Source organism: Ruegeria sp. AU67, from assembly GCF_900312795.1.
In the GTDB taxonomy this organism is placed as follows: Bacteria; Pseudomonadota; Alphaproteobacteria; order Rhodobacterales; family Rhodobacteraceae; genus Ruegeria; species Ruegeria atlantica.
Genome location: NZ_OMPH01000020.1, coordinates 228,337 through 285,241 on the forward strand (window position 1 = coordinate 228,337; position 56,905 = coordinate 285,241).

At 57.7% G+C, this 56,905-nt stretch carries 54 protein-coding genes (2 of these 54 running past the window's edge); 22 read left to right on the forward strand and 32 right to left on the reverse strand.

The annotated features are described in order from the left end of the window. Positions 1–288, reverse strand: the 5' end (the start) of a protein-coding gene (locus tag DK510_RS10795; RefSeq protein ID WP_109312084.1) for a dihydrodipicolinate synthase family protein. It extends 666 nt beyond the left edge of the window; only the first 288 of its 954 coding nucleotides appear in the window; the start codon lies at positions 286–288; the stop codon falls past the left edge of the window. A gap of 158 nt (positions 289–446) precedes the next feature. Between DK510_RS10795 and DK510_RS10800 the strand changes: the two genes are divergently transcribed. From DK510_RS10800 to DK510_RS10810, 3 genes are all read left to right on the forward strand, one after another. Further along, entirely contained in the window at positions 447–1,220 is a 774-nt protein-coding gene (locus DK510_RS10800; RefSeq protein ID WP_109312086.1) for an aspartate dehydrogenase, read from the forward strand. Positions 1,221–1,222: 2 nt separating this feature from the next. After that, positions 1,223–2,167: a LysR substrate-binding domain-containing protein gene (locus DK510_RS10805; RefSeq protein ID WP_109312087.1), complete on the forward strand. Its 945-nt coding sequence runs from the start codon at positions 1,223–1,225 to the stop codon at positions 2,165–2,167. 103 nt (positions 2,168–2,270) lie between these two features. Next, a complete protein-coding gene (locus DK510_RS10810) occupies positions 2,271–3,701 on the forward strand; it encodes an NAD-dependent succinate-semialdehyde dehydrogenase (protein WP_109312089.1) in 1,431 nt (476 codons plus the stop codon). Positions 3,702–3,731: 30 nt separating this feature from the next. Here DK510_RS10810 and DK510_RS10815 read toward each other — a convergent pair whose 3' ends face one another. After that, positions 3,732–4,340 (reverse strand): TetR family transcriptional regulator C-terminal domain-containing protein, encoded by a 609-nt coding sequence (locus DK510_RS10815; protein ID WP_109312091.1) that lies wholly within the window; start codon positions 4,338–4,340, stop codon positions 3,732–3,734. A 171-nt stretch (positions 4,341–4,511) separates the two neighbouring features. Between DK510_RS10815 and DK510_RS10820 the strand changes: the two genes are divergently transcribed. From DK510_RS10820 to DK510_RS10860, 9 genes are all read left to right on the forward strand, one after another. Beyond that, positions 4,512–5,762, forward strand: a complete 1,251-nt coding sequence (locus DK510_RS10820; RefSeq protein WP_109312093.1) for a Zn-dependent hydrolase — start codon at positions 4,512–4,514, stop codon at positions 5,760–5,762. A 74-nt stretch (positions 5,763–5,836) separates the two neighbouring features. Next, positions 5,837–7,291 (forward strand): dihydropyrimidinase, encoded by a 1,455-nt coding sequence (hydA, locus tag DK510_RS10825; RefSeq protein WP_109312095.1) that lies wholly within the window; start codon positions 5,837–5,839, stop codon positions 7,289–7,291. Positions 7,292–7,346: 55 nt separating this feature from the next. Further along, the gene (locus DK510_RS10830) at positions 7,347–8,144 is read left to right on the forward strand and encodes an ABC transporter ATP-binding protein (RefSeq protein WP_109312185.1); all 798 of its coding nucleotides are present in this window, start codon (positions 7,347–7,349) and stop codon (positions 8,142–8,144) included. After that, positions 8,137–9,066: an ABC transporter permease gene (locus DK510_RS10835; RefSeq protein WP_058277687.1), complete on the forward strand. Its 930-nt coding sequence runs from the start codon at positions 8,137–8,139 to the stop codon at positions 9,064–9,066. The genes DK510_RS10830 and DK510_RS10835 overlap by 8 nt, the downstream gene beginning before the upstream one ends. Then, positions 9,063–9,908 (forward strand): ABC transporter permease, encoded by an 846-nt coding sequence (locus DK510_RS10840; protein WP_109312097.1) that lies wholly within the window; start codon positions 9,063–9,065, stop codon positions 9,906–9,908. The genes DK510_RS10835 and DK510_RS10840 overlap by 4 nt, the downstream gene beginning before the upstream one ends. A 56-nt stretch (positions 9,909–9,964) precedes the next feature. Then, the gene (locus DK510_RS10845) at positions 9,965–10,954 is read left to right on the forward strand and encodes an ABC transporter substrate-binding protein (protein WP_058274243.1); all 990 of its coding nucleotides are present in this window, start codon (positions 9,965–9,967) and stop codon (positions 10,952–10,954) included. 153 nt (positions 10,955–11,107) lie between these two features. Continuing rightward, positions 11,108–11,821, forward strand: coding sequence for an ABC transporter permease (locus DK510_RS10850; protein WP_109312099.1), 714 nt, complete (start codon positions 11,108–11,110; stop codon positions 11,819–11,821). After that, positions 11,814–12,548 carry an ATP-binding cassette domain-containing protein gene (locus tag DK510_RS10855; RefSeq protein ID WP_109312101.1) on the forward strand — a complete coding sequence of 245 codons (735 nt, stop codon included), beginning with the start codon at positions 11,814–11,816 and terminating at the stop codon, positions 12,546–12,548. The genes DK510_RS10850 and DK510_RS10855 overlap by 8 nt, the downstream gene beginning before the upstream one ends. 20 nt (positions 12,549–12,568) lie before the next feature. Further along, entirely contained in the window at positions 12,569–13,384 is an 816-nt protein-coding gene (locus DK510_RS10860; protein ID WP_109312103.1) for a substrate-binding domain-containing protein, read from the forward strand. 4 nt (positions 13,385–13,388) lie between these two features. Here DK510_RS10860 and DK510_RS10865 read toward each other — a convergent pair whose 3' ends face one another. The 11 genes from DK510_RS10865 to DK510_RS10910 form a co-directional block, all read right to left on the reverse strand. After that, positions 13,389–14,261: a helix-turn-helix transcriptional regulator gene (locus DK510_RS10865; RefSeq protein WP_109312104.1), complete on the reverse strand. Its 873-nt coding sequence runs from the start codon at positions 14,259–14,261 to the stop codon at positions 13,389–13,391. After that, positions 14,262–14,387 (reverse strand): hypothetical protein, encoded by a 126-nt coding sequence (locus DK510_RS23500; RefSeq protein ID WP_255414867.1) that lies wholly within the window; start codon positions 14,385–14,387, stop codon positions 14,262–14,264. 13 nt (positions 14,388–14,400) lie between these two features. Then, entirely contained in the window at positions 14,401–15,663 is a 1,263-nt protein-coding gene (locus tag DK510_RS10870; RefSeq protein ID WP_109312105.1) for a c-type cytochrome, read from the reverse strand. Further along, positions 15,664–16,863, reverse strand: a complete 1,200-nt coding sequence (locus tag DK510_RS10875; protein ID WP_109312108.1) for a formate dehydrogenase subunit gamma — start codon at positions 16,861–16,863, stop codon at positions 15,664–15,666. It lies immediately after the preceding gene. A 27-nt stretch (positions 16,864–16,890) separates the two neighbouring features. Continuing rightward, the gene (locus DK510_RS10880; RefSeq protein ID WP_109312110.1) at positions 16,891–17,241 is read right to left on the reverse strand and encodes a putative quinol monooxygenase; all 351 of its coding nucleotides are present in this window, start codon (positions 17,239–17,241) and stop codon (positions 16,891–16,893) included. Positions 17,242–17,352: 111 nt separating this feature from the next. Then, positions 17,353–17,946, reverse strand: coding sequence for a formate dehydrogenase FDH3 subunit beta (gene fdh3B, locus DK510_RS10885; protein ID WP_058273836.1), 594 nt, complete (start codon positions 17,944–17,946; stop codon positions 17,353–17,355). An 11-nt stretch (positions 17,947–17,957) separates the two neighbouring features. Further along, positions 17,958–20,852 (reverse strand): formate dehydrogenase subunit alpha, encoded by a 2,895-nt coding sequence (locus DK510_RS10890; RefSeq protein ID WP_109312112.1) that lies wholly within the window; start codon positions 20,850–20,852, stop codon positions 17,958–17,960. A gap of 128 nt (positions 20,853–20,980) precedes the next feature. Further along, positions 20,981–21,169, reverse strand: coding sequence for a ubiquinol-cytochrome c reductase iron-sulfur subunit N-terminal domain-containing protein (locus tag DK510_RS10895; protein ID WP_108858848.1), 189 nt, complete (start codon positions 21,167–21,169; stop codon positions 20,981–20,983). A gap of 61 nt (positions 21,170–21,230) precedes the next feature. Beyond that, the gene (locus tag DK510_RS10900) at positions 21,231–21,842 is read right to left on the reverse strand and encodes a molecular chaperone (protein WP_109312113.1); all 612 of its coding nucleotides are present in this window, start codon (positions 21,840–21,842) and stop codon (positions 21,231–21,233) included. Between the two features lie 4 nt (positions 21,843–21,846). Continuing rightward, the gene (locus tag DK510_RS10905; RefSeq protein ID WP_109312115.1) at positions 21,847–22,431 is read right to left on the reverse strand and encodes a DUF3306 domain-containing protein; all 585 of its coding nucleotides are present in this window, start codon (positions 22,429–22,431) and stop codon (positions 21,847–21,849) included. Further along, entirely contained in the window at positions 22,428–22,982 is a 555-nt protein-coding gene (locus DK510_RS10910; RefSeq protein ID WP_082637104.1) for a DUF3305 domain-containing protein, read from the reverse strand. Before DK510_RS10910 ends, DK510_RS10905 begins: the two co-directional genes overlap by 4 nt. Positions 22,983–23,245: 263 nt before the next feature. Here DK510_RS10910 and DK510_RS10915 point away from each other — a divergent pair, with 263 nt between their 5' ends. Further along, on the forward strand, positions 23,246–25,198 hold the full coding sequence (locus DK510_RS10915; RefSeq protein ID WP_109312117.1) for a 4Fe-4S binding protein: 1,953 nt from the start codon (positions 23,246–23,248) through the stop codon (positions 25,196–25,198). On the opposite strand, the gene DK510_RS10920 is transcribed toward DK510_RS10915, so the two are convergent. Beyond that, a complete protein-coding gene (locus DK510_RS10920) occupies positions 25,192–26,028 on the reverse strand; it encodes a cytochrome c (RefSeq protein WP_234999033.1) in 837 nt (278 codons plus the stop codon). The genes DK510_RS10915 and DK510_RS10920 overlap by 7 nt on opposite strands. 24 nt (positions 26,029–26,052) lie before the next feature. Between DK510_RS10920 and DK510_RS10925 the strand changes: the two genes are divergently transcribed. Genes DK510_RS10925 through DK510_RS10935 form a run of 3 tightly spaced genes read left to right on the forward strand, consistent with a single transcriptional unit; the run spans position 26,053 to position 28,285 of the window. Then, positions 26,053–27,114 carry an Mrp/NBP35 family ATP-binding protein gene (locus DK510_RS10925; RefSeq protein ID WP_109312119.1) on the forward strand — a complete coding sequence of 354 codons (1,062 nt, stop codon included), beginning with the start codon at positions 26,053–26,055 and terminating at the stop codon, positions 27,112–27,114. Then, positions 27,111–27,806 carry a biotin/lipoate--protein ligase family protein gene (locus DK510_RS10930; protein WP_109312120.1) on the forward strand — a complete coding sequence of 232 codons (696 nt, stop codon included), beginning with the start codon at positions 27,111–27,113 and terminating at the stop codon, positions 27,804–27,806. The genes DK510_RS10925 and DK510_RS10930 overlap by 4 nt, the downstream gene beginning before the upstream one ends. Then, positions 27,806–28,285 carry a DUF6505 family protein gene (locus DK510_RS10935; RefSeq protein ID WP_109312121.1) on the forward strand — a complete coding sequence of 160 codons (480 nt, stop codon included), beginning with the start codon at positions 27,806–27,808 and terminating at the stop codon, positions 28,283–28,285. Before DK510_RS10930 ends, DK510_RS10935 begins: the two co-directional genes overlap by 1 nt. Before the next feature lie 3 nt (positions 28,286–28,288). Here the strand turns inward: DK510_RS10935 and DK510_RS10940 are convergent, their stop codons facing one another. The 8 genes from DK510_RS10940 to acs all read right to left on the reverse strand — a co-directional run bounded on the left by DK510_RS10940 (position 28,289) and on the right by acs (position 37,708). Further along, positions 28,289–28,789 (reverse strand): flavin reductase family protein, encoded by a 501-nt coding sequence (locus tag DK510_RS10940; protein ID WP_109312122.1) that lies wholly within the window; start codon positions 28,787–28,789, stop codon positions 28,289–28,291. Between the two features lie 89 nt (positions 28,790–28,878). Next, complete coding sequence (locus DK510_RS10945; protein ID WP_109312123.1) at positions 28,879–30,291, reverse strand: 3'-5' exonuclease; 1,413 nt, start codon at positions 30,289–30,291, stop codon at positions 28,879–28,881. A gap of 1 nt (position 30,292) precedes the next feature. Continuing rightward, positions 30,293–30,811, reverse strand: a complete 519-nt coding sequence (locus tag DK510_RS10950; RefSeq protein ID WP_109312124.1) for a hypothetical protein — start codon at positions 30,809–30,811, stop codon at positions 30,293–30,295. Positions 30,812–30,857: 46 nt separating this feature from the next. Further along, the gene (locus tag DK510_RS10955) at positions 30,858–32,681 is read right to left on the reverse strand and encodes a DUF294 nucleotidyltransferase-like domain-containing protein (RefSeq protein ID WP_109312125.1); all 1,824 of its coding nucleotides are present in this window, start codon (positions 32,679–32,681) and stop codon (positions 30,858–30,860) included. Between the two features lie 111 nt (positions 32,682–32,792). Further along, positions 32,793–34,577, reverse strand: coding sequence for a sodium:solute symporter family protein (locus tag DK510_RS10960; RefSeq protein ID WP_058273825.1), 1,785 nt, complete (start codon positions 34,575–34,577; stop codon positions 32,793–32,795). A 5-nt stretch (positions 34,578–34,582) separates the two neighbouring features. Beyond that, positions 34,583–34,867 (reverse strand): DUF4212 domain-containing protein, encoded by a 285-nt coding sequence (locus DK510_RS10965; RefSeq protein ID WP_058274238.1) that lies wholly within the window; start codon positions 34,865–34,867, stop codon positions 34,583–34,585. Between the two features lie 185 nt (positions 34,868–35,052). Then, a complete protein-coding gene (locus DK510_RS10970; protein WP_109312126.1) occupies positions 35,053–35,736 on the reverse strand; it encodes an adenylate kinase in 684 nt (227 codons plus the stop codon). A 7-nt stretch (positions 35,737–35,743) separates the two neighbouring features. Next, positions 35,744–37,708 carry an acetate--CoA ligase gene (gene acs / locus DK510_RS10975; protein WP_109312127.1) on the reverse strand — a complete coding sequence of 655 codons (1,965 nt, stop codon included), beginning with the start codon at positions 37,706–37,708 and terminating at the stop codon, positions 35,744–35,746. Between the two features lie 426 nt (positions 37,709–38,134). Here acs and dctP point away from each other — a divergent pair, with 426 nt between their 5' ends. The 3 genes from dctP to DK510_RS10990 all read left to right on the forward strand — a co-directional run bounded on the left by dctP (position 38,135) and on the right by DK510_RS10990 (position 41,251). Further along, positions 38,135–39,151 (forward strand): TRAP transporter substrate-binding protein DctP, encoded by a 1,017-nt coding sequence (dctP, locus tag DK510_RS10980; RefSeq protein WP_109312128.1) that lies wholly within the window; start codon positions 38,135–38,137, stop codon positions 39,149–39,151. Positions 39,152–39,214: 63 nt separating this feature from the next. Continuing rightward, entirely contained in the window at positions 39,215–39,844 is a 630-nt protein-coding gene (locus tag DK510_RS10985; RefSeq protein WP_058273821.1) for a TRAP transporter small permease, read from the forward strand. Positions 39,845–39,847: 3 nt separating this feature from the next. Beyond that, complete coding sequence (locus DK510_RS10990) at positions 39,848–41,251, forward strand: TRAP transporter large permease (protein WP_109312129.1); 1,404 nt, start codon at positions 39,848–39,850, stop codon at positions 41,249–41,251. A gap of 52 nt (positions 41,252–41,303) precedes the next feature. Here the strand turns inward: DK510_RS10990 and DK510_RS10995 are convergent, their stop codons facing one another. Together DK510_RS10995 and rocF are read right to left on the reverse strand one after the other, a co-directional pair. Beyond that, complete coding sequence (locus DK510_RS10995) at positions 41,304–42,347, reverse strand: ornithine cyclodeaminase (protein WP_109312130.1); 1,044 nt, start codon at positions 42,345–42,347, stop codon at positions 41,304–41,306. After that, positions 42,347–43,267, reverse strand: coding sequence for an arginase (gene rocF / locus DK510_RS11000; protein WP_109312131.1), 921 nt, complete (start codon positions 43,265–43,267; stop codon positions 42,347–42,349). The genes DK510_RS10995 and rocF overlap by 1 nt, the downstream gene beginning before the upstream one ends. Before the next feature lie 86 nt (positions 43,268–43,353). On the opposite strand from rocF, the gene DK510_RS11005 reads away from it, so the two are divergent. Together DK510_RS11005 and mprF are read left to right on the forward strand one after the other, a co-directional pair. Continuing rightward, the gene (locus DK510_RS11005) at positions 43,354–43,782 is read left to right on the forward strand and encodes an Lrp/AsnC family transcriptional regulator (RefSeq protein ID WP_058277712.1); all 429 of its coding nucleotides are present in this window, start codon (positions 43,354–43,356) and stop codon (positions 43,780–43,782) included. A gap of 98 nt (positions 43,783–43,880) precedes the next feature. Beyond that, a complete protein-coding gene (gene mprF / locus DK510_RS11010) occupies positions 43,881–46,490 on the forward strand; it encodes a bifunctional lysylphosphatidylglycerol flippase/synthetase MprF (RefSeq protein WP_109312132.1) in 2,610 nt (869 codons plus the stop codon). Positions 46,491–46,493: 3 nt separating this feature from the next. Here mprF and DK510_RS11015 read toward each other — a convergent pair whose 3' ends face one another. The 6 genes from DK510_RS11015 to DK510_RS11035 all read right to left on the reverse strand — a co-directional run bounded on the left by DK510_RS11015 (position 46,494) and on the right by DK510_RS11035 (position 51,243). Further along, positions 46,494–48,056: an efflux transporter outer membrane subunit gene (locus DK510_RS11015; protein WP_109312187.1), complete on the reverse strand. Its 1,563-nt coding sequence runs from the start codon at positions 48,054–48,056 to the stop codon at positions 46,494–46,496. 11 nt (positions 48,057–48,067) lie between these two features. Continuing rightward, the gene (locus tag DK510_RS11020; protein WP_058273814.1) at positions 48,068–49,213 is read right to left on the reverse strand and encodes an HlyD family secretion protein; all 1,146 of its coding nucleotides are present in this window, start codon (positions 49,211–49,213) and stop codon (positions 48,068–48,070) included. 21 nt (positions 49,214–49,234) lie between these two features. Further along, positions 49,235–49,597 (reverse strand): DUF3302 domain-containing protein, encoded by a 363-nt coding sequence (locus DK510_RS11025; RefSeq protein ID WP_058273813.1) that lies wholly within the window; start codon positions 49,595–49,597, stop codon positions 49,235–49,237. Between the two features lie 34 nt (positions 49,598–49,631). Further along, positions 49,632–50,201 carry a disulfide bond formation protein B gene (locus DK510_RS11030; protein WP_109312188.1) on the reverse strand — a complete coding sequence of 190 codons (570 nt, stop codon included), beginning with the start codon at positions 50,199–50,201 and terminating at the stop codon, positions 49,632–49,634. A 9-nt stretch (positions 50,202–50,210) separates the two neighbouring features. Further along, positions 50,211–50,366 carry a DUF5993 family protein gene (locus tag DK510_RS22965; protein WP_199528470.1) on the reverse strand — a complete coding sequence of 52 codons (156 nt, stop codon included), beginning with the start codon at positions 50,364–50,366 and terminating at the stop codon, positions 50,211–50,213. Between the two features lie 115 nt (positions 50,367–50,481). Then, the gene (locus DK510_RS11035) at positions 50,482–51,243 is read right to left on the reverse strand and encodes a DeoR/GlpR family DNA-binding transcription regulator (RefSeq protein WP_109312133.1); all 762 of its coding nucleotides are present in this window, start codon (positions 51,241–51,243) and stop codon (positions 50,482–50,484) included. Between the two features lie 193 nt (positions 51,244–51,436). Between DK510_RS11035 and glpD the strand changes: the two genes are divergently transcribed. Continuing rightward, complete coding sequence (gene glpD, locus DK510_RS11040) at positions 51,437–53,029, forward strand: glycerol-3-phosphate dehydrogenase (protein ID WP_109312189.1); 1,593 nt, start codon at positions 51,437–51,439, stop codon at positions 53,027–53,029. Positions 53,030–53,077: 48 nt separating this feature from the next. Here the strand turns inward: glpD and DK510_RS11045 are convergent, their stop codons facing one another. Next, a complete protein-coding gene (locus DK510_RS11045; RefSeq protein WP_109312134.1) occupies positions 53,078–56,215 on the reverse strand; it encodes an efflux RND transporter permease subunit in 3,138 nt (1,045 codons plus the stop codon). Between the two features lie 3 nt (positions 56,216–56,218). Next, a protein-coding gene (locus tag DK510_RS11050) for an efflux RND transporter periplasmic adaptor subunit (protein ID WP_109312135.1) crosses the window boundary here: on the reverse strand, positions 56,219–56,905 show its 3' portion. Its footprint extends 480 nt past the window's final position; only the last 687 of its 1,167 coding nucleotides appear in the window; its start codon lies beyond the right edge, outside the window — the gene reads right to left on this strand; it ends in the stop codon at positions 56,219–56,221.

A 56,905-nucleotide genomic window follows, 5' to 3' on the forward strand; every position in this document is an offset into this window, starting at 1 on the left:
GTTCTGATCCGAGACCGAGACAATCACACCGGCTTTGCCCGCGCATTCGTCAACCGCAATCTCAAAATTGCGCTTGCGCTCATCAAGGCTCATCGAAAAGAACTCGCCCTGCTTGCCTGCCACGAACAGTCCCTGGATATCCAGATCGTCAATCCAGTGGCGAATGTTTGACCGCAGCCCGGCCTCATCCAGTGACAAATCATCGTTGAAGGGGTTCAGGGCTGCGGCCCAGATGCCGGTCATGTTCTCGCGCGCATAGGCTTTGGCGTCGCGCTTGGAGTAGTTCATTTTAACGGGCCTTCCGATTAACGCGCAATTCTGGCGTCGCCATCAAAGCCTGATCACCCCACTTGATCCAATGCGAAAGCCGGGAACTGGGTATCTGAAATTAGAATACCCAAAGAATACCAATTTAGAATTCTTTGGCGCTGGTTTAGGTTTGCCACATGAAAATAGGATTGATCGGTAAAGGCGCGATTGCGCAGCATGTCATGGGCGCGGTTCAGGCGCGAGGCCATATGGTACATGCGGTTCTGGTGCGACCAGGCAGCATTTCACAAAACCCGAACCTGTTTGTGGGTTCGGTGCCAGAGCTCATCGCAGAGGCGGACCTAGTGATCGAATGCGCCGGCCATCAGGCACTGGCGGCCTATGGCCCTCAGGTTCTGGGGCAGGGTACGGACATTATCACGGTGTCCGTCGGTGCATTGGCGGATCAAACGATTGCAGACGAGATGGAAAGCGCGGCCAGCGATGGGCAGGCTAAGCTGCACCTGGCCAGCGGCGCAATCGGTGCCCTTGATTGCCTGAGCGCTGCGGCGACCGGCAAATTGGACAACGTCACTTATGTCGGGCGCAAGCCTCCGTTGGGTTGGAAAGGATCTCCGGCAGAGGGCAAGCTGGATCTTGGGGGGCTGACACAGGTGGAAACGCACTTCACTGGGACCGCCCGAGAGGCGGCGTTGGCCTATCCCAAGAACGCAAACGTTGCGGCAGCCGTAGCCTTGGCTGGGATTGGATTTGATGAGACGCAGGTAAAACTCATCGCTGATCCGTCGATTGCGCAAAACATTCATGAGGTTGAGGCCGAAGGGGAATTCGGGCAGTTCCATTTCCGGATAAGCGGCAATTCCCTGCCGGACAATCCACGCAGCTCGGCCTTGGCCGCGATGAGCGTGGTGGCCAAGCTCGAACAGCTGTCAAAGCCAATTGTGATGTGACCATGGTAGGACGTCATTCACGTATCGTCGACCGCGCCCTGACCCGGCTGAAGCTACGCCAACTGCGTTTGCTGGTAGCGGTGGGAGCCCACGGTAACATCCAGAACGCCGCACGCGAGCTGGGCATCTCGCAACCGGCAGCAACCAAGATGATTCAGGATCTGGAACTGGATTTTGAGGTCAAGCTGTTTAGCCGGACCAATCGGGGTGTGATTCCGACCGTGTTCGGAGAAACTTTGATACGTCACGGCAAGCTAATCTTTGCCCAGGTCTCGAACGCTGCGCAGGAACTGGATGACCTGAACGAAGGCAATGCAGGCCGCGTGGTGGTGGGCACTTTGTTGGCGGCCTCAACCAGCCTGCTGCCGGCCGCCATTGAAATCCTTTTGGCTGACCGCCCGAATGTGGCGATCAAGATCAACGAGGGCACGAACGAAGTCCTAATGCCGAGGTTGCTTTCGGGCGAAATCGACATGGTAGTCGGGCGGCTTCCCTCTCATAGGCACCGTGACAAGATCAGGCAGGAAAAGCTGTTTGAAGACCGCATTCTGGCGATCGTCGGCAATCAGCATCCTCTTGCGGGTCGCCCGGATGTTTCCTTCGCTCAGACCAAACCCTTTGGCTGGATCGTCCCGCCGCTGGAAACCACATTGCGGCGTCAGCTGGATCATTTCTTTGTTGGCCAGCAGCAATACGTTCCGCCCGTGACGATCGAATCCGTATCCTACCTGACCAATCGTGCTTTGCTGCAGTCGCGCGATCTGATGGGGCTTATGCCGGCCGAGGTCGTGTCGCAGGACATCGCCCACGGCTACCTGTCGCCATTGGATTGGGATGTCCCATTTGGGCAGGGGCCGATTGGTGTCTCATTCCGGGCGGATGATGATCTTTCCCCCGCTGGCCGGGCCTTTAAATCGGCGCTGCATCAGGCGGTGAAACAGAAATGAGGTCAGGTATTCGTCAAATTGATATCAGTATTCACCCAATTCACTTGAAGTAATGCCGGCCATTGCGTGATTTGAAATAGTCAAAGTCGGAGGCACCGGTTTCATGTATCCTGAGCTTAAGCTGTTCATCGCGGGCAAGTGGCGCACAGCCAACCGGGACATACCGGTCGTGAATCCCGCGACAGAGGGCGAAATCGGGCGGCTTCCCTGCGCGTCGAAGCAGGATCTGGATGACGCCCTGGAGGCTGCGGTCCGAGGGTTTCGCGTATGGAGTCTCACCTCACCGCGTGAACGTTCCGACACAATCCTGCGCGCTGCTGCACTGATGCGGCAACGTCAGGAAGAGATTGCCCATACCATCACCATGGAACACGGCAAGCCGCTGAATCAGGCCAGGCTTGAGGTTATCCGAGGGGCAGAGTTCTTTGAATGGGACGCGGGCGAGGCGATGCGGACCTATGGGCGGGTCATCCCTGCGGCTCCGGGTCACAAGTTTTCCGTTCATCACCAGCCTATCGGTGTCGTCGCAGCCTTTTCACCCTGGAATTTCCCGATGAGCCAACCAGCACGCAAAATCGCCGGCGCGCTGGCTTCGGGCTGCTCGATCATCCTGAAGGCGGCAGAAGAAACACCCGCCGGGGCAATACATATTGCAAAAGCCTTTGAAGATGCCGGTCTTCCTGCAGGCGTCCTGAACCTGGTGTTCGGAGAGCCGGCAGAAATCTCAGGCCACCTCATCCCGCAGGATCCGGTCAGGCTCGTGGCTTTCACCGGCTCAACCGCTGTGGGGCGGCATCTGACCACCTTGGCCTCGGAACACATGACATCGGTGCTGATGGAACTTGGTGGCCACGCGCCAGTAATTGTCTGCGAAGACACAGATGTGAAAGCGGCCGGGATCTCAAGCGCAGTTCGAAAAATGCGCAATGCCGGGCAGGTGTGCACATCGCCCACAAGGTTCTTTGCGCATGAGAGCATCTTTGACGATTACTCCACAACTTTCGTTGAACGCGCTGCAGCAACTGTTGTCGGAAGCGGCATGGACGAAAATGTGGAAATGGGGCCTTTGGCAAATGACCGGCGGGTGCCTGCACTGACCGAATTGGTGGAAGACGCCCGTGAAAAGGGCGCGACGGTTGCCACGGGTGGCGCCAAACATGGCGACAAAGGGTACTTCTTTCAGCCCACCATCCTGCTGAACGTGCCCGACAACGCCCGGATCATGCAGGAGGAACCTTTTGGTCCGGTGGCTGTGATCAATCCAGTGTCCTCACTGGACGACGCAATCGGCAAAGCAAACTCGGTGCCCTATGGGCTGGCCGGTTACGCGTTCACAAATCGCGCGGACTATATTGATCGATTGATTGACGAGGTCGAGGTTGGAAACCTGTCTATCAACACGCTTGAGGCATCCATGCCTGAGACGCCCTTTGGGGGCGTGAAATCCAGCGGATATGGTCGCGAAGGCGGCACCGAGGGGCTGGACAACTACATGATCGTAAAAAACGTGTGGCATTCCGCCGACATCACCTGATCAATGGCGTGGCGGATAACGTCGCGCCGATTATGGCGTCAGAAGTTTCCGGTAGAGCGTGTCGATAAACGGCTCGGCCCCTTCAAATGGGTCTTCGTCGCCCAGAATTGCGCGGACCTGAACGTCGAAGTCGGCGTAGTGCTGTGTCAGCGCCCAGATTGAAAAGATCAGGTGATGGGGGTGCAGGCGCGCGATTTTGCCCTGAACCATCCACTGTATGAGTATTGCCGTTTTCTCATCCACCAAAGATTTGAGGTCGTGCGACAGAGATTCGTGGATACGCGGAGCGCCCTGAACCAGCTCGTTCGCAAACAAGCGGCTTTCGCGCGGTAGGTCTCGGCTCATTTCCAGCTTGCGGCGGATATAGGCGAGGATTTCTTCCATCGGTTCGCCATCCGCGTCCAGATCATGCAGAGGGGCCAGCCAGACCTCTAGCAGGCCTGACAGCAGGGCTGTGTGGATCGCCTCTTTCGAAGGGAAATAGTACAACAGGTTCGGTTTGCTCAGCCCGGCCTCGGTGGCGATTTGATCGACCGTCGCCCCACGAAAACCATGCGCCGAAAACACGTTCAGTGCGGCCTCGAGAATCGCGGCTCGGTTCTTTTTCTGAATTCTGGTCGGGGCGCGGTCTTTGGGCATGTTTCCTGACTGTCTCTTTTTCCGCCAAGCGGGCACCAATTATGCCGAATTTTCCGGCGGCACCATGCAATTTCTTGACTGATGTCGAACCCGTGATAGCGTGAGTTTGACCAGATGGTCAAATCAAGACACCAAAAGCGAGCCAAATCGCAAGCAACAGGGAAGAACAAGATGGCAGCTCCGGCGCAAAACCTCAGGATCAATGGCGACAGACTTTGGGACAGCCTGATGGAGATGGCCAAGATCGGTCCCGGAGTCGCGGGCGGCAACAACCGCCAGACCCTGACAGATGAAGATGCCGAAGGGAGAGCCTTGTTCCAGAGGTGGTGCGAGGATGCGGGCTGCACCATGGGGCTGGATCAGATGGGCAATATGTTTGCCCGCCGCGAAGGGACCGACCCGGACGCGCTGCCGGTTTATGTCGGGTCGCATCTGGATACGCAGCCGACCGGTGGCAAGTATGATGGCGTGTTGGGCGTCTTGGGCGGGTTAGAAATCATCCGTACTTTGAACGATCTGGGGATCAAGACGAAACACCCGATCGTTGCGACCAACTGGACCAACGAAGAGGGCACGCGTTATGCGCCGGCAATGTTGTCTTCAGGCGTCTTTGCCGGGATGCACACGCAAGACTGGGCCTATGACCGCGAAGATGCCGAGGGCAAGACGTTCGGCGATGAGCTGAACCGCATTGGCTGGCGTGGTGATGAAGAGGTCGGTGCCCGTAAGATGCATGCGTTCTTTGAACTGCATATCGAACAGGGGCCAATCCTTGAGGCCGAAGGCAAAGATATCGGAGTTGTGACCCACGGGCAGGGCCTAAGTTGGACGCAGATCACCGTAACCGGCAAGGACGCTCATACCGGCTCGACCCCGATGCCGATGCGCAAGAATGCCGGTTTGGCTATGGCGCGTATTCTGGAAAAAGTGGACGAGATCGCGTGGTCCCACGCGCCTCATGCTGTTGGGGCTGCCGGACATATTGATGTGTTTCCGAATTCGCGAAACGTTATCCCGGGCAAGGTAGTGTTCACGGTCGATTTCCGCTCGCCTGATCTGGCGGTGATCACGGATATGGAGAACCGTCTGCGCATAGCAGCAGAAGATATCGTGGATGAAATGGGCCTGCAGATCGAATTCGAAAAGGTCGGCGGGTTTGACCCGGTGGAATTCGATGCTGGCTGTGTCGCGGCTGTTCGCGATGCGGCCAAGCGGCTGGGCTATTCGCACACCGACATCATCTCGGGCGCGGGGCATGATGCCTGCTGGATCAACCGTGTGGCCCCGACTGCCATGGTTATGTGCCCCTGCGTTGACGGATTGAGCCACAATGAGGCGGAAGAGATCAGCAAAGATTGGGCCGCAGCAGGTGCGGACGTCTTGTTTCATGCCGTCGTCGAGACTGCAGAAATCGTTGAATAAAAGAGAATCGGCTTAGCTGCCGGTTTCTCAATTGAAAACAACATGAGGCGCAAAGCGCTCGCAGGGAGAAGAACATGTCTACTGTGATCAAAAACGGAACCGTCGTTACGGCTGATCTGTCCTACAAAGCGGATGTCAAAGTCGAGGACGGCGTTATCACTGAAATCGGTTTGGGTTTGAAGGGCGACAAGGAACTGGACGCCACGGGCTGCTACGTCATGCCCGGTGGAATTGACCCACATACACACCTTGAGATGCCGTTCATGGGCACCTATTCCAGCGATGATTTCGAAAGCGGTACGCGGGCTGCGCTGGCAGGCGGCACCACCATGGTGGTTGATTTTGCGCTGCCAAACCCCGGGGAAAGCCTTTTGGATGCGTTGAAACGCTGGGACAACAAATCCACCCGTGCGAATTGCGATTACTCGTTCCACATGGCCGTGACCTGGTGGGGCGAGCAGGTGTTCGATGACATCAAAACGGTGATTGAAACGCGGGGGATCAACACGTTCAAGCATTTCATGGCCTACAAGGGCGCTCTGATGGTGAATGATGACGAACTGTTCGCCTCGTTCAAGCGCCTGTCCGAACTGGGCGGTATTGCGATGGTGCATGCCGAGAATGGCGATGTGGTGGCTGAACTCAGTGCTAAGCTGCTGGCCGAGGGGAACAATGGCCCCGAGGCGCACGCCTATTCCCGCCCGCCGCAGGTTGAGGGCGAGGCGACAAACCGCGCCATCATGATAGCTGACATGGCGGGCGTGCCGCTTTATGTGGTGCATACGTCCTGCGAGGATGCGCATGAGGCGATCCGGCGGGCCAAATTGCAGGGCAAGCGGGTCTGGGGCGAACCCCTTATCCAACACCTGACGTTGGATGAGAGCGAGTATTTCAACCAAGATTGGGATCATGCGGCACGTCGGGTTATGAGCCCTCCGTTCCGGAACAAGCAGCATCAGGACAGCTTGTGGAACGGTCTGCAATCGGGATCGTTGAGCGTTGTGGCAACAGACCATTGTGCCTTTACCACCGAACAAAAGCGCTATGGTGTGGGCGACTTTACCAAGATCCCCAATGGCACCGGCGGGCTTGAAGATCGGATGCCGATGCTGTGGACTCATGGGGTAAACACCGGGCGTTTGACGCCGAACGAGTTCGTCGCGGTGACTTCAACGAATATCGCCAAGATATTGAATTGTTACCCGAAAAAAGGAGCCGTTCTGGTTGGCGCTGATGCGGATCTGGTGGTTTGGGATCCTGAAAAGTCCAAGACGATCAGTGCCGATGCGCAGCAATCCTCGATCGACTACAATGTATTCGAGGGCAAAGAGGTTAAAGGCCTGCCGCGCTTTACCCTTACTCGTGGGCACGTGGCTGTGCATGATGGGGAAATCCGCACGCAGGAAGGCCACGGCGATTTTGTTGCACGTGAGGCCAATACCACTGTGAACAAAGCGCTAAGCACCTGGAAAGAGCTGACCGCGCCTCGGCCGGTTGAACGGACGGGTATCCCGGCGACGGGTGTATGATGCGTGCGGGCCGCAATTCATGCGGCCCAAAATCAAATCTTTTCAAGGCTATGGAATGAATACTGAAAGCACTACCCAGCCCGTTATCGAGGCAAGGCAGCTGGATCTGACCTTCCAAACCAATGACGGACCAATCCACGCGTTGAAAGACGTGAACCTGACGATCGACAAGGGTGAATTTGTCAGTTTCATCGGTCCCTCAGGCTGCGGGAAAACCACCTTTTTGCGATGTATTGCTGCGCTCGAAACACCAACCGGGGAAACCCTGACGGTCAATGGCATGACCCCGGATGAGGCGCGGCGGAACCGGGCCTATGGCTATGTGTTCCAGGCGGCGGGGCTTTATCCCTGGCGCACCATTGCCAAGAACATCAAGCTGCCTCTGGAGATCATGGGATATTCGCCTGCCGAGCAGGATGAACGTGTGAGAAGCGTTCTGGAACTTGTTGATCTTGAAGGGTTTGGCGGCAAATTTCCGTGGCAACTGTCCGGGGGCATGCAGCAGCGCGCCAGTATTGCGCGGGCGCTGGCATTTGACGCTGATATACTATTGATGGACGAACCCTTTGGGGCGTTGGATGAGATCGTGCGCGATCACTTGAACGAACAGCTTTTGGCGCTTTGGGCGCGCACAGAAAAAACTATCGGATTCGTCACGCACTCGATCCCCGAGGCGGTGTATCTGAGCACCAAGATCGTGGTGATGAGCCCGCGACCGGGGCGGATAACGGATGTGATCGACAGCCCGTTGCCGAAGGAACGTCCATTGGACATCCGCGACACGCCTGAGTTCATCGAAGTGGCTCATCGTGTGCGCGAGGGTCTGCGGGCTGGGCATGCGGACGATGAATGATGGGTTCAAAGCTTTTTGGGCAGTTCTGACCGTTCTCGCGGTGATCGTCGTCTTTTGGTATGCGGCCTGCATTCCAATGAACATCAAAGGTGTTTTGACGGAACAGGAGCGTGCAGGGGCCGAAGTTCAGCCACCTTCGGCTAAAGATCGTCGGGATATGTCCGAATTCGGACTGGTGTTGAATAACAGCTTTGCCATCCCCGCCACGTGGGAGCAGGACCGGCCCCGCCTGCCGGCGCCGCACCAGGTCGCTGTCGAGATGTGGGAGACCACTGTACAGAAAAAAATCACCTCGAAACGGTCACTTATCTATCATGGCTGGGTCACGCTAAGCGCAACGATGCTGGGCTTTGTGATCGGTACTGGATTGGGCATTCTGCTGGCTGTCGGGATCGTGCACAGCCGCGTCATGGACTTGTCGGTGATGCCATGGGCCATTGTCAGCCAGACGATTCCCATCATCGCTTTGGCGCCAATGATTATCGTGGTGCTGTACTCGGTGGGCATTCAGGGGATCATCCCCAAGGCGGTAATCTCGGCCTATTTGAGTTTCTTCCCTGTGGTTGTCGGTATGGTCAAAGGGCTTCGCAGCCCGGATGCAATGCAACTGGACCTGCTGCGCACTTACAGCGCCAGCCGGTCGCAGGGGTTCTGGAAGCTGCGCTTGCCTGCATCGATGCCATATCTGTTTACGTCCCTGAAGATCGGCATTGCGGCTTCGCTGGTCGGCGCCATCGTTGGTGAATTGCCAACAGGGGCGGTGGCCGGTTTGGGTGCGCGTCTGCTGGCAGGCAGCTACTATGGGCAAACCGTGCAAATCTGGTCGGCCTTGTTTGCAGCGGCCATTCTGGCGGCTTGCCTGGTCGGGTTGCTGGGGCTTGTAGAACGGAAGGTCCTGAAAAGAATGGGGATGGCGCAATGATATTAGTGCTGTTTGCAATCGTCGTTTGGGTCCTGGGTTGGTGGCTGAATAGCCGTCTGGCCAGTGGGCCTTATGCGGACACGCGCATGGTGCGATTTCTGGCTCCGTTCATTTTTGGCATAACGATCATTGTCATATGGGAGCTGCTGGTCAGAGGCTTAGACGTGTCCTTGGTCATACTGCCGGCGCCATCCGTAATTGCGGTGCGCTTTGCCAATAGCCTGCCAATCCTGTGGGAGGACTTCGTTCAGACCATCATAAAGGGCGCGTTCAGCGGGTACATCATTGGGTGCTTCGCGGCATTCCTAATGGCAATTGCGGTGGATCGCTGGGATTTCCTCCGACTTGGGTTGCTGCCCGTTGGGAACTTTGTCGCAGCGCTGCCAATTGTCGGGACCGCACCCATCCTGGTGATGTGGTTTGGGTTCGACTGGCACTCCAAAGCTGCCGTTGTCGTGGTGATGGTGTTCTTCCCAATGCTGGTCAACACCGTGGCTGGTCTGCGTGAGGCCACGGCCATGCAGCGCGACCTGATGGAGACCTATGCGGCCACCTATTGGCAGAGCTTCCTGAAGCTGCGATTGCCCGCTGCGATGCCCTTTATCTTCAACGGCTTAAAGATTTCTACCACCCTAGCGTTGATCGGCGCTATCGTGGCAGAGTTCTTTGGCTCGCCCACGCTAGGCATGGGCTTTCGTATATCCACCAGCGTGGGGCAATTATCGTTGGATATGGTCTGGGCCGAGATTGTGGTGGCCGCTTTGGCCGGAACCGCATTTTATGGTCTTGTCGCAATGATCGAAAAGGCGGTGACCTTCTGGCACCCGTCGCAACGTGGATAAAACAATAATTCAACAGACCCCAAAAGGGGCACCAACAGCAACTAGGAGATATGAAGATGAATAAGCTACTCAGCGGGGCGATAGCCGCCTTTAGTCTGGCCGCCAGTTCGGCTTTCGCTGCGGATGAGGTGACATTGCAACTGAAGTGGGTCACGCAGGCTCAGTTCGCGGGCTACTATGTTGCCAAGGACAAGGGGTTCTACGAGGAAGAGGGGCTGGACGTCACTATTCTGCCCGGCGGACCAGACATTGCACCGACGCAGGTGATCGCAGGTGGCGGCGCTGACGTGACCGTCGAATGGATGCCCGCCGCGCTGGCTGCACGCGAAAAGGGTTTGCCTTTGGTCAATATCGCGCAGCCGTTCAAAAGCTCGGGTATGATGCTGACCTGCTGGAAAGATGCCGGGATCGCGGCACCCGAAGACCTTAAGAACCGCACGCTGGGCGTTTGGTTCTTTGGCAACGAATTCCCATTCATGAGCTGGATGAGCCAACTGGGGATCGACACGGGTGGCAAAAGCGAAAGCGGTGTGGAAGTTCTGAAGCAAGGCTTCAACGTCGACCCGCTGCTGCAGCGTCAGGCCGATTGCATCAGCACCATGACCTATAACGAATACTGGCAGGTCATCGATTCCGGCGTCAACCCGGATGAGCTGGTGACCTTCAAGTACGAAGATCAGGGTGTCGCGACATTGGAGGACGGCCTGTATGTTCTGGAAGAGAACCTTGGGGACGCAGCGTTTGTCGACAAGATGGAACGCTTCGTTCGCGCCTCGATGAAGGGTTGGAAATACGCCGAGGAACACCCGGATGAGGCAGCCGATATCGTGCTGGAAAACGATGAGACCGGCGCCCAAACCGAAGAGCATCAGAAACGCATGATGGGCGAGATCGCGAAATTGACCTCAGGTTCGAACGGTTCGCTGGACCCTGCCGATTTTGAACGCACCGTTGCCACCCTGCTGGCGGGCGGTTCCGATCCTGTGATCACCAAGCAGCCAGACGGCGCTTGGACGCACCAGATCACGGATGCGGCTCTGAACTGATCCGCTTCGCACTGACTGAAAAGGCGCGGTCCCAAACGGGGCCGCGTTTCCTGTTTCTTATGTCGGAAATGTGTCTGTACTTGAGATCGAAATGGCGTAGAATTCTATGAATAACAGCGCATTTCATACGAAACTGGCGATAGTCCGAAGAAAATGCAGGGATTTGCATCAGAATTCAACACGGCGTTCACTCTGATCCTGAATGGGGATCCAGAGCTTTGGGCGATTGTGCTGCTTTCCCTGAAAGTTTCCGTTTTTGCCGTCCTGATTTCTGCACTGATTGGCATGCCTGTTGGCGCTGCGCTGGCCGTTGCACGCTTTCCGGGGCGGCGGGTTTTGATCATTCTTATGAACGCGCTGATGGGGTTCCCGCCGGTGGTCGTAGGCTTGCTGGTTTATCTGATGTTGTCGCGATCCGGGCCTTTGGGCGTCCTTGAACTGCTCTACACACCGACCGCGATGATCATCGCGCAGGTTGTTTTGGTGACGCCCATCGTCGCTGCGTTGACGCGGCAGGTGGTCGAGATGCTGGCCGAGGAGTACTCGGAACAGCTCCGATCCTTGGGCGTGTCGCGGCTGGCGTCTGTGCCAGTACTTCTGTGGGATGCGCGTTTGGCGCTGGTCACGGCCTTGCTGGCCGGATTTGGCCGGGCCATTGCCGAGGTTGGGGCGGTCATAATCGTTGGCGGAAACATCAATCACGTGACGCGGGTGATGACGACGACCATCGCGCTGGAAACGTCCAAGGGAAATCTTGCGCTGGCCCTGGCGCTCGGCGCGATCCTGATCGGTATTGCCATAGCGGTGAACGCCATGGTCAGCACGCTTAGCCTGCGGGCTGAGAGAGAGGGGGTGCGCCATGCGTGATCTGGTCTCGGAAATGGCGCGGCGCATCACCGTTAATGGATTGCAGATTGCGCGTAATGGCACCGCATTGCTGGACGTTCCGCACCTGACATTGAGCGGGCCGGGGCCGACCTTAATCCTTGGACCGAACGGCGCGGGCAAAAGCCTGTTACTGCGGTGCCTGCATGGGCTGATTGCGCCGGACAAAGGGTACGTAGCGCAAGATGGAGTTCCTTTGAATGCTGATCACAAGGCCCGGCAGGCGATGGTGTTTCAGCAACCCGTCTTGCTGCGCCGCTCCGTTGCAGCCAATCTGGATTTTGTCCTGAAACGGCAGGGCCTGCAGCGCGTTGCTCGCAAGACGCGTATTGCTGATTTGCTGGCCCAAGGCGGGCTTGAAGGCAAAGCACGGCAAGCGGCCAGATCGCTGTCGGGAGGTGAGGCGCAGCGGCTGGCCATCCTGCGCGCGCTGGCGCTGGACCCGGATACCTTGTTTCTGGACGAACCGACCAGCGCGCTGGACCCCGGCGCCACTCAGGTGATTGAGCGGATGATCCTGCGCGCATCAGAAGGGGGGGTGCGCATTGTCATGGTGACCCATGACATCGGTCAGGCGCGCCGGCTGGCATCGGATGTCGTCATGATGCAGGGCGGTCATGTGGTTGAACATGGCGATGCGCGTCAGGTATTGGACGATCCCAAAAGTGATGCCTCGCGCAGGTATCTTGCAGGCGGATTGGTGACATAACAAAAAATCTGGAGTTTAGAATGATCCGGAATTTCATTCGGGCAGCATTGGTTTCACTTGGCTTTTTTATAGGTCCGGCCTTGGCCGAAGAACCATTTATCGTGGTGCAATCAACGACCTCGACCCAAAATTCGGGACTGTTGGATTACATCCTTCCATGGTTCGAGGCGGAAACCGGGATCGACGTGCGCGTTGTTGCTGTGGGCACCGGGCAGGCGATCCGTAACGCAATCAATGGGGATGGTGACGTTCTGTTGGTCCATGCAAAGGCCGACGAGGAGCAGTTTGTCGAAGACGGCTGGGGCGTTGAACGATTTGACGTGATGTATAATGACTTCGTACTTGTCGGTCCCAAATCAGACCCGGCCAAGGTGAAGGGCGGATCGGATATCGTGGCCGCTTTGACCGCGGTATCTGAGGCCGAAGTTCCCTTTGCATCACGCGGGGACGACAGCGGAACCCATAAGGCTGAAATGCGCCACTGGAACGCCGCCGAAGTAGATCCGGCTGCGGAATCGGGTACGTGGTACAGGGAAACCGGTTCAGGCATGGGCGCGACGTTGAACGTCGCCAGTGGCATGGATGCTTATACCCTGACGGATCGTGCGACGTGGGAGTCCTTTGGCAACCGAGGAAACCTTGACGTGTTGGTCGAAGGTGACCCTCGCTTGTTCAACCAATACGGCGTTATTCTGGTGAACCCCGAAAAACACGCGGGTGTAAGGGCGGCGGCAGGGCAGCGGTTTGTTGATTGGCTGATCGGCCCGGACGGGCAGACAGCCATCGAGGCCTTTGAGTTGAATGGTCAGCAGCTGTTCTTTCCGAACGCGAAATAGGGGATCACCCGCTGGCGCCATTGTGGTGGATCGTTCCCAGACCGGACAGGTCATACCCACCAAATTCATTGGCGCGGGTCAGGAACCGGTCGGACTGCACAAAGCTGAGCAACTTCAGCATCGGGGCATCAAAATAGGCCCGACGCCAAATCGCCAGGTCCAGGCGTTCGGTATGCGTGGGAACAAATCCCAGATCGTATAGCCCAGCCAATGCGCCTAGTCCGAACCCGACCTCGGCCTTGTTGTCATGCAGGGCAATGGCCAACTCTTCTTCTGTGCGGGCGCAGGTGGGCAGGGTTTCCAGATCGTTGCGGGTTATTTCGTGGGCCTCAAGCTGTGCGTCGAACAACCGTTGGCTGGCCGCGCTGTCCTGACGCAGGATGACACGTCGGCCTTTTAGCTGCGCAAAACCCTGAATTTCCGATGCGCCCGGTGCCAGCAGCAAACCACGCTGGCGCTGCGCGACTTCGAACAGAACAACCGGAGCCTCACCCAAAGCGTCTTTCAGGGTCTGGGTGTTGAACCCGCCATCCTCATGAATGTGCAGCGCTGCCGCCTGCGCGTTCCGGTCTTTCAGGCGGGTCAGTCCATCGAATGAGCCATCATAATATGTCGCCAGACCCGAGCCGCTTTCGCGCAGCGCCCAGTCCAGCAGCGGATCGTGACTGCCAGCGACGATCGGGGGTAGAGGCGGCTCAGCCACATGCGGGCCGGATCGTGATGCGTTGAGCCAGGCGATCACCTCGGCCCGCGGGAACAGCAGTTTGCCCATGGCACGCACGCAAGGCACCTCACCCGATGAGGCAAGATCATAGGCCTTACGCTCGCCAATGCGCAGCAGATCGGCCAGTTCCTTGGTGGTCAGATATTCGGACATTCAGTCGAGACGCACAGCCGAGCTGGTGCCGGCATCCGCAGCACTGAAACCGATCTGTTGCAGTGCAAAGGGCGCAGCGACTGTGATCACCACCATGGCAGCGACAGCGGCAAGAAAGGCTTTCATAGTCTCCTCCAGCTCAGTTTTCCGGTGCCGTGGCGCGGCGTAGAAAGGCGATAAGGTCGTCCCTGTCCCTGGGTTCGGTGATCCGCTGCATCGGCATCTTCGACCCCGGAATGTAGTGGTCCGGCCCTTCGTCAAACAGAGCGTTTATCGTTTCTTCATTCCAAATGATATCAGAGTCTTGCAGCGTGTCCGAATAAAAATATCCGGTAAGCGTACCCGCCTTGCGCCCGAACACACCATGCAGCGACGGACCCGCGCGGCGTTGATCATCCGGTGTAAGGCTGTGGCAGATCGAGCATTTGCGGGCAAACTGGCGTTCTCCGTTCTCCATTTCCTCAGGGTTTTTGAGAAAGCTGGGTTCTGTCGCGGCCATCTGTTCCTGGTCGCCAAGCGAGGCGACTGGCCAGCTATACATGGCTTCGTCAATGCCGCCCGCGTGTAGGTTCTGCCCATCAGGCGAAAAGGCCAGCGCCCAGACCGGGCCGCGTAAGGTGGCCCTGAAATCCTGCGCGATGCGCCATTCGAGCGTGTCGATCACCATAATATAGCCTTCGCCATCTCCGACGGCCAGCATGCTGCGATCCGGGCTGAGCGCCAATGCAAGGATTGGTCGGCGTTCCAAAGTGAAATCACGCTCGTCGCCGGTTGTCAGGTCGAGGATGCGGGTGACGCCATCAACCGCGCCGTACGCAATCCAGTTGTCCTGTTCGTTAAGTGCCAGTTCATTGATGCCAAATCCGTGTTCCACGAACCGGTTCGTTTCCTGTCCGCTGGCAACGTCCCATATGCGCAGTGAACCATCGATACCTGCGGAATACAGTTCCAAACCGTCTGCAGAGAATTCGACGGCATTCACACCGCTTCCAGTCGGCCCGAGCATCGACGGCGCCGAGCCATCGACCGGCCACAGCCCGATGGTCCCATCCCAACTGGCCGTTGCCACATGGGTTTTCGACGCGGCGACGCCTACAATCTTGCCTTTGTGCTGACCAACAACCTGACCGCCGGGCCATTTGCGCAGGGTAAAATCATCCCCAGCCGAATAGATCGCGGTACCGTTGAATACGACGGAATTGACTGCGGCCTCGTGGCCTTCCAGCCATTTCGGCGATTGCCCGGTCCATATGCCAACCGAGTTGTCAAAACTTGCTGTTGCGATCCGACCGTCTGGCGCGGTGGCGATCCCCATGATGGGCCCGCCGTGGCCTTTGAGAGTGAAGAACTCGGCCATCGCGGGCAGGGGCAGCAGCACCAGTGCCAGAACCAGCTTGCGCATTTATTCGGCGGGCGAGGCCGCTCCTTCGCTGGCCTCTTTTGCCTGCACCTCTTCCAGCCACAGCGAGTGATGCTCGCGCGCCCATTGCTCTTCCACCTCTCCGGTTCCCATGGCGTCAAAGGCACCTTCCATGCCGACCGAGCCCAGATAGATGTGAGCCAGGATGATCGCGATGAACGCATAGGCGACTATGACGTGCCAGATCTGGGCGTATTGCATCTCTTCCTGCGGGGACATCTGCACGGGCAGGTTCAGCCCAAGCATCTGCGGAATACCGGTCGAATTCGCGATCGAAAAGGTCTTGGCAAACAGTGGCATTTCAAATGGGAACAGCAACGACAGTCCGGACAGGCTGATCGAGACGCCCAGCAGAATGCAAAGCCAGAATATGATCTTTTGCCCGGCGTTAAATTTTTTGGCGGGTGGGTGGCTGCCTTTGGTGAATAGCCCCCCACCGGCAGCGAGCCATTTCAGGTCGGTGCGGTTCGGGATGTTGTGAGAAATCCAGTTCACGGTCACGATAATCAGCCCAAGCATAAAGGCCCAAGCCAGGTTGTTGTGCAGCCATTTGCAACCCTGAGCGATCGTCGCGAACCCCTCTTTGCCGAAAACGGGGATCAGGAAATCACGACCGTACAAAGTTAACAGGCCGGTGACGCCTAGTATCAGGAAGGACCCGGCAAACAACCAGTGCCCGAACCGCTCGATCCCGTTGAAACGCAGAATCCTCCGCCCGGTCTTTTCACCATCAATCCTGATCTTTCCGCGGATCAGGAAAAACAGCAGCAACAGAACAAGCATACCGCCGATGATGTAAGATCCGTATTCACGCAAAGGACCGGTGCGAAAATTTAGCCACCACATGCCGCCGTCCTGGATCAGTACAGTTGCGGCCGGTCCATGAGATGACACGGTCACATCCGCCGAACCGTAGCGAAGTGCGCGATAGACATCGCTGTCCGAGGCAATTCCGCGCGTCCCAAGCTGACCAAGCAAGCCTTCGGCATTGCCTTGGCCGGTGTTTTCGGACCGATAGCTGTTGTCGACCTTTTCACCACGCTGACGGGCCATGATATCTTGCAGAGTGGTTGCACCGCCTGTGGCGCTGCGGTCAGATTCTGCAGGAACTTCAGTGTTTTCCTGTGCCCAGGCAAAACTGGCAAGGAAAAGTGGTATCAGCAGCATTTGGATCAGGCGCATCTATCGAATCTCCTGTGTCGTACGGGGTTATCGGTCAAAGCCGCCGACTTGTTCGTGAAAGACTGCTCCTACGGGTGTCAGGGTATCGCGCAGGTCATCTTTTTCTGGTCCGTAAACCTCTAACGTGGTGGGGGTGAGAATTGCCAGAAAACGGTCGGCGAAATTCGCTCCGAAGTTCTGCATATGGATCATTGCGTCATCTGAACTGGCGTAGCGTTCATAGATGTGAACGGTCGACCCTGTACGATGCCACTCATAAGATTTCGCACCACTTTCGTTCAGTGTCGCATCCACCATTTCGGTCATCAGCGCATCAAATGCAGCATCCCGATCGGCCTGCAACTCAAGTTTCAGCAGCCAGTAAATATCTTCGGTCATGAAATGCTCCGCGCAGATTGGACATGCAACCTAAGCTCGACCAATTCCTTTTGGTCGCGCTGGGACGGTCCCGTGGATGAATACGGGACCGTCTTTTCTTGTTAGACGGATTTATCCGTCCTTCTGGTCGTAGGCGGTGCCCCAACCCCATGCGCCCGATCCAAATCCGCGCGCGACGACGCGCTCACGGTAGATGGCCGAGACCACATCGCCGTCACCGGCGAGCAGGGCCTTGGTGGAACACATCTCGGCGCAGATGGGCAGCTTGCCCTCGGCGATCCGGTTGCGACCATACTTTGCGAACTCTGCGGTCGAGTTGTTCTCTTCGGGACCACCGGCGCAGAAGGTACATTTGTCCATCTTGCCACGTGATCCGAAGTTGCCCGCCTGCGGGTATTGCGGCGCGCCGAAGGGGCACGCATAGAAGCAATAGCCGCAGCCAATGCACAGGTCCTTGGAGTGCAGGACGACGCCTTCTTCGTTCTGATAGAAGCAGTCGACCGGGCACACCGCCATGCAAGGCGCGTCTGAGCAATGCATACAGGCCACCGAGATCGAGCGTTCGCCCGGGTTGCCGTCATTGATCGTCACCACCCTGCGGCGGTTGATGCCCCAGGGCACTTCGTGCTCGTTCTTACACGCGGTTACGCAGGCGTTGCACTCGATGCAGCGTTCAGCGTCGCAGAGAAACTTTGCTCTAGCCATTATCGTTCTCCTTACGCTGCCGAGATCTTGCAGAGAGTACACTTGGTCTCTTGCATCTGGGTCACTGAATCATAGCCATAAGTCTGGGCGGTGTTGGAACTTTCACCCAAGACATAGGGGTCTGCACCGGCGGGGTATTTACTCCGCTGGTCTTCGCCCTGGAAATGGCCGCCAAAGTGGAACGGCATGAAGGCCACGCCGGCGCCGACCCTGTTGGTCAGCATCGCCATCACCTTGACCTTGCCGCCCTCGGGACCTTCGACCCAGACCTGTGCCCCGTCACGAATGCCCAGATTGTTGGCATCGCGCGGATTGATCTCGACGAACATGTCCTGTTGCAGCTCGGCCAGCCACGGGTTTGACCGTGACTCATCACCGCCGCCCTCATACTCGACCAGACGACCAGACGTCAGGATTATCGGATAATCCTTTGAAAAGTCGTTCTTTTGGATCGATGCATAAAGCGTGGGTAGGCGATAGGCCTGACGGTCCTCGTAGGTCGGATAGTCCTCTACCAGATCGCGACGCGGCGTATAAAGCGGCTCGCGATGGATTGGGATCGGATCCGGGAAGGTCCAGACAACCGCGCGGGCTTTGGCGTTCCCGAAGGGCGCACAGCCATGCTCGATCGCGACCCGCTGGATGCCGCCGGACAGGTCGGTCTTCCAGTTGGTCTCTGGTCCTGCAACGGCGTCGATGGCCGCGCGTTCCTCGGCCGTCAGATCGCCATCCCAGCCAAGGTCCATCAGCATCTGCATCGTGAACTCAGGGTATCCATCCTGAATTTCCGACCCGACACTATAGACCCCTTCGGCCAGCAGGTTGTCACCGTCGCGTTCCACACCGAAACGGGCGCGGAAGGTCAGGCCGCCTTCGGCCACCGGTTTGGACATGTCATAGAGGTTTGGTGTCCCCGTATGACCCATCTCAGCCGTTCCCCAGCAAGGCCAGGGTAGACCGTAATACTCGCCGTCGTTGGGTCCACCAATGGCTTGCAGCGTGGTTCTGTCGAACGTGTGCTGGTTGGCCATGTGGCTTTTCAGACGTTCCGGTGACTGACCGGTATATCCGATGGTCCAGAGGCCCGAGTTGAACTCACGCGTGATGCTTTCAACATTCGGTGTTTCCGGGTCGTCCATTTCGATATTGCGGAATAGCCGATCTGCCCATCCAAACTTGTTGGCGAACTTGGCCATGATGACCTCGTCCGGCAGACTTTCGAACAGCGGTTCTACAACCTTGTCACGCCACTGCAACGAGCGGTTCGATGCCGTGACTGAGCCACGGGTTTCGAACTGCGTACAGGCGGGCAACAGGTAGACGCCATCAGTGCGATCATGCAGAACGGCCGAGACGGTGGGATACGGGTCGATCACGACCAGCATGTCCAGCTTCTCCATCGCCGTCTTCATTTCCGTCATCCGGGTCTGCGAGTTGGGCGCGTGGCCCCACAGCACCATGGCACGGACGTTGTTGTCCTGATCCATGTTTGCCGGGTCTTCCAGAACACCATCGATCCAGCGGGAGACCGGGATGCCGCGCTCGTTCTGAAGCGGTTTGTCCTTGCCTTCCTTGTCCTTGATCGTGGCGAACTGGCCCGCCAGCCATTCGGGTTCTTCACCCCAGACACGTGCCCAGTGACCCCATGCACCTTTTGACAGGCCATAATAGCCGGGCAGGGTGTGGGACAGAACACCAAGGTCCGTTGCGCCCTGAACATTGTCATGGCCGCGGAAGATGTTGGTGCCACCACCCGAGGTGCCCATGTTGCCAAGCGCAAGCTGTAGCACGCAGTAGGCGCGGGTGTTGTTGTTGCCGTTGGTATGCTGCGTACCACCCATACACCAGATCACCGTACCGGGACGGTTGTTGGCCATGGTGCGCGCAACGCGGCGTAGCTGCGAACCGGGGGTGCCGGTGACGCGCTCGACCTCTTCCGGGTTCCACTTGGCAACCTCTTCACGGATCTGATCCATGCCCCAGACACGGGTGCGGATGAACTCTTTGTCTTCCCAGCCGTTGTCGAAGATGTGCCACAGAATACCCCAGACCAAGGCGACGTCTGTACCGGGGCGGAAGCGGACATATTCATCCGCATGGGCCGCGGTGCGCGTAAAGCGCGGGTCGCAGACGATCAGTGGCGCGTTGTTCTGCTCTTTCGCGCGCAGAACGTGCAGCAGCGAGACGGGGTGCGCCTCGGCCGGGTTGCCGCCGATGATGAAGATGGCCCGAGAGTTATGGATGTCGTTGTACGAATTGGTCATGGCGCCGTAGCCCCATGTGTTCGCAACACCCGCAACGGTGGTCGAGTGGCAGATACGGGCCTGATGGTCCACGTTGTTCGTGCCCCAATAGGCGGCGAACTTGCGGAACAGGTAGGCCTGTTCGTTGTTATGCTTGGCCGAGCCCAGCCAGTACACGCTGTCCGGCCCGGATTCTTCGCGGATGCTCATCATGCCGTCGCCGATCTCGTTGATCGCCTCTTCCCAGCTGATGCGCTTCCACTCTCCGCCTTCCTTTTTCATCGGATACTTGAGGCGACGCTCGCCATGGGCGTGCTCGCGAACTGCGGCCCCCTTGGCGCAATGTCCACCCAGATTGAACGGGCTATCCCAACCGGGTTCCTGCCCGATCCAGACGCCATTCTGCACTTCGGCAACGACGGTACAGCCGACCGAGCAGTGGGTGCATATGGACTTTATGTTTTCCACGGCCTGATTCGCCGCTGTCTGGGCACTGGCTGGCGTCACGGTTCCACCCGTGGCGCTGATCGCGGCAAGGCCGCCGATCGTCAGGCCCGAGCCACGCAGGAATGCGCGGCGATCGACGGTTTTCTCGCCGACCTGGGACAGGATACTTGTCCGCTGGGGGCGTCTCGCAACCCCGTTGGTCTTTTTCCTAAGCATTTCTTTCCTCCCTTGCGCGCCGTGTGAGCCACGGCTGGCTTGGTACTGCTGGTGCCGACGTCAGGGCCAATCGCAACCGTCAGTCGGGTGTGACCTCGTCCGGGTTAGAACCGGGCGCTGTCGTCGCGCTAGAATCGTGCGCTTTTCAAGTACGCGCGCGTGTGCGCGGTATCCTGAATGCGGGTCTCATCCGTAGGCAGCTCGGCTGCCTCGGCTTTTCCGCTCAGGCTGGCGGCGGCAACGGCAGCGGGCGCTGCGGTTCCGGCCAGTTTGAGGAAGTCGCGGCGCGTTGCGCCTTCTTCCTTGGTCTTGCTCATGGGTTTCTCCTCTCCCATTTGCGAATTAGCACCCGTGAGGGCGCTGGCGAGTGACAGCGGTTCACGCTGCCGTCATTCGGAAGGCTTCGCGCTCGATCTCCATGAAGACCCGACCGGCTGTGCCGATCGAGGCATAGAGAACCGAGTTTTCGGCGCCTTCCAAATCCGAATAAAAATGCATGGCCCAAGGGCCGATATGTTTGTTCCAGAATGCCCTTTGGTCTTCCAAAGATGCAGCTGCGCCGAAGCGACCAACGATCATGCCCGCCATCATCTCCATCAATGAGGCGATGTTGTCTTCCGGTTCAAAGACATTCCGGGCTCGGGTAATGCCACGCATTGCCATGTCGTTGCGTAGTTGCGCCAGCGGCTTCTCATTCAGGAATCCAGTGAGGTAGAAACTGGCGTAGGGCAGCAGCTCGCCGCGTCCCAACCCGATGAACAGCGCGTTGAATTCGCGTTCCGCTGCGGCGGGCTTGGTCACTTTGGCGACGCGGGCCATGGACTGAATAGCCTGTCCAAGATCGGTCTCATCGCCAGTCAGACCGGATACTTGTTCCAGCAGCATCTGATCGGGCGGCGCAGACAGAAGCAGCCCCAGAAAGTTGTAGAAATCCGCGCGCATACGATCCTCTGCCGAGACATTCATCTGTTGCGCTTCACTTGCGGTCATCAGGTTATCCTTCGAATTCAAATTTCATGCGGCGTGGGGCAGGGGTGACCTCAGCCTCCTCAGACAGGTCCGGCGCTATGTCCACCTCGGCCATCAAAACGGGCTCTGATGTCGCGGTTACGGGTGACGCAGGTTCGTCCTGCGGTTCATCCGGTTCAATTGTTTCGTCCGTCTCGCTGTCTTCGGCCTCAGCCGCCAGCGCCTCGACATGTGCAAGCATACCTTTGCCAACCTGATACGCTGTCTGAATGTTTTCGATCACGCAGGCAGCGTCAGTATAATCCTCGCCGTAGTCCACAAGGCCATCGACATTGGCCAATACCGGGTTCAGCCGCCACAGCCGTCGCAAGGCACGACGGCGCAGACGGTCAGGCACCGCCTTGGCCATAAAGCCCGAGACGTCATCACCCGCCTGCAATTCGTCAGGGTCGGGCAGATCAAACTCGGCCAGTATCTCGGCATCGGATTTATCTTCCAGTTCGGCGTGTCGTGCGGCAATGGCCTGTTCTTCAACCGCGATGACCTCGGCCTCGGCTTCCGCCTGTACTGCCGCCCTGCGACGGGACCAGAAATCGCGGGCTTGGGTCACTGCACGATCCTCCGCGGGGCGCGGTACACGTCTGACTCTTGCCGTATGCGTGCGTCGCCCTTGCCGTCTTCGACCAAATCGATACGCTTTTTGTCCCGACGGCGTTTCACAAAGACTTCGTCGTTATGATGTTCCAGAGCGAAGTCGCGCACCCAGGCGATCAACCCATCGGTCATCGGAATTTTCTCAACGATCTCTTCACCGGTATCGGCATAGTCCTGACCTTCGAAGGGTGACGCCGTTACCAGCACTGCATCCATCGGCCTTTCGCCATCCAGCGCATCACGGAGAACAAGGTAGATCGACGGCTGTCCGTCCGACAGGTTTACCATGTAGGCTTCGGTTTCATCAGCCCAAAGCGTCAGGGGCAGGGTCGCTGCGTGGTACTCAATGGCCTCGCCTTCACGCCGCATTTCGTGCCAGTCCGCAGGTCCGGCACCGGGCAACACGGCAATGGCGCGCCAATTCCATTTCGCCCAGCGGGTTACACCAGGTGTTTTGCGCACGACGACGCCGATCGGCATTTCAATCTGGCTTGCGGCCTTGGCCACTGGCTCCTCCCCGGAAGGCTCTCCCGTGCCTTCCCATAGGTCCACTATGGTACACAAAGCGCTCAGGTGCCAAGCCCGCGTCGTACGACCTTAGTCGTAATGGCCGGTAGCAAAATAGTGATCCCCGCAAACGCACGCCTTTGTTTATTGTAAAGAAAGGGGTTTCCGTGGCCAAATGGCCCGCTGTCCCAAAGGGTTTACATTCCAGCAATGGGGATACAGCCTGCGATGCGAAGAGGTGGAGAAGTATCCGGGGGAGGATCATGGGCACCAAACTACTTTTATGCGACTGCGCCGGGTCTCAACCTCTGAATTCCGACAAGATCGGTTCGGCCTGCGAGATGGAATGTTCCAAGGTTTTCACAGCGCTTTGCACGCGAGAGTTGGAAGCGGCGGCCGCGGAGATACAACAGGGGGACACCATCATTGCCTGCGGACAAGAGCAGGAAGTATTTCAGGCCCTGGCCGAAGAACTGAATGTGGACGCCCCGGGCTTTGTTGATCTTCGTGACAGGGCCGGGTGGTCTGATGAGGGCGCGGATGCGGCCCCCAAGATGGCCGCTCTGGCCGCCGAAGCCTTGTTGCCGCAGCCGGTAACGCCCAGCGTAGACGTCTATAGCGAAGGCACATGCCTGATCATCGGTCCCGGCGACGTTGCATTTGCACTTGCTGAAAAACTGGCCGTCACACTGGCGGTTACGGTACTGGTCACGGATGAGGCTGAGCCTATGTCGCGCGCGCTCGACGTCGTGCGCGGTCGCATCAAATCGCTGAACGGTGCATTGGGTGGGTTTACCCTGCAGCTTGACGCGTTTCAGCAGCTTGAGCCCGGCGGTCGCGGAGCTTTTGCCTGGACTGAGGTCCGAGACAGGGCGCAGTCGGCTTGTGACATCGTTCTGGACCTGACCGGCGACACACCCTTGGTTCAGGCTCCGGCCAAGCGCGAAGGCTATCTGCGGGCTGATCCCAAAGATCCATTGTCCGTCGAACGGCTGGCCTTTGAGGCGGCCCAATTGGTCGGCACCTTCGAAAAGCCACTTTATGTGCGGATGGAAGAAACGCTGTGTGCCCATTCTCGGGCCGAACAGGTTGCTTGCACGAACTGTCTGGATATCTGCCCGACAGGGGCGATCACACCCGCGGGTGAGCATGTGGAAATCGACCCTATGATCTGCGCCGGGTGCGGAGAATGCGCGGCAGTTTGCCCCTCAACAGCAATAACCTACGAAGATCCGCCGGTTTCGGCGTTGCTATCGCGGATGCACATCCTGGCGCGCACCTATCGCCGTGCTGGTGGAGCCGCGCCACGCTTGCTGGTGCATAATGCCCACGGGGCCGAGATGATCCGACTGGCCGCCCGTTTTGGACGTGGTTTGCCTGCCGATGTGATCCCACTGGAGCTAAGTGTGATTTCAGGATTTGGCCATGCCGAGATGCTGGCTGCTTTGGCGCATGGTTTCGCGCGGTTGGACGTCTTGCTATCCCCAACGACCGAGCGCGATGCGTTGGACCGTGAACTGGCCTTGGCGCAGGCAATAGCGGGGGCGAATGCCCTGGGGTTGTTGGATGAGGCCGACCCGGATGCGCTGTCTGATGTCCTTTATGCCCAAGATGTCCCTCAGCCATTGGCCGACCCGGTGCTGCCATTGGGCAACCGCCGCCAGATCGCCCGTTTGGCTGCGCAGGCGCTGAACCCTAATGCCGAAGAGCCGCTGCCCTTGCCGGAAAACGCGCCCTATGGGGCGATCGCTGTCAACACGGATGCCTGTACCTTGTGCCTCAGCTGTGTGTCGCTGTGCCCGTCGGGTGCTTTGATCGATAACCCGGACAAGCCGCAATTGAACTTCCAGCAGGATGCTTGTCTGCAATGCGGGTTGTGCAAAGGCATCTGCCCGGAGGATGCGATTGCTCTTGTCCCGCAGCTTGACCTGAGCGATGCAGCCCTGTCTCAGCAGGTGTTGAATGAAGAGGAGCCGTTCGCTTGTGTAGAATGCGGGGCACTGTTTGGAGTTAAGTCCACCGTGGAACGGATCATGGAAAAGCTTGCGGGTACACATCCGATGTTTGCCTCCTCAGACAAGGCGCGGATGATCCAGATGTGTGACAATTGCCGCGTAAACGCACAGTTCCAGCAAGAGGACAACCCGTTCCAGTCTAACCCGAAGCCTCGTGTCGTTACGACCGAGGATTATTTCTCAAAACGAAAGGATCACTGAAGCTGTAAGGGCGCACCCAAGTCCGCTGCAGTTATGACCGAGACAAAGGCAAGGATGGCTTCCAGGTCATCCAGCGTCATCTCGACGGGATAGATGGGCGATGGACGCTGTGGATCAAACGGAGGTGTCAGCCCGTCGATTTGTGTGAACGAGGGGTGCGGGTTGAGGGCGAAGAACGCCTCGAACCGTTCTGACCAGTCCGGCATGGCGCGCAGCACCGCGAAAGAGGGGGTCGAACCCAGACCATTCATCCGGTTCTTGGGCCCGATCACATGGCACCGGCCGCAATGGGTCATCGACAATTCCTCGCCGCGCAGCGTATCGCCGTCGATCACTGTTTCGGTTTTCACGGCCGCGATATCGAAGCTGGCCGAGAAAGGCGGGCCTTGCTCTGGCGCATAGCTTTCTACCGTCCGTTTTCCGATATCGGACAGCAGCCAGTCGCGGAATCGCTCATGTTTGGCGTCCTCTTCGATCCGAAGGTGATAGATCACACCGTCGCGCGCGAACACAGGATCACCCGGAGGGGCGGTTTCCAGCACCAAAACGCCGGCATCATCTGCAATAACCCGGATCCCGGTCTTGAGAGAAAAGCGAGGAAGGATATGTTGCAGCAGACCAGAGCTAGCAACCTCGTCCGGCGCGGCAAGACCAATCGCCTCTTGCGACCAAGAGGGGGTGGCAGAGAGCGTCAGGCTCAGGCACAAGAGGACAAAGCGCATGCCACAGCCTAACGGCACGGCACCAAATGCGTCAAATGAACTGAATGAGACGGAGACACGTGCAATGAACGGCAACCACAGCTTGTCGATACGCAGAGCCCTGACCACCGGGTTCCAAAAGGAGAATGACGCATGAGTGTTCGTGACGCAGTTCTTGCAAACCTGAGAAAGATCACCGACCCCGTCTCTGGGCAGGACATCGTCAGCGCTGGAGTTGTTCGCGCGCTGAACGTCGAAGGGGACACTGTGCGCTTTGTGCTGGAGATCGACCCCAAGCAGGCCGAGCAGATGGAACCCGTCCGTGCCGCAGCCGAACAGGCCGCAAAGTTGGTCGACGGTGTTTCCACGGTCTCGGCCATGCTGACCGCACATTCCGAAAAGGCACCGCCAGATCTGAAGCCGAAACCGAAACCCTCGCAGACTGGTCCGCAAGCCGTGCCGGGTGTGGACAGAATTATCGCTGTGGCTTCGGGGAAGGGCGGCGTTGGCAAGTCCACGGTTTCTGCCAACCTGGCTTGTGCCTTGGCGGCCGAAGGGCGACGCGTGGGGCTGTTGGACGCAGATGTCTATGGACCGTCGCAACCGCGGATGCTGGGTGTTTCGGGCCGTCCGGCCAGTCCTGACGGCAAAACGATCCTGCCATTGCGCAACCACGGCGTCACCATGATGTCGATGGGTCTGATGACCAATGAAGGTCAGGCCGTAGTCTGGCGTGGCCCGATGCTGATGGGCGCGCTGCAACAGATGATGGGTCAGGTGCAATGGGGGGCGCTGGATGTTCTAATCGTCGACCTGCCGCCCGGCACAGGTGACGTGCAGCTGACGCTTAGCCAGAAGTTCAACGTGGACGGCGCCATTGTTGTCTCGACTCCTCAGGACGTGGCTCTGATCGATGCCCGCAAGGGGATCGACATGTTCAACCAGCTCAAGACGCCCATCCTTGGGATGATTGAGAATATGTCGACGCATATCTGCTCGAACTGCGGGCATGAAGAACACTTGTTCGGCCATGGCGGCGTAAAGTCCGAGGCCGAGGCGCTGGGCGTTCCTTTGCTGGGTGAAATCCCGCTGCATCTGGATATCCGGGTTGCCGCTGATGGCGGTGCACCGATCGTGGTCAGCAAGCCCGACAGTCCGCAAGCCGAAGCGTTTCGCCAAATTGCGCGCGGCATGATTGCCAAGGGCAACGCATGAACGAGCCGGTCTTTCCCCCTTTGCTGACGGGCCACCCGGTGCAGGGTGGGGAAGACCCGTTCGAGCGGGCGCAGGCCATGGCCGCGCTGGGCTGTGATGGCGGTACCGTGGTTTATAACATTCAGGCCGATCGTCTGCGTGTGGCCATCGTTTTTGCCCCCGAGGTTGTCCTGCGCGATGCGATGGCAATGGTGCCGCTTTGCGCTGTTGGGTTTCAGAACGCGCTGGGCGCGCTGGCCCCGCCTGAGGTCGCGGTCCATCTGGGCTGGGAAGGGTTGATCTGTGTGAATGGGGCCAAATGCGGAATGTTCCGTGTGGCAGCTTCGAATGCAGATCCAGAAGTAGAACCGGATTGGCTGATCGTCGGTTGGGATTTGGCGCTGCTGCAAACAAGTCAGGCTCCGGGCGAAAACCCGGATGTTACCGCCCTTTACGACGAGGGCTGCGCAGATGTCTCGGCAACGCAGCTTGTCGAAAGCTGGTCGCGGCACATGATGACATGGCTGAACCGGTGGCAAGAGGACGGCAACGCGCCTGTGCACGGAGAATGGATAGGCCTGCTGCGCGGAGTGGGAGAGCCCTTCGGTGAAACGGGCGTGTTTCTGGGAACGGATGAACGGTTCGGCATGCTGATCCGGCATGGTTCAGATACGCAGCTTCGCCCGCTGACGGAATTGTTGGAGAACGGATGATGAAACTAGCTCGCGCAATCCATTTTGACGAAAGCGATATGAATGTGTTCCACTCCCCGGCGCGAACCGGGGAATGGTGCATTTCGGGCGGATTTGAGTTCTCAAATTGGGGCGAAGGCGATCTTGAAGGCAAAGCGCGTCAGGCTTTTGCGAATGGCTGGTTGGGTGTGGAAACCTTTGGGCGGGTTACATTCGTCGCGGTCACGCAGGTGGAACAGGCCGAGCTGGATCAGATCGCGCAGAGCCTTGCTGAACACTTTGTGCAGCTTTACGGGGCACCGTCGGTCGAGGCAGCCATGGACGTCGCACTGGCCGAGATCGCCCACATGTCCGAGCTGTGTGATGAGCATAACCCAAACACGCTGCTAACCGTCTCGCGTGAGCTGTCAGATGCGGGAGTGCGTGAAGCTTTCCGCGTGATCACGCCGCAAGAGACACAGTTGGAAGCTCTGGCCGTACATGGGTCGTTGGACGAATAACCGTCAGATCAGATCCGCAAAGCCGCCAAATTGACCGCGCTTAAAGATCAAACCTTTGCCGGTGCGGTACATGACCTTTTGAACCTCACCAACAATGATCAGATGATCCCCCGCATCGTGTTGGGCGTGCACCTGACAATCGAACCGCGCCAGACAACCGGATAATTGCGGTCGGCGCGCCGGGTCGTGGGCCCATTCCGCGTGCGAAAAATCCTTGCCGTCGCGAGCAAAGCGCAAGGCCTGTTCCTGTTGATCCTGTCCCATCACGTGGATCGAATAATGTCGGCTGGTGTTGAAATCGTCGAACCGGTTGGAGTCTTTGGCCAAGCACCACAAAACAAGTGGCGGGTCCAGCGATACCGACGCGAACGAGTTGACCGTAATGGCTCGAGGGCCCTGATCGGTGTTCGTGGTGATCACCGTCACACCGGTTCCGAAACACCCCAACGCTTCGCGATAAGCGGTGCTTTGATCCGGGGTTGGAGTGAATTGTTTTTCCGTCATTGCGCGCTCATCCCGTGGCCGTGCCTCAGGTGCCACGACGCGCGGGGTTTGTCCATGAAAAGCTGCGTCCGGTATGCGTGTTTTCCGAACTAGTTCAGGTCTTCCAACAGACGACCATGTTGGCGCGTTGCCTCAATGACCAGGCCAAAGGTTGTCATGCCGCGCGCCTGAAGCATCGGTAACATTCTGACCAGCGCTTCGGCGGTAGCAACCGCATCACCCAGGGCGGTATGGCGAAGATGTTCGGGGATGGTGATTTCCAACCGTTCACACAGAGCATCCAGTGTGTGTTTGTCACTTGCCCCGAACAGCACGGCAGACAACAGAACGGTATCCAGAATGGGGTGATCCCAATTGACATCCATGCGTTTTGCATGTCGCCGCAAAAAGGCCATGTCGAATGGCGCGTTATGGGCCACGATCACTGCATCGCGGGCAAACTGATGCAGCGCGCGCCCGGCATCGGCGATGCCCGGCGCACCCTGAACCATGCGATCACTGATCTTATGCACCTTGGTCGAGGATGGAGGGATCGGGATGCCAGGATCAACCAGCATGTCCAGCTGCTCTCCGTCCACGATGCGCCCGTTGACAACCCGTACTGCTCCGATCTGAACGATTTCATCCTTGTGGGGCAGCAGTCCGGTGGTTTCGGTATCAAACACGACGAAACACAAATCCTGCAGAGCAAGATTTTCGAAAGCTTCGTCCGTCGAGGTGTTCAGCAAGTCGAAGTCATACACCAAAGGCCGCGCGGCTTCGGGTCCGATGTTCGCGGCACTGTCCTCGAAGATCAGCATGTATCCGGGTGCGCCGCCAAGGGGCTTCATGCGCGCGCGGTAACTCTGCGTACCATCGACGCTGGTTAGCGTGCAGGCGACCTCCAGCCCGGTTTTCACCAGTTTGGCATGAGCCTCCTCCAGCGGATTAGATTGCAGGTATTCAAACAACGAGGCATTCAGCCGGGGATGCGCAACCTGTGCCAGAACCTCGGCCGCCTGACCATCGTACAAAACGATCTTGTGCGTTGGGCTCGCCAACAGCATTGCAACCGGGATTTCGGTCAATAAGGCCGTCAGACGTTGCTTTTCTGCCGCCAGATGTGCCGTCTCTTCGGCCACGGCCTGCGCTACGTCCATGGTTTTACCGGACAATTGGTCGGCCAGTCCGGCCGCGGCAGGTGCCAGATCACCCAGATATCGCGCGGCCTGTGTGTCCAATTCGGTGCTAACTCCGGCATGCGCGCGGGCCCTAAGTTGGGCGGATATCCGTTCGATTGGCTTGGCGACATTGTCGTCGAACAATAACCAAACCGCCGCTGTCAAAGCCAGAAAGCCAAATCCCATCAGGATTTCGGCAAAGATGAAGGAATCAAGTAGATCAGGATTAGCAACGCGCCGATAGCTGATCCACAGTGCCAGCGAGCTGACAGTTAGAGCGCCAAAGGCCAGCAGGCAGAAGAACAGGAAAATGCGCAGACGCAGGCTTAACCGGTTCAACATGTCACACTCCGCAGGTTGCCTCGACGATTGGGTCACTGGCAGTGACGTCGATCCAGTCGGCGTTCACCAGCCGCCCGTCATCCGCGAATTCTGCCCCATCCGCAAGATTGGCGCGGCTGAACTCTTTGCAGTTGACCACGACCGGCAGTTTTGAGACCGGGGCCCAGCGACCAAAGAAATACAGTTCCACCAACCGTTGTTCGGGAACCTGTTCATTTGTGCGAACGGAACCGGCATCAATGGCGGCAAAGCGGTCTACGAAGGGCACAGCATAGGTCCAGGGGCGATAGAAGGCGCGGCTTTCAACCTCTTGAATGACGGTCATACCTTCGGGAAGGGTATCGCGTGTGCGGTCGTACCAGGAATATTCACTGGTAATCGTCATGCCGATCATGCCGAGACCTGCGGCAACGGGCGTCATCCAGCGGGGCAGGCGGCCACCCGTCACTTTGTTCAGAACCATTACGATGCCCGCGAAAGCAAAGCCTGCAAATATTGTGCCGATCAGTTCCAGAAACATGTGACTCTCCGTATGTCTGGCGTAGTCGCCAATAGTTATTGCCGCTTTAGCCCAGCATTCCCTTGCCGTGACCTAATGCCGATTGCATGGTTTTTACCACAACGAACGCATCCCGAAGATGACTTCGCTCAAAATCCGACAGGTCCGAGGGCGGCAGGAAATTGTCCGGCTTTTGATCACCCTTCACAAGCCTGACCTGATGCTCAAGGCGGGTTTCTGCGATCAGATCATACGCATCCAGCAAATCCCGCGCGCCCGAGGGGCTGAGGATGCCGCCAGATGCGGCTGCTTTCAGACGCGCCCGAGTATTGGCTTCGGTCAATTGACCTTGAAGGCTGTAGATTCGCGCAAGATCGACGACGGGGACCACGCCATTGTGTTTGAGATCCAGCGTATTGCGATGTTCACCAGACCGGATGGTCGCAAACCCGCGCAACAGACCCAACGGAGGCGTATGTTTTAGCGAATTTGAGATCATGTGCGCCACAAAGATCGAGTTTGCGTTGGCCGCTGCCAAAGTCTTGGCTTGCAAATCATCAAACAGGTGAAAGGCCCCTCCGATAGGGCGGAGGTCGAACATGACTGAGGCCAGCATCTGCGCCTCGGGGTTCGGTTTGGCGATCCATCCGTTGAAGTAGTCGCGCCAGACGCGCACCGGCTGACACCAGCGTGGATTGGTCGCCATCATGTCGCCCGGGCAATAGAAATAACCGCAGGTGTCCAGGCCATCCGAGACGGATTTGGCAAGCTCGGCGAAGTACTTCATATCGGCATCGGTCACGCTGTCGTCCAGCATCAGACAGTTGTCCTGATCGGATACTCCGGTTTGTTCTTGCCGCCCTTGCGACCCACAGGCCAACCACAGATAGGGAACGGGTGCTGGGCCCAGCTTGTCCTCGGCCAAGGCCAACAACCGGCGGGTTGCCGTGTCTGCAATATCCGTTATCAGCCGCGTCACGATCTCGTGCCGGTTTCCGGCAGCCACCAGTTGCATCAGAAGCTGCGGGATTTCAGCCGTTACCACCGCCATTTGATTCGCCGAGTCCGCTTGAGCGATCCGGCGGACAAGCTCTGCCGAATTCACCGCCTGATAATGGGTTAGGTCCGTTTGCGTTACGATACCGACCAAACGTCCACCTTCGCTGATCGGGATATGACCGATCCCGCGTTCCATCATCACGTGCAGAACGTCCGATCCAATGTCAGATGGCGACAGAGTGATTGGGTTCGCCGTCATGATCGCTGACACCGGTGTGTCTGCAGGCATGCCATTGGCTACGTATTTGCCCGAGATATCGCGCAAGGTGGCGATACCCAGCAGGCTATCCGTTTCGGTGACGCACAAGGAGGAAATGTGCTTGTCACGCATGATCCGGGCGGCTTCCTGAACCGATGTGTCCGGTGGGCAGGTTGCAGGGTTATGCGCCATAAGAACGTCAATCGCGCTGGTGGCCAGGCTTTGCGGGCCGGGCCGGTTCGAACGGGTCCGGTTGAAGAATTTCGAAACGACGTCATGCCCATCGATCAACTCGCGCACCATATCTGGCGGCAGGACCAGCAAAACGGATGGCGTATGCGCGCGCGCCTTGGTCGCGGCTTTCCCGTCTTTCAGTAGCCCACGCTCACCAAACGAATTGTGCAGACCAAGATGAGATACCACGGCGTCATTCTCATCGGTGATTTCAACGTGCCCTTCATAGATCACGAAAACACCGGGCAGGGTGTGCCCAAGTTCGTACACGGGAAAGTCTTCCTCGACCTCCCAAACCTCGATCTGATTGGCGATCTGATCCAGTGTTTCTGCGGGCAAGGCATCATAGGGGTGGACGGATTTCAGGAACCGGGTGATTTCGTCATGAGACAGGGGCATCGTACAGTCCTGTGATTCCGGTTTTGAAAAATCCCGCCCGGTGGAGTGCCGGGCGGGAACAGTCGGTCGAAAGACGCGGCACATGGAAGTTAACCATATGCCGCATCATGCTCACTTGTTCTGAGCCGCGCCAGCGCCACGGGGAATGCGGACGCTTTCGACCAATTCAACGATCTCCGGCGGAGTCTCTTTGGTCATTCCGGCGACGACGTAAGCGACGCCGAAGTTGATCATTGCACCGATGGCGCCGAACGAGGTCGACTTGATCGGACCCAGAAGCGGATCAGCATCAGTGAACGAGTTGGTGCCCGGAATGAACAGCCAGCCCTTGTGCAGGAAGATGTAGACCAGAGTTACGGTCAGACCAGCCAGCATACCTGCGACAGCACCGGTGTTGTTGATACGGGTCGAGAAGATCCCCATCATCAGCGCCGGGAAGATCGAGGCAGCCGCCAGACCAAACGCTAGGGCCACGGTTTGCGCCGCAAAGCCCGGTGGGTTCAGACCCAAATAGGTTGCAACGACGATGGCCACAGCCATTGCGATACGAGCGGCCAGCAGTTCTCCTTTTTCAGAGATTTGCGGGTTGATCGCACCTTTGACAAGGTCGTGGGATACCGCCGACGAGATCGCCAGCAACAGACCCGCAGCGGTCGACAGAGCAGCCGCAAGACCACCGGCAGCGACCAGACCGATCACCCAACCCGGCAGGTTGGCAATCTCGGGGTTGGCCAGAACCAGGATGTCGCGGTTGAACTTGGTCAGCTCGTTTCCAACCCAGCCTTTTTCTTCCGCAAGTGCCTGCATGTCGGCGTTCTTGTCGTTGTAGTACTGGATTTTGCCGTCGCCGTTCTTGTCTTCCCAGTCCAGCAGACCGGTTTTCTGCCACGTCTGCATCCAGTCATAGCGCGGATCATTGTCGATATCTTCGACCGAAACAGCGCCACCTTCGATGCCACCGTTGGGCCACATCATGTCGGTGATGTTCAGACGCGCCATTGCGCCAACCGCTGGGGCGGTGAGGTACAGCAGGGCGATGAAGACCAGCGTCCAGCCAGCGGACCAGCGGGCGTCAGACACTTTCGGCACGGTGAAGAAGCGCATGATCACGTGGGGCAGACCGGCGGTGCCGATCATCAGCGACAGCGTGAACAGAACCATGTTCAGCGTGTTCGAGTGATGAGCTGTGTATTCGTTAAAGCCCAGCTCGGTCACGATCGCGTCAAGCTTGGTCAGCAGAGGCTCACCGCTTGCGGTGTCGCTGAACAGACCCAGCGCCGGAACCGGCGTACCGGTCAGCTGCAGCGAGATGAAGATCGCCGGGATTGTGTAGGCAGTGATCAGTACGCAGTACTGAGCGACCTGAGTGTAGGTCACGCCTTTCATCCCACCGAACACCGCGTAAGCAAACACGACACAGGCGCCGATCAGTAGACCGGAGGTGTTCGATACTTCGAGGAAGCGGCCAAAGGCCACGCCCACACCGGTCATCTGACCAATAACATAAGTCACCGAAGCAACGATCAGACAGATCACGGCAACGATACGTGCGGTCTGGCTGTAGAAACGGTCGCCGATAAACTCCGACACGGTGTATTTGCCAAACTTACGCAGATAGGGTGCAAGTAGCAGTGCCAGCAGCACGTAACCACCGGTCCAACCCATCAGGAAGGTCGAATTGTCATAGCCGGTGAAGGCGATCAGGCCCGCCATCGAGATGAACGAGGCTGCAGACATCCAGTCTGCCGCTGTCGCCATACCGTTGGTGACCGGGTGAATGCCGCGACCGGCGGCGTAGAATTCCGATGTGGAACCCGCGCGGGCCCAAATCGCAATGCCGATGTACAGCGCAAAACTCGCGCCGACAAAGAGCAGGTTAATGGTAAACTGGTCCATTCCGCTTACTCCTCATCCACGCCGTATTCGGCGTCCAGCTTGTTCATGCGCCAGGCGTAGTTGAAGATCAGCACCAAAAAGACCAGGATCGATCCCTGCTGAGCGAACCAAAAGCCCAGATCGGTGCCGCCAACGGCGATGCCAGACAGCAGCGGACGCAGCAGAATGCCGAATCCAAAAGACACCAGCGCCCAGATCACGAGGCTGATGTAGATGAGACGCAGGTTCGCCTGCCAATAGCCCTTGTCGGCCTCGGCAGTCTGCGCGGAGTTTGTTGATTGATCCGCCATTGCGGGTTCCTCCTTCGCTTCTTCCATAGGCGGCCCGTTGTCCTAAACCTCCAATGCGCGGGGCCGCTTTTCGATATGCCGAATGCCTGGGTGGCATCGGGCAAGACTCCTCCGGTCCGCCAAGGCGGGTCCCTTGAAGTTTTCCTTTAGGAATTGGGCCCTTGTTCAGGGCGGGCCGTCTTCCCTTAGTTCATCGCATCGCTGACGATCCTTTCCAGATTGCCTGCGATGTCGTCGATATTGCCCATGGCGTTCAGACCTTCCAGAACACCGTGGTCTTGGTAATAGGTAATCAGCGGCGCGGTTTGCGCATGATAGGCCGCCAGACGTGAAGCGACGGTTTCGGCATTATCATCAGCGCGGCGCTTGAATTCCGTGCTGGCGCATTTGTCGCATTTGCCTTTAACGGCAGGGATCTTGAACGTGTCATGGAACCCTTCGCCACATCCGGCACAGGTGTATCGGCCTGAGATACGGATCACCATTTCGCCATCTTCGACTTCAAGGCTGATGGCGGCGTTGATCTTCTGCCCGGTTTCCGACAGCAAACCGTCCAGCGCCTCGGCCTGAACCGTGGTGCGTGGAAAGCCGTCCAGAATGACCCCCTTGGCGCAATCCGGTTCAGCTAGGCGATCACGAAGGATGGCAATGACGATGTCGTCGCTGACCAGATCACCAGCTTCCATCACCGCCTTTGCGGCTTTGCCAGCATCGGTTTCCGCTGCGACAGCGGCGCGCAGCAGGTCGCCGGTGCTGAGTTGAACCAACCCGAACTTATCCTCGAGCATACGGGCCTGTGTTCCCTTCCCGGCACCCGGAGGGCCGAGAAGGATCAGAACAGCGGGTGTGGTGATCGTGGCAGCGTCCATCACATCCTCACTTGTTCGCACGGTTTTCGATCAGGTCTTCGACCACCGACGGATCAGCCAATGTCGAAGTGTCGCCCAATGCGCCAAAGTCGTTCTCGGCGATCTTGCGCAGGATACGGCGCATGATTTTGCCCGAGCGGGTCTTGGGCAGGCCGGGCGCCCACTGGATTACGTCAGGTGATGCAATCGGGCCGATCTCGGTCCGGACCCATGTGCGCAGCTCTTTCAGTAAATCATCCGACGGCTCACGGTCATTCATCAGAGTGACATAGCAGTAGATGCCTTGCCCTTTGATCTCATGGGGATATCCGACCACGGCGGCCTCGGCCACGGCGGCATGCGCTACAAGCGCGCTTTCAACTTCGGCGGTCCCCATACGGTGGCCCGAGACGTTGATCACATCGTCAACGCGACCGGTGATCCAGTAATCACCATCCTCGTCACGACGGCAGCCGTCACCGGTGAAGTAGTAACCTTTGTAGTCCGAGAAATAGGTCTTCTCGAACCGTTCATGATCACCCCAGACGGTGCGCATTTGGCCGGGCCAGCTGTCCTTGATACACAGAACACCTTCGACGCCGTTGCCGTTGATCTCGATGCCTGATTGCGGGTCCAGAACCACGGGCTGAATGCCAAAGAAAGGCTTCATCGCGGCACCAGGCTTCATCGCGTGTGCACCGGGCAGGGGTGTCATCAGGTGACCGCCGGTCTCGGTCTGCCACCACGTGTCAACGATGGGGCAATTTCCTTTACCGACGACCTCATTGTACCAGTTCCAGGCTTCAGGGTTGATCGGTTCGCCCACGGTGCCCAGTAGTTTGAGGTCGCTCAGATCATGCTTCTCGACCCACTCGTTGCCTTGTCCCATCAACGCGCGGATTGCGGTTGGTGCGGTGTAGAACTGGTTCACCTTGTGCTTGGCGCACACCTCCCAGAAACGGCCTGCGTCGGGGTAGGTTGGAACGCCTTCGAACATCAGTGTAGTTGCGCCGTTGGCCAGCGGGCCGTAGACGATATAGCTGTGGCCTGTGACCCAGCCCACGTCAGCAGTGCACCAATACACATCGCCCTCGTGGTAATCGAAGGTGATCTCATGGGTCAGCGATGCGAAAACCAGATAGCCGCCAGTGGTATGTACCACACCCTTGGGTTGTCCGGTCGAGCCGGAGGTGTAGAGGATGAACAGCGGGTCTTCGGCGCTCATCTCAGCAGGGGCGCAGTAGTCATCGGCCTCAAGCGCCATTTCATTGTAATCATAGTCGCGGCCGTCGATCCATGTGGTCTGACCACCGGTGCGCTTGACCACCAGGCATTTCACTGTGTCTTTGCAATGCAGAAGAGCAGCATCCGCATTGGATTTCAGCGCAGTCTTGCGGCCGCCTCGCGGGGCCTCGTCGGCGGTGATGACAACCTTTGCGTCGCAGCCATTGACGCGCGCCGCCAGAGCGTCTGGTGAGAAACCCGCAAAGACGATCGAATGGATCGCGCCAATACGCGCGCAGGCCAGCATGGCATAGGCGGCCTCGGGGATCATCGGCATATAGATCACGACGCGGTCGCCCTTACGCACGCCCAGCGATTCCAGAATGTTTGCCATCCGGCAGGTCCGGCGGTGCAACTCAGCATAGGTGATGTGCTGCGCTTCGTCTTTTGGATCATCCGGTTCCCAGATGATCGCAGTTTGATCGCCGCGGGTCTTCAGATGGCGGTCCAGGCAGTTGGCCGAAACGTTCAGCGTGCCGTCTGCGTACCAGTTGATTCCGACCGAGCCGAAATCATAGTTTACGTCTTTGACCTGTGTGTAGGGCTTGATCCAGTCGATCCGCTTGCCTTGTTCGTCCCAGAACGCGACGGGATCGTTGATCGAAGCCGCATACATCTCAGTGTATTTTTCAGCGTTAACATGCGTGCGGGCCACGGTTTCGGCGGACGGCGGAAAGGTATTGGCTTCTGCCTGGGCAGCGGTTGTCATTCTGAGGCTCCTCCCTCTGGATCATATTGAATCAGACCGATTTTGCCTGCTGAACTGGCGATGTCGATCTGTTTCCTCCTTATGCGCAATAATACGGAGAGCTGAAAACAAGGAAATAAATTACCGATTTCTCACGATTAGTTTGTAAATTTTTTTTTTGACCTAGAGTGATTTTGTAAAGAAAGAGATCATCATCGGGGAAAGTAGCTTTTTTACATTGCCTTGTCTGTAATGAAAATTTCCATGGAAATAAGCTGCCCGGGTACAACTAAATTGCATCTGTGACTCACCTTTCGGTTGTTAGCGCTCAACGGCGCCATTCCCAGTTGGTCAGGAATGTTGACCAGGGGTTGGCACATTCTGATGTTGGCGCTAGCTTTGACGCCAAGCGCCTCGGTAAGGGGTGCAACAAAGGGAGAAATCAGTATGAAAAAGATCTTGAGCGGCTCTGCTGTGGCCGCCTTGTGTGTTGCGTTCGTGTCCGAGGCAGCCGCAACTGAATGGAATGCTTCGGTCTGGGGCAAACGTCGTGCGTTCACCGAGCATGTTGAGAAACTGTCTGAGTTGGTCAGCGAAAAGACAAACGGCGATTTCACCATCAATGTCAGCTATGGTGGCCTGTCCAAGCCGCGCGAAAATCTGGATGGAATCGAAATTGGTGCGTTTGAGATGGCGCAGTTCTGTGCCGGGTATCATCGCGACAAAAACCGCGCGATCACCGTTCTGGAACTGCCGTTCCTGGGCGTGAACAACCTGGATGAGGAAGTTGCCGTCAGCCATGCGGTTTACGATCACCCTGCCGTCAAAGATGAGATGGCGCAGTGGAACGCGCGTATCATCATGACATCACCGATGCCGCAGTACAATATTGTCGGAACCGGCGACCCGCGTGACGAACTTGCCGAGTTCGAAGGCATGCGTGTCCGCGCCACAGGTGGTCTGGGCAAGGCATTCGAGGCGGTAGGTGGTGTGCCGACTTCGGTTCCTGCAACCGAGGCCTTTAACGCAATGGAGTCCGGTGTCGTTGACACGGTTGCCTTTGCTCAGCACGCGCACCTGTCTTTTGGCACGATCAACGAAGCGGATTGGTGGACGGCCAACCTGAACCCTGGCACTGTGAATTGCCCGGTTGTGGTCAATATCGATTCCTATGAGGCACTGCCAGCTGAGCATCGCGAGGCACTGGACAGTTCGATCGACGAAGCGATTGATCACTATCTGGCCAATTATGGATCGCTGCTGGATCAGTGGGACAGTGTTTTGGACGAAAAGGGCGTCGCAAAGGTACAGATCGATGATGCGGTAATCGCAGAGTTCCGCACCAAAGCTGCCGATCCCATCCGGGCACAGTGGATTGAGGATATGTCCGCTCAGGGTATTCCTGCACAGGATCTGTATGATCTGGTCCAGTCCACGCTGGAACAACAACGCAGCGGTAACTAAGCACATAATCCGGATGCCCATCGGGGCATCCGGACACCAATAAAAATACAGGGGAACACCGCAATGGCAGGACAGGCCACGGTGCTTGAAGACAACAGCCTCCTGAGTTCTTTGGACCGTAAGTTGTTGAGGTTAGAGCGGTTTCTGGCTCTGATCAGCGGCCTTGCCGTGTTCAGTCTTATGGTTCTGGCGGTGGTCTCGGTCAGCGGACGCAATGCGATTAACGCACCTTTGCCGGGATATGTCGACTGGATCGAACAGGCGATGCCGCTGATTGCTTTTCTGGGCATTTCATATGTTCAGCGCGATGGCGGTCATATACGGATGGACATCGTCATCTCACGCCTGCACGGCCGGGCGCTGTGGCTGTTCGAGCTTATTTCGGTTCTTCTGATCCTGGTTCTGATGCTGGCCTTGGTCTGGGGCAGTTGGTCCCATTTTGACCGCTCGTTCGACTTTGGCGCGCCGATGTGGAGCCGGGACAGTTCAATCGACATCGGTATCCCGCTTTGGCCGGCCAAACTGCTGGCACCTGTGGCGTTCTCGGTGCTTTGCCTACGGCTGTTACTTCAGGTTTGGGGATATGGTCGCGCGCTGATCGTAGGGGCCGAAAGCCCCGTAGCCGTTCCACTGATACAGGATGCGGCTGCTCAGGCCGCTGCCGAAGCCGAACAATTCGAAGGGCAGGACTAGCGCATGGAATCGATTGAGATTGGCCTGTGGGTCACGGGTGGCCTGCTGGTTCTGGTTGTGACCGGAATGCGCGTGGCCTTCGCGGCGGCTCTTGCGGGGCTGGTCGGGTTGGTTTGGATTTTCTGGGCCAAGTTTGGATACGATCCTGATCGCTTCGGCAAAGCACTAACCGTCGCGGTCAAGACGGCGGGGCAGGTGCCCCATTCCAAGGTTGCGGCCCATACACTCAGCCTGATCCCCACCTTTATCTTGATCGGTTATCTGGCCTATTACGCAGGGCTGACTCGCGCGTTGTTCGAGGCCGCTAAACGTTGGGTTGCGTGGGTGCCCGGAGGGCTCGCGGTTTCGACTGTGTTCGCTACAGCCGGGTTCGCGGCCGTTTCTGGCGCGTCGGTGGCGACCTCGGCTGTGTTCGCCCGGATCGCTATCCCCGAGATGCTGAAAGTCGGTTACAACAAGCAATTCGCAGCCGGAGTGGTCGCAGCGGGCGGTACACTTGCATCCCTTATCCCGCCATCCGCGATCCTTGTGATCTATGCGATCATCGTGGAACAGGATGTGGGCAAACTGCTGCTTGCCGGGTTTATCCCCGGTGCATTTTCGGCCGTTGTGTACGGTCTGCTTATCGTCGGCATCGCGGTTGTATTCAAAAACGTTGGTCCACCGGTAACAGGTTTCACCTGGAAGCAGCGTTTTGCGTCGCTGCCGGGCGCGTTTCCGATTGTCGCTGTAATCCTGATCATCATTTGCTTTGTCTATAACCCGTTTGGAGAAAAGGCTTGGGGCACTCCAACCGAAGGCGGAGCAATCGGTGCCTTCATCGTCTTCTGTTTTGCCCTTTTCCACGGGATGCGGTGGCCCGAGCTGAAATCGGCGCTGCTGGAAACCGCCAAACTGACGGCCATGATCTTCACGATCATCTGGGGGGTGCTGATCTACGTACGGTTTCTGGGGTTTGCCGATCTTCCGGGCGCGTTTTCGGACTGGATCACTTCGTTGGAAATGTCGCCGATGCTGATCCTGATCTGTATCCTGCTCGCCTATGCGGTCTTGGGCATGTTCATGGATGCTATCGGGATGCTGTTGCTGACATTACCAGTCGTCTATCCGGCGGTCATGGCCCTGAACGGGGGGGAGACAGTCAGTGCCGCCGAGAGCGCTTTTGGCATGTCAGGTCCGATGTGTGCGATCTGGTTTGGTATTCTGGTGGTGAAAATGGCCGAGTTTTGCCTGATCACGCCCCCTATTGGCCTGAATTGTTTCGTGGTTGCAGGGGTGCGCCCGGATCTGAGCGTTCAGGACGTGTTCAAAGGCGTTACGCCGTTCTTCATCGCCGACGGCGTAACGATCGCGCTGCTCGTGGCGTTTCCCGGTATCGTACTCTACCTGCCGTCATTGGCCGGGTAGAAAAAGCCCCCGGTGGTGAACCGGGGGCCAGTCGACGTGAAGTGCGGGTTCTTCAGCTCGCCCGCATCAGCATTCCATACAGATCCCGCGGATCATCCGGATCTGCCAACATGTCCAAAGGTTCAAAGAAATCAGTGCCTTTAATGGCAGACTGGACGTAGCACAAGGCCGAGAAATCCTCGATCGCGAAGCCAACGCTATCAAAAAGAGTGATCTGTCGGTCGTCGCGCCGGCCCTTGGCCTGACCGGTCATGACCTGCCACAATTCGGTCACTGGGTGATCCTCGGCCAAGGCCTGGATCTCGCCCTCGATGCGTGTTTGTTCGGGGTATTCGACAAAGATCTCAGACCGCAGAAGGATGTCTCGGTGCAACTCGGTCTTGCCGGGACAGTCTCCGCCAATGGCGTTGATATGCACGCCCGGTCCAACCATGTTGTCGGTCAGGATCGTGGCATATTTCTTATCCGCTGTGCAGGTGGTGATGATCTGCGCGCCCTCGATGGCGTCCTCGGGTGTTTTGCAAAGCACGACCGTCAGACCGGAATTCTTGAGGTTTGACGCGCATTTTTCGGTGGCCGCATGATCGGTATCGTAAAGGCGCACAGTGTCGATCCCGCACATGGCCTTGAACGCCAGGCATTGGAACTCGGACTGAGCGCCATTCCCAATCATCGCCATAACACGCGATGACTTGGGTGCCAGATAACTGCCGACAAGGGCCGAGGTTGCCGCCGTGCGGAGGGCGGTTAGCATCGTCATCTCGGTCAAAAGCGTAGGGTAGCCGGTATAGACGTCGGCCAGAAGGCCAAAGGCTGTCACGGTCTGCAGGCCCTCGGACGTGTTCTTGGGGTGTCCGTTGACGTATTTAAACCCGTAGGCCTCACCATCCGAGGTCGGCATCAGTTCGATTACGCCATGGGGAGAATGCGCCGGAATGCGAGGGGTCTTGTCAAAGCTCTCCCATCGTTTGAAGTCGGATTCGATCTGGGCGGCGATCTGGGTGATCATCCGTTCGACACCGATGTGGTGCACCAGCCGCATCATATTGTCGACGGAAACGAAGGGCACAAGCGCCTTGTCAGAAGGTTGGGTCATCAGAAACTCCGGGTCGGGCGGTCGAAGATTCGGCGGCCCAACAGGGACGCGGCCAAATCGACCATCAGTTTTGCGGTTCGTCCACGTTCATCCAGGAACGGGTTCAGTTCCACCAGATCCAGCGAGCAGACTAGGCCGCTTTCGTGCAGCAGTTCCATCGCCAGATGGGCTTCGCGTTCGGTCGCGCCGCCGGGAACAGTGGTGCCAACGGCAGGCGCAATTGAAGGGTCCAGAAAGTCGACGTCCAGCGAGACGTGCAGGATACCGTTTGCTGCGCGTACTCGGTCGAGGAACGCGATCAAAGGTGCCTTGATGCCGTGCTCATCAATGCTGCGCATGTCTGCCAGCATGGCCTGATCCTGTTCCAATCGTGCACGTTCAGCGGGGTCCACGGAACGCAGACCAATCATCCCTACTTGATCCGTTGGAATCGGCGCAGCCAGCGGAGGAAAGGCGTCAAACCCGGGTTGCCCGGTGAAATAGGCAACCGGTGTGCCGTGCAGGTTGCCGCTGCCGGTGCTGTCAGGTGTATGAAAGTCACTATGGGCGTCAAGCCAAAGCACAAATAATGGTCGCCCGATCCCGTCGGCATGTGCTGCCATCCCGGCAACTGTGCCCATGGACAAAGCGTGATCGCCGCCCATAAAAATCGGCAGTCCGTTCGGCGCGGTTTCCTGTGCGGCGCGGCTCAGGGCGCTGGTCCAGCCGATGCACTCGGGCAGCGCCACAAGGTGTGGATGTTCCGGTACATCTGACGGATCGGCGCTGACATTGCCGATATCCGACACTTGGTGCCCGAGGTCAGTCAGAGCTTGTTCCAGACCGGCCACCCGGTAGGCGTCCGGGCCCATGCGGCACCCCTGACGACGCTTACCTGCGTCCATTGGTGCGCCAACCAATATTACATTTTGCGTATCCATATGACTATCTAGACCCTCGTGATGGCTTGCGAAAAGACGGCAAAATGTTCAAAATGGCATTCGGATAAACGAAATGAGAAGCAGTCATGGACGATTTGGATAGCAGGTTGCTCAGCGCCTTGCACCGGGATGCAAGGGCGTCCCTGTCCGAGCTCGCCGAAACGCTGGGTGTGACGCGCACTACGGTTCGCAGCCGCCTGCAGCGCCTCAAACAATCCGGAGAGATTGTTGGGTTTACGGTACTCACCCGTCAGGACGTGGCGCAAAGCCCGGTGCGCGGCTTGATGATGCTGGAAATCGAAGGCCGCGGGACCGAGCGCACGATGGCCCGAATTGCCGCCATGCGCCAGGTGCGTGCCGTTCACTCCACAAACGGCAGCTGGGATCTGATCGCCGAAATCTGGACCGAAACACTGGCCGAGCTGGACGAGGTGCTGTTCCAGATTCGCCGTATGGAGGGGATCACTAAGTCCGAGACCAACCTGCTGCTGTCCACCCGCAAAGGTCGGTTGTGACCCCCGTAGTGCTTTGAGCCTGAACGAAAATGTGCAAAAGTCGGCTTGCGCGTTTCGATCGTGCAGAGTGTGATCGAGCCTGAGAGCAGGGACAAAGCATGGCAACTCATGAAAATGTCGAAGAACTCTGGGCTGTACGCCTGGCCGAACGGGTTTCGGGGTTTCTTGAAAAGCCCCTTGTCCGGATCGCGATACCGATTTTGGTCACGCTTATTGCCCTGACCGTCCTGCACGAGCTGTCTTCGCACGTCAAATGGGCTGATGTAAAAACCGACGTCGCGAATACATCGTGGGAACTGATGTTTTTCGCCCTGTGCTGGACGGCTGTCAGCTTTTTATCTCTCTCACTTTACGATGTGTTTGCCGTGCAAAGTGTGGCAGATGGCGAGGTCCCTTTGCCTGTCGCAGGCATGGCTGGGGCCTGTGGCTACGCCGTGTCCAATTGCCTTGGGTTTTCCTACATCACTGGCACGGCGATCCGGTATCGGATCTATGCGTCTCTGGGTCTTGATCTGGGTCGGGTTGCGGGAGTGATTGCTACATCGTGGATCGCATTTTGGTCAGGTTTCATTCTGCTACTGGGCGGGTTGCTGACCTTTCACCCAGACGGGGTGTCCAAGGTTCTGCCCATAAGTGACACGGTCGAAACCGTGATAGGGCTGTGCCTGCTTGTTGGTTTTGCAGCCTTGTTCATTTGGCTCTCCAAGGGCGGACGCAGGCTGGCCACCGGCGGTTTGGGCTTCAATTTGCCGGGCGGCAAGTTGCCGGGATTGCTGACGCTGGCGGCTGTGGGCGACCTGTTTGGGGCGTCAATGACACTGTACGTGTTGATGCCGGATGACCTGGGGGTCGGGTTTCCGTTCTTCTTCACAATCTACATTGGCGCTATTGCAGTCGGAATCCTCAGCCACGCTCCGGGCGGAATTGGCGCGTTTGAGGCAACTTTAATCGCCGGGCTAGGGGCCTCGGGTCGGTCTGACGTGATCGCGGCCCTGTTGCTTTACCGGTTGGTCTATACCTTCCTGCCGTTCGCCATTGCGACGCTGTCCATCGCGGTGGCTTCAGCCCTGACGCACCGACATCACATCAGCGGAGCCGCCACGTGGGTTTACCGCGTGATCCGTCCGATTGTGCCGATGGTCGCGGCCGGTGTCGCAGCTGTGGCGGGTGTCATTCTGCTGGTGTCCGGGGCGTTGCCTGCAGGCAGCGAGAACCTTAGCGCATTGCGGGACTTTCTGCCTTTGTCCTTCGTTGAAGCTTCGCATCTTGCCGGAAGCGCTGTCGGAGTTCTACTGATCCTTGTTTCACGCGGCCTGTTCCGCAAGCTGTACCGCGCATGGATAGTGGCCATGCTGCTGATGGTTGCCGGGTTCGTCGCATCGCTGACCAAGGGTCTCGATACGCACGAAGCGATCAGCATGTTGGGCACAATCGCCTTGCTGGCTACGTTTCGCGGGGCGTTTTACCGCGTCAGCGGGGCATCGATATTCCGCCTGAACATCCCGTGGCTGGTCAGCGTGGTCGCCTTGCTTTTGGTCGTCTTTTGGGTCGGGCTGTTTTCCTATTCGCATGTCGAATATCAGAACGCTTTGTGGTGGGAGTTCGCGTGGAACGGTGACGCCTCACGCTTTTTGCGATCCAGTCTTGTGGTGGCGGTTATTCTTGGCGTGGTGGCCGTGAATTCTTTGTTCGGGCGCGAGGTTCCGGAACCGGTCCGGACGGAGATCCCCGAGGTTGTTGAGCGCCTGGTCATGGAAAGCGAAGACACCGAGTCGCAGATTTCACTGACCGGCGACAAGCAATTCCTGATTTCACCGGACGATGACGCATTTCTGGCCTATGCCGACACAGGCAATGCACTGATCACCAAGGGGGAGCCGGTTGGGGATGAAACCGCCGGAAAGCAACTGATCTGGCAATTGCGCGAAATGGCGGACCGTGAGGGCAAGTTGTGCGCTTTCTACAGCGTATCAACTAAGTACCTGCCGACGTTTCTGGATCTGGGCCTGTCTATTCTGAAGATCGGAGAGGTCGCGCGCGTGCCGTTGAAAGATTTCTCGCTGGACGGTAAATCTCGCAAGCGGTTCCGTCAGGCCAAGAACCGGGCCGAACGCGAAGGGTATGTATTCGAGATCATACCGAAGGACAAAGTGGGTCCTTTGTTGCCCGAATTGCGCAAGATTTCAGACGATTGGCTGGAGCATAAGGCGGGCGAAGAGAAGGGGTTCGCCTTGGGCGGGTTTGACGATGAATACCTGTCCTATTTCGATTTCGCGGTGCTGAAGAAGGCAGATACGGGAAAGATCGTCGCCTTCGCCAACCTCTTCCAAGGCGGGAACAAGTCCGAATTGTCGTTGGACCTGATGCGGTATGAGCCGGACGGGTCGAACTTTATCATGGATGCCTTGTTTGCCGAGATGATGACCTGGGGGGCAGAGCAGGGGTTCCATTGGTTCTCGCTGGGGGCGGCACCGTTTTCGGGAATCGAGAACCGGCAACTGGCGTCTTTCTGGAACCGCGTCGGAGGGTTCGTATATGAGCACGGCGAGCAGTTCTATCACTTCGAAGGGCTGCGATCCTTCAAGCAGAAGTTCGATCCGGAATGGAGCCCGAATTACCTCGCCAGCCCCGGTGGTCTGGCAGCACCACGTATTCTGTACGAGGTGAACATCCTGATTTCAGGCGGTTTGCGCGGGCTGACGAAGTAACACTCAGTTCAGACTGGCGCGGGTTGGGGTTTTCTCCAGAAGATCGCCCCAATCCGTGCGATATGCCATTTCGGCCAGAACGGTTTCTGGTAGGAATTCCTGGTTCTGCCGGATCTGCCAACCGCCACCCAATCCCTTGTAAACCGCAACCAGATTGCTGGAAACCTGCTGGCGGGCCTGAATCAAATTAGCCTGAGACCGCAGCAGGGCTGTTTGGGTGTTCAGGATACGCGAATAGCTGGCAATTCCGTCCCGGTACTGATCGATGGCGATATCAGCTGCTTTGCGCGACGCCGCGACGCTTTTTTCATAGAAGCCAACTTGCTTGCGAGATTGGGCATAGGCCACCATGGCGCTTTCAACCTCGGAATAGGCGGTCAGGACGGTGTTCTGGTAATTGGCGATCAACGCCTGATAGGCCGCATCCTGCGCGCGGACGTTGTTTTTGATCCGGCCATAGTTCAGCACGTTCCAGACCACGCCAGCATTCGCGAGCCCGGTGTTGCTGCCTGCTGAAAACAAATCCTGCCCGCCCGAGGCCTGCAGACCAATTGCACCCGACAGGATGAATTGCGGATAAAGGTCGGCCAAAGCGATCCCGACCTGCGCCGATTGCGTGGCGGCGGCCAGTTCGGCTGCGCGAACGTCCGGACGGCGACGCAGAAGCTCGGCGGGAACGCCAACGGACACATTTGTACGCGCAGAGGGGATCCGCCCGGAATTGCCTAGTAGGCTGGTCATGCGGGAAGGGGTGGTTCCCAGCAGCACGGCTAAAGCATTCTTGGCCTGTTGAAAATCACTTTCAATCTCTGGGACCAAGGCCTTGGTATTGTTCAGCAGGGCTGTGGATTCCTGCACGTCCAGCTCGGTTGTCACGCCATTGTCAAACCGCAATTGGGTCAGATCTGCGGATTCCTGTTGCAACTGGATGTTGTCGCGCGCCACTGCCAGCGACTCCTGCAAGGCACGAATGTTGACATAAAGCGCTGCGACATCGCCGGTCAGGGTGACAAGTGCGTCATCATAATTGGCCACTTGCAGCGCAAGATTGGATCGCGCGGCCTGAACGCCACGACGTTGCTGGCCCCACACGTCCAGTTCCCATTGGGCATCAAACCCGACTTGCGAGGTTGAAAACTCGGTGTCCAACGGAATGATCCGGCGGATATCGGAAATCGGTCCGAGGTTGTCGCTGACCTGACGGCGTTCGATGGATGCGCCGATGGCCTGTGATTGCGGATACAGCTCGCCAAACGCAATGCCCAACTGCGCGCGTGCCTGCAGAACGCGCGCACCGGCAACCTGCAGATCAAGGTTCTGTGCATAGGCCTCGGCGATCAGTTTATTGAGGGTGGGGTCATTGAAGGTCTGCCACCATTTCACCACCGGAGCGCTGCGCGAGGTCAGACCGCTTTGACCAGTGCTTGGGCTATTGACCTCGATCCATTGCTTCACGACCGGAGAGCTTGGGCGCACGAAATCCGGGCCAACTGGTGCGCAGCCGACCAGCAGCGCGGCGCATAGGGCCGTGCCCATCAGTCGGCGGTATAATCTGGCCCGGGTCATCATATGCGTCCTTAGATATCCAGTGGTCGAATGAAGTTGGCGAAGGAATAGAGACGAATGTTGATCCGCCGCAGGAACTCAAAGCTTTTGCCCTGACCGGTATAAATCGCCACGGCCGCGTGACCACCGGCAGGGAAGGTGTGCCCATCCGGGATATCGACCGAGATTTGCACGGCAATGCGTCCGGGGAGTTTTGGCAGCTCAAACCCGGGCAGGCGGCCAGACGGCAAGTACTGACCTTGTCGGGTTGCCCACCAGATTGCCTCGACCTTGCCGGTCAGGATTTCACCAGGATACAGATCAAGAGCAACTTCAACGGGTTGGCCAACCTCGACAAATTTCAGGTTCTGCTGTCGGTAGGTCGCAAGAATATAAGGGTTATCTTTGGTGACAAAACTGGCAATGGCGCCCAGACGGATATCGCCGACGACCAGACCGGGACGCGCCTGTTGGGACACGATCATGCCGTCTTCGGGGGCGTAGATCGTTGTGTTGTCCAGAAAATACTGGGCCTTGTCTAATTGCGCCTGTGCCTGAAGGATGCCGGTGTTCACGCCGTCAATCTGAGAATCCAGCGCAAGCTGAGCTTTTTCCAGATTTGCCGTGGCCTCTTTGACCTGAGCCTGATCCTCAGTCACCTGTTCGTTCCAGCGATCTAGCTCGTCCTGCCGCGCACCACCTGCGGGTACGAGGTTTTCGTATCGGGCTTGCTGCGTCTGTGCGTAGGCAAGTTGAGCGTTGGCGCGCTCAATGGCTTCCCCTGCGGCAATGACGTCCTGTTCAAGGATCTTGGCGTTCTGCTCGGCCGCGACCAGTTGCGCTGTGGCTTCCTCAACCTCAAGCGCGAACACAGTGTCGTCGAACCGATACAGGGGATCGCCCTTTGTGACTTCGGTATTTGGCTCGACCAGTACCTCAGTCAATATCGTCGGTTCGGTCAGCCGTGGGACGATCTGGATGGTTGAGCGGACCACGTGGCTGTCGATAGAGAACGGCTGAAAGAACCGAAGGGCGACAAGAAAGATCAACAGCAGGTGCGCACCGACCCAGAAGGATACGATGCCCCACATGATGTTGAACTTCAGCCACTGGAACTTGAAGAAGATAAGCCAGACGAAAATGATGTAGAACAGCGTAATGCCGAGGGCGACAAACATATTTTGTAGTTTCCTTTGGCCTTAGCTTTTTTTCGTCTCTTCGGGGTCTAACGGGTCGCGGTATTCTTCCGTCAACTCACCGCCCAAACGCTTGATTTCTTTGCGAACCGCCTCACGCTCATCATCGGGCATACGGCGGATATCGACCACCGTTCCATCGTGGAACGCCCAGATGAAAGCATGAACCCAGGGAACGATGGCGAGAAATCCCATCCACCCCATGATCTTTATCGCCTCGGCATGAGGGTGATTGCGTTTAATTGCGATGCGGCCGGGCAGTCCCATCACGAATAGGAATAGTGCCATGACGGCGGCCAGCAGCAAGATCAACGCAACAAATGTCAGGTAGTCATAGTAGCCAAGCGGCTGCCCAAGTAACCCCATCTTCGTGCCTCCGTTCGGGAAGGTTTTCCCATCCTCAATTGTTGGAGCCCAGTTCGTCAATCACTTTGTAGCTGGTTGGCGGGTCGGCGCAAATACCAGGACCACATTCAAGCAGTGTCGAACCGGCATTCAGAACCGCCAGACCGAACATGACGAAAAAGGCCGTTTTAACCAGTGTGCTTCCGCCGAACCGCGGCTGATCCGAAGTGTCGTCAGCGTATTGACGATCAAACAGCAGCATAACCGCTGTGCCCAGCAGGATCAGAAAAAAACAAATGGCCGCCCACGTGTAATAGTGCAGCCCCAACACGGGCGAGCCGTAATGACCCGTGCCGGGAACGATATGCAGAAGGATCTGGCGCACCGATACGCTGCCGCCATAAAGCGCTGCGATTAACATCAACGCATAGTGCTGCGGCCGCGCGCCGTATAGCAGGTTCAACCCCAGCCCGACGCCCACGGCGACAAAGCCAACGCGCTGCAGCAGGCAAAGCGGGCAGGGCAGTTCGTATAGCGTCAGTTGGTAAACAAAGGCCAAAAGCAGCACTAGACTGACGGCCAGCATGCCTATGGCGTTAAGGGTTCGGGACAGTTCTGGTGTCATCATCGCCCCCTACAACTGGATTGTCAGTTGGCTGGTGGCGTGGAATTTCAGCCAGTACACACTCAACGCCAGCGTGAAGAAAAACAGCGCATTGGCTGCCGTTGTTTGTCGAAAATAATTCAGCCCCATGGTGGCTGTAAGTAACGCAAATAAAAGCGCTATCATGGCCCGGTTCTCCCCTTCCGTGCAACGAACGCAATGTGGCGATACTGTCAGGCGCAGGGAGGTCTGGCAAGAAGACTCTTGCCAAGTTCACCTTTTAGGAGAACTACTTAGGGGGCTATTGGCACACGCGCAGATCGGTCTTCCACGCCTGACACCTCTTGCTTAGGCGGTCCGTCAGAGGCCGGTCGGTGTAGAACGTGTCGATCTCAGCCAATGAGGTGATACGCGCGGGGGCTGCACGCTGAAACTTTGAATGATCGGCAACAAGAAAGGTGCGCCGTGTCTGGGCCAGGATCGTCTGGCTGACCTGGACCTCTTGAAAGTCGAAATCCAGTAGGTCGCCATCTTCATCAAGTGCTGAGCAGCCGATGACCGCATAGTCGAACTTGAAGTGCCGGATGGTCGCGACTGTCAGATTACCCACCAAACCGCCATCCGATCTGCGCAGGACACCACCCGCGACGACGATTTCGCAATCGGTGTTCTCGGCCAGAATATTGGCGACATTCATGTTGTTGGTGACGACCATCAGGTTCTTGTGGTTCACCAATTGGCGCGCAACCGCCTCGGTCGAAGTGCCGATGTTCATGAAAACCGACGCGCCGTCCGGGATGTCTCGGGCGCAGGCCGAGGCAATACGCGCTTTGGCCTCATCGTTCAGGGCGCGGCGATCCTCATAGCCAATATTGGAAACGCCCGAGCGAATGACGGCCCCGCCATGAACCCGGTCCAGTTTCCCCAGATCCGCCAGCTCAGACAGATCGCGGCGAATGGTCTGAACCGTGACCCCGAACTGAGCGGCCAAGTCATCCACCATCACACGGCCATCCTGTCTGGCGATGTTCAGGATGTCTGACTGGCGAAAGGAAAGGGACATGGTCGGCTCCGAAACGGTGTGGGTTCGTTTTTGTTCTAATTTCGGAGGGTTTCCAAGAGATCTGTTTGGCCACACTTTTGAAACACTTCGATTTGTGGTGATAAAACGAAAAAAAACGAAAGTAAACATTGACGAAACGCGCGTTCATCGGGTTAATGAGCCCGGTTTTTCCAACAAAGAGAATCATCCGGACATGGAACGGCACACGGACAAGGTCACGGACCTTTTCATCATTGGTGGTGGGATTAACGGGTGCGGAATAGCGCGCGATGCGGCCGGGCGCGGATTGTCCGTGACATTGGCCGAGATGAACGATCTTGCTTCGGCGACGTCATCGGCCTCGACCAAGCTGTTTCATGGCGGCTTGCGGTATCTGGAGTATTTCGAATTCCGTCTGGTGCGCGAGGCGTTGATCGAGCGTGAAACACTACTGCGGGCGATGCCGCATATCAGCTGGCCGATGCGGTTTGTATTGCCGTATCACAAGGATATGCGGTTCGATTCTGAAACGCCGACCTCGCGACTTCTCAGCACCGTAATGCCTTGGATGAAGGGACGGCGCCCGGCGTGGCTGATCCGTCTGGGCCTGTTTATGTATGACCATCTGGGGGGGCGCAAAATCCTGCCGGGGACAAGCTCACTGGATTTGCAAAGCGCGCCGGAAGGCGGGCCGTTGCAGAACAAGTTTCACACGGCCTACGAGTATTCCGATTGCTGGATCGAGGATTCACGGCTGGTGGTGCTGAATGCCCGCGATGCTGAGGCACGTGGGGCGAATATTCTGGTACGGACCGAAGTTCTGGCGGCCAAACGTGTCGATGATCTGTGGGAGATCACCATCCGTGATAAGCAGAGCGGCGAAACGCGGGTGGTGCATGCCAAAATGCTGATCAACGCGGGTGGCCCCTGGGTTGGGGACATCATCCAGACCAAGATCCACATCAACTCTCGCGAAGGTGTGCGGCTGGTGCGCGGCAGCCATATCGTGACGCCAAAGCTCTATGATCACGACAAGTGCTATTTCTTCCAAGGTGAAGACGGGCGCATCATTTTCGCCATTCCGTATGAGCGCGATTTTACGCTGATCGGCACAACGGACCAGGATCACCCAGACCCGGCAGAGCCCCCGATCTGTACGGAGACCGAGCAGGACTATCTGTGCGCATTTGCATCGAAGTATTTCCAGAAACCGGTTACGCGCGATGACATCGTGTGGACTTATTCTGGTGTGCGTCCGTTGTATGACGACGGGGCCAGCAGCGCCACTGCGGCGACGCGGGATTACACCCTGAAAGTTGACGCGCAGGGTGGGGCGCCTGTTCTGAATGTCTTTGGTGGCAAGATCACCACCTATCGACGCCTCGCCGAGAGTGCGATGGACAAAGTGTCCGAGCATTTCCCTGATCTTCCCGGCCCCTGGACTGCAGGCATTTCGCTTCCGGGCGGCGATTTTCCAGTTGGTGGCGTACCGGATTTGGTCGAGGCAATGTTGGCCGACTACCCGTTTCTGGACCGTGTCTGGGCGCAACGTCTGGTTCGCGCCTATGGCACTGAGGCCAAGACAATTTTGGGCGACGCCAAGTCCATATCAGATCTGGGCGAGGACTTCGGCGCAACGCTTACCGCGCGGGAACTGGCGTGGCTGGTGGATAAGGAATATGCGCGCACGGCCGAAGATGTTGTCTGGCGCAGAAACAAGATGGGTCTGCGGTTAAGTGCCGAGCAGATCGCTGATATTCAAGGCTGGATGGATCGCAAAACCGAACCCGTCGCAGTGAACGCCTGACCAAAAAAGTAAAAAGCCCCGCCAGTTTGGCGGGGCTGTTGTTTTGGATCACGCGGCCTCTTCTGATGGGCCCGGATCGTCTTTGGTTCCCTTGATCCATTCCCGCATCCCCTGCAGCAGGGCGTAAAGGACCGGTACTAGGATCACGCCGACCAGAGTAGCTGCCAGCATCCCGCCGAACACGGCGACACCGATGGCCTTCTGACTGGCGGCACCCGCGCCGCTGGCCGCCAGAAGCGGCACAACTCCCAGCAGGAAGGACAGGGCCGTCATCATCACTGCGCGGAAACGCTGAAAGGCAGCCTCGGCTGCGGCGTCTTTGACCGACAACCCCTTGGCGCGTTGTTCCATCGCGAATTCAACGATCAGAATACCGTTCTTCGAGGCCAACCCCACAAGCATGATCATCCCGATCTGCGTATAGAGGTTGATGTCGCTGCCCACGATAGCCACGGCCGCCACCGCCCCGAACAAGGCGACGATCACCGATAGCAGGATCGACACTGGCAAGGTCCAACTCTCGTATTGCCCTACAAGGAAGAGGTATCCGAACAGGATCGCCAGACCGAGGATGATCACTACCAGACCACCGGTCGCCAATTGTTGCTGCGCGGTCCCGGTCCATTCAAAGGCATAGCCCGGGGGCAGGGCGGTCGTGGATTCCTCGGTCATGACATTGATCGCGTCACCAGTGGATAACCCAGGCGCCGGAACCGCCGTTACGGTCGCCGAACGGAACAGGTTGTGACGTTTCAGCAGGACCGGACCCAGTACGTTTTCGACATCAATGAGCGTACCCAGAGGCACCATCTCCCCCTTTGTCGAGCGCACATACAGGTTTGAGATATCGTCGACATTATCGCGATAAGAACCGTCGGCCTGGATCATCACGCGATACACGCGCCCGAACAAGTTGAAGTCGTTTACATAGTAGGACCCCAACTGCGCCTGCATCGTCTGGAATACCTCAGCCACCGAGACTTGCAGCGTCTTGGCCTTTTCTCGATCCAGATCCACAAACAACTGAGGAACGTTGGCCCGGAATGTGGTGTAGGCCTGACCGATTTCTGGTCGTTGGTTGGCCGAATAGACGAATGAACCAACTGCGGACGCAAGATCCTGAGGCGTGCCGCCTCCGGTCTGCTGCACCTCCATCTCCACACCTGCCGAGTTGCCCAGACCCTGAATGGGGGGGGGGTTGAACGCGATTATCGATGCGGCAGTTTCACCATAGGCAATCGCCAGAACTTTCTGCAGGATTGCATCAGCGCTCAGGTCATCCTCTTTCCGTTCATCCCAGTTGTCGAGGTTCACAAAGATCGCGGCACCGTTTGTTGTCGTACCGTTCAGGATCGAGAACCCGTTGATCAGAACTGTGCTGGCGACGCCGGGGATCTGTTGGATCTGTGTGTCGACACGTGCAGTAACCGTTTCGGTCCGTTCCAACGTTGCGGCGTCTGGCAGTTGCACATCCACGAACAGATATCCGTTGTCTTCCAGCGGAAGGAAACCACTCGAAGTGTTGGACATGATCGTACCTGTGCCCATGGCCAGCGCTACGATGATGCCCAGACCGATGATCGGCAGGATCAGCAATTTGCGTACGATGGCGACATAACCACTGCGAACGCTACCGATGAAGTTTTCGAACACCGCCAACAACCCTTTTGGCGGGCCGGACCGTGCTTGCAACACCAGACCGCACAACGCAGGAGACAGTGTCAACGCGTTGATTGACGAGATCACCACAGCGGTCGAGATTGTCACAGCGAACTGCGAATAAAGCCGTCCCGAGATGCCGGGCATAAAAGTGACTGGTACGAACACCGCCAACAGAACCAACGTGGTTGCAATCACCGGACCGGTGATCTGCCCCATGGCCTTGCGCGTTGCCTCTGCCGGTGGAAGGCCTTCGTCGGCGATGATCCGTTCGACGTTTTCGACCACAACGATCGCGTCATCCACAACGATCCCGATGGCCAGCACCAGCGCGAACAAAGAGATCGTGTTCAGCGACATACCGAAAAGCAGCAAGAACGCGAATGTCCCGATCAACGACACGGGGATCGCAACCGCCGGAATGATCGTCGCGCGCCAGCTTCCGAGGAAGACAAACACCACCGAGATCACAAGGATGAAGGTCAGGATCAGGGTCGAGACCACGTCATTCAGCGACTGTTTGACAAAGTCAGTGGTGTTGAAAGGTACGGCGTATTCCACATCCGTCGGGAAGGTTCGGGACAACCGCTCAAGCTCGGCCTCGACACGGTCCGACACGGCCAGCGCATTCGCGCCAGGGGCCTGATAAATGCCGATTACCGTGGCCGGGACACTGTCGAAATAGCCCGAAGCCGCATAATATTCTGCACCCAGCTCGACCCGCGCGATGTCCTTGACCCGTACGATTGAACCGGCATCCCCGGTTCGGATGACAATGTCGCCGAACTCTGCGGCCGAGGTCAGGCGGCCCTTGGTTTTGATCGTGTATTGAAAGGTCTGCCCTTCCGGGACCGGAGGAGCGCCGATGGAACCGGCCGAAACTTCGACGTTTTGTTCCTGAATTGCATTGATCACGTCACCGGGTGTGATGGACAAAGCAGCCATCTGATCCGGGTCCATCCAGATCCGCATGGCGTATTCCAGATTGGTCAGAACGTCTGCTTTACCCACACCCTGAACACGCGCCAGCGCGTCTTTCAGGTTGATCGAAGCATAGTTGGACAGAAAGACACTGTCATACGTCTCATTCGGCGAGGTCAGCGTCACCAGCAACAGCATGTTGGTGGATGCTTTTTGAGTGACCACACCAGATGAGGTCACTTCGGCAGGCAGGGACGACATGGCCTGAGCAACGCGGTTCTGCACGTTGACTGAGGCGATGTCCGGGTCGGTGCCCACTTCGAATGTGACGTTGAGCGAATAGGATCCATTATCTGCCGAGGTCGACGTCATGTAGATCATGTCGTCCACACCGTTGACCTGCGCCTCGATCGGTGCGGCGACGGTGTTTTCCACGGTTTCGGCGTTGGCGCCGGTATAGGTGGTCGTCACGCTGACCACCGGTGGCGTAATGTCCGGGAACTGAGCGACCGGCAGAACCAAATAGCCGATGCCGCCCATGATCGTTAGGACAAGCGAAATAACTAGGGCCAGCTTGGGCCGGCTAATGAACAGGGCTGAGAACATCCGTTATTCTCCCGGCTGTTCAGAGGCGACGACGGCATCCACCGCAACGCCCGGGCGAACCCGCTGCAGGCCCTCAACGATCACGCTTTCACCTTCGCGCAGACCGTCCGTCACAATAATCGCTGTCCCAACCACGTCGCCGGTTGTGATGTAGCGCTGTTCGACCATCTGCTTGTCATTCACCACCAGCACGAACTCACCGCGCTGATCGCGCTGCAATGCGGCCTGAGGGACCAGCACCTGAAGGGTCGGTTCCAATGCTTCGATTTGAACGCTCAGGAATTGGCCGTCGATGATATACCGATCGGTGTTAGGGAACTCAGCGCGGACGGTGATCGCACCTGTCAGAGGGTCGATGCGGTTGTCCACAAAAACAATCTCACCTGTTTCGTCGAGCTTGGTTCCGTTGGGCAGGGTCAGGTGTACATTCGGGCTTTTGTTGCTTTCAGCAAGTGAAGCTGCGCTCTCTCCAACCTGTTCGAGGACCGAGGTAAATTGTTTTTCGTTTAAAGAGAAATTTACATAAATCGGAGCTTCGCTTACCAGGTTGACGAGCGGAGGATTTGTCGGCCCTACAACGTCGCCTACGCTGGTTTCCACACGTCCAATCCGCCCGTCAAACGGCGCGTGGATCTCGGTGTAACTCAGGTCCAACTCGGCTTGTTGGATGGCAGCGTGGGCGGCCTTGAC

What these genes read in the sequence shown, in the direction of transcription:
- DK510_RS10800 (WP_109312086.1), top strand. Translation starts at nt 447, where the DNA reads ATGAAAATAGGATTGATCGGTAAAGGCGCGATTGCGCAGCATGTCATG.
- DK510_RS10805 (WP_109312087.1), top strand. Translation starts at nt 1,223, where the DNA reads ATGGTAGGACGTCATTCACGTATCGTCGACCGCGCCCTGACCCGGCTG.
- DK510_RS10810 (WP_109312089.1), top strand. Translation starts at nt 2,271, where the DNA reads ATGTATCCTGAGCTTAAGCTGTTCATCGCGGGCAAGTGGCGCACAGCC.
- DK510_RS10815 (WP_109312091.1), bottom strand. Translation starts at nt 4,340, where the DNA reads ATGCCCAAAGACCGCGCCCCGACCAGAATTCAGAAAAAGAACCGAGCC.
- DK510_RS10820 (WP_109312093.1), top strand. Translation starts at nt 4,512, where the DNA reads ATGGCAGCTCCGGCGCAAAACCTCAGGATCAATGGCGACAGACTTTGG.
- hydA (WP_109312095.1), top strand. Translation starts at nt 5,837, where the DNA reads ATGTCTACTGTGATCAAAAACGGAACCGTCGTTACGGCTGATCTGTCC.
- DK510_RS10830 (WP_109312185.1), top strand. Translation starts at nt 7,347, where the DNA reads ATGAATACTGAAAGCACTACCCAGCCCGTTATCGAGGCAAGGCAGCTG.
- DK510_RS10835 (WP_058277687.1), top strand. Translation starts at nt 8,137, where the DNA reads ATGAATGATGGGTTCAAAGCTTTTTGGGCAGTTCTGACCGTTCTCGCG.
- DK510_RS10840 (WP_109312097.1), top strand. Translation starts at nt 9,063, where the DNA reads ATGATATTAGTGCTGTTTGCAATCGTCGTTTGGGTCCTGGGTTGGTGG.
- DK510_RS10845 (WP_058274243.1), top strand. Translation starts at nt 9,965, where the DNA reads ATGAATAAGCTACTCAGCGGGGCGATAGCCGCCTTTAGTCTGGCCGCC.
- DK510_RS10850 (WP_109312099.1), top strand. Translation starts at nt 11,108, where the DNA reads ATGCAGGGATTTGCATCAGAATTCAACACGGCGTTCACTCTGATCCTG.
- DK510_RS10855 (WP_109312101.1), top strand. Translation starts at nt 11,814, where the DNA reads ATGCGTGATCTGGTCTCGGAAATGGCGCGGCGCATCACCGTTAATGGA.
- DK510_RS10860 (WP_109312103.1), top strand. Translation starts at nt 12,569, where the DNA reads ATGATCCGGAATTTCATTCGGGCAGCATTGGTTTCACTTGGCTTTTTT.
- DK510_RS10865 (WP_109312104.1), bottom strand. Translation starts at nt 14,261, where the DNA reads ATGTCCGAATATCTGACCACCAAGGAACTGGCCGATCTGCTGCGCATT.
- DK510_RS23500 (WP_255414867.1), bottom strand. Translation starts at nt 14,387, where the DNA reads ATGAAAGCCTTTCTTGCCGCTGTCGCTGCCATGGTGGTGATCACAGTC.
- DK510_RS10870 (WP_109312105.1), bottom strand. Translation starts at nt 15,663, where the DNA reads ATGCGCAAGCTGGTTCTGGCACTGGTGCTGCTGCCCCTGCCCGCGATG.
- DK510_RS10875 (WP_109312108.1), bottom strand. Translation starts at nt 16,863, where the DNA reads ATGCGCCTGATCCAAATGCTGCTGATACCACTTTTCCTTGCCAGTTTT.
- DK510_RS10880 (WP_109312110.1), bottom strand. Translation starts at nt 17,241, where the DNA reads ATGACCGAAGATATTTACTGGCTGCTGAAACTTGAGTTGCAGGCCGAT.
- fdh3B (WP_058273836.1), bottom strand. Translation starts at nt 17,946, where the DNA reads ATGGCTAGAGCAAAGTTTCTCTGCGACGCTGAACGCTGCATCGAGTGC.
- DK510_RS10890 (WP_109312112.1), bottom strand. Translation starts at nt 20,852, where the DNA reads ATGCTTAGGAAAAAGACCAACGGGGTTGCGAGACGCCCCCAGCGGACA.
- DK510_RS10895 (WP_108858848.1), bottom strand. Translation starts at nt 21,169, where the DNA reads ATGAGCAAGACCAAGGAAGAAGGCGCAACGCGCCGCGACTTCCTCAAA.
- DK510_RS10900 (WP_109312113.1), bottom strand. Translation starts at nt 21,842, where the DNA reads ATGACCGCAAGTGAAGCGCAACAGATGAATGTCTCGGCAGAGGATCGT.
- DK510_RS10915 (WP_109312117.1), top strand. Translation starts at nt 23,246, where the DNA reads ATGGGCACCAAACTACTTTTATGCGACTGCGCCGGGTCTCAACCTCTG.
- DK510_RS10925 (WP_109312119.1), top strand. Translation starts at nt 26,053, where the DNA reads ATGAGTGTTCGTGACGCAGTTCTTGCAAACCTGAGAAAGATCACCGAC.
- DK510_RS10930 (WP_109312120.1), top strand. Translation starts at nt 27,111, where the DNA reads ATGAACGAGCCGGTCTTTCCCCCTTTGCTGACGGGCCACCCGGTGCAG.
- DK510_RS10935 (WP_109312121.1), top strand. Translation starts at nt 27,806, where the DNA reads ATGAAACTAGCTCGCGCAATCCATTTTGACGAAAGCGATATGAATGTG.
- DK510_RS10940 (WP_109312122.1), bottom strand. Translation starts at nt 28,789, where the DNA reads ATGACGGAAAAACAATTCACTCCAACCCCGGATCAAAGCACCGCTTAT.
- DK510_RS10945 (WP_109312123.1), bottom strand. Translation starts at nt 30,291, where the DNA reads ATGTTGAACCGGTTAAGCCTGCGTCTGCGCATTTTCCTGTTCTTCTGC.
- DK510_RS10950 (WP_109312124.1), bottom strand. Translation starts at nt 30,811, where the DNA reads ATGTTTCTGGAACTGATCGGCACAATATTTGCAGGCTTTGCTTTCGCG.
- DK510_RS10955 (WP_109312125.1), bottom strand. Translation starts at nt 32,681, where the DNA reads ATGCCCCTGTCTCATGACGAAATCACCCGGTTCCTGAAATCCGTCCAC.
- DK510_RS10960 (WP_058273825.1), bottom strand. Translation starts at nt 34,577, where the DNA reads ATGGACCAGTTTACCATTAACCTGCTCTTTGTCGGCGCGAGTTTTGCG.
- DK510_RS10965 (WP_058274238.1), bottom strand. Translation starts at nt 34,867, where the DNA reads ATGGCGGATCAATCAACAAACTCCGCGCAGACTGCCGAGGCCGACAAG.
- DK510_RS10970 (WP_109312126.1), bottom strand. Translation starts at nt 35,736, where the DNA reads ATGGACGCTGCCACGATCACCACACCCGCTGTTCTGATCCTTCTCGGC.
- acs (WP_109312127.1), bottom strand. Translation starts at nt 37,708, where the DNA reads ATGACAACCGCTGCCCAGGCAGAAGCCAATACCTTTCCGCCGTCCGCC.
- dctP (WP_109312128.1), top strand. Translation starts at nt 38,135, where the DNA reads ATGAAAAAGATCTTGAGCGGCTCTGCTGTGGCCGCCTTGTGTGTTGCG.
- DK510_RS10985 (WP_058273821.1), top strand. Translation starts at nt 39,215, where the DNA reads ATGGCAGGACAGGCCACGGTGCTTGAAGACAACAGCCTCCTGAGTTCT.
- DK510_RS10990 (WP_109312129.1), top strand. Translation starts at nt 39,848, where the DNA reads ATGGAATCGATTGAGATTGGCCTGTGGGTCACGGGTGGCCTGCTGGTT.
- DK510_RS10995 (WP_109312130.1), bottom strand. Translation starts at nt 42,347, where the DNA reads ATGACCCAACCTTCTGACAAGGCGCTTGTGCCCTTCGTTTCCGTCGAC.
- rocF (WP_109312131.1), bottom strand. Translation starts at nt 43,267, where the DNA reads ATGGATACGCAAAATGTAATATTGGTTGGCGCACCAATGGACGCAGGT.
- DK510_RS11005 (WP_058277712.1), top strand. Translation starts at nt 43,354, where the DNA reads ATGGACGATTTGGATAGCAGGTTGCTCAGCGCCTTGCACCGGGATGCA.
- mprF (WP_109312132.1), top strand. Translation starts at nt 43,881, where the DNA reads ATGGCAACTCATGAAAATGTCGAAGAACTCTGGGCTGTACGCCTGGCC.
- DK510_RS11015 (WP_109312187.1), bottom strand. Translation starts at nt 48,056, where the DNA reads ATGACCCGGGCCAGATTATACCGCCGACTGATGGGCACGGCCCTATGC.
- DK510_RS11020 (WP_058273814.1), bottom strand. Translation starts at nt 49,213, where the DNA reads ATGTTTGTCGCCCTCGGCATTACGCTGTTCTACATCATTTTCGTCTGG.
- DK510_RS11025 (WP_058273813.1), bottom strand. Translation starts at nt 49,597, where the DNA reads ATGGGGTTACTTGGGCAGCCGCTTGGCTACTATGACTACCTGACATTT.
- DK510_RS11030 (WP_109312188.1), bottom strand. Translation starts at nt 50,201, where the DNA reads ATGACACCAGAACTGTCCCGAACCCTTAACGCCATAGGCATGCTGGCC.
- DK510_RS22965 (WP_199528470.1), bottom strand. Translation starts at nt 50,366, where the DNA reads ATGATAGCGCTTTTATTTGCGTTACTTACAGCCACCATGGGGCTGAAT.
- DK510_RS11035 (WP_109312133.1), bottom strand. Translation starts at nt 51,243, where the DNA reads ATGTCCCTTTCCTTTCGCCAGTCAGACATCCTGAACATCGCCAGACAG.
- glpD (WP_109312189.1), top strand. Translation starts at nt 51,437, where the DNA reads ATGGAACGGCACACGGACAAGGTCACGGACCTTTTCATCATTGGTGGT.
- DK510_RS11045 (WP_109312134.1), bottom strand. Translation starts at nt 56,215, where the DNA reads ATGTTCTCAGCCCTGTTCATTAGCCGGCCCAAGCTGGCCCTAGTTATT.